Here is a 57,671-nt window from a genome sequence, read left to right on the forward strand (position 1 = left end):
AGCTTGCGAATCCTGATAAGGCTGTAATTGTTTTGGATCACCTGATGCCCACTAACCAGGCGACAGGTGACCCGAGACATTACCGTGCAGGCATAGAGCTTCATGAAAGGTTCGGAATAAAGAAGATACATATAGGTGAAGGCATCTCCCACAGCCTGATGCATGAGAAGGGTTATGCGCTTCCTGGTACCCTTGTGGTAGCGACAGACAGCCATACGCCTACATATGGCGGAGGCGGATGCTTCTGCACTGGGATAGGGTTCACTGAGATGGCGGCAACACTTGGAAGCGGCGAGCTCTGGCTCAAGGTTCCACATGCAATCAAGGTCGTGGTTGAAGGAAAGCTCCCGGAGGGTGTATATGCCAAGGACATAATACTCAAGATCCTGGGTGACATAAAGTCTGATGGCGGTACGGGTATGTCCATGGAATTCACTGGCAGCACATGCAAGGACCTGAGCATGCAGGCAAGGTTCACGATAGCTAACATGGCCCTTGAAGCTGGCGTTAAGACAGCGCTTTTTGAAGCCGATGAGAAGACAGCCGAATACTTCGGAATGGACCTGAAGGAAATCGAATGGATAAAGATAGATGAAAACGCGAAGTACCTCAAGGTCCTTGAATACAAGGCGGAAGAGCTTGTACCTCAGCTTGCCTGCCCGCAGGGAGTGGACAACGTGCATCCTATAGACGAGGTTGTCGGGACACCACTCAATGAAGTCTACATCGGCTCATGCACCAACGGAAGCATCGAGGACATGAAGGTTGCAGCCGATATACTTCAGGGTAAGAAGATAGCAAAGTTTATGAAGCTGGTTATTATACCTGCAACGCTCCATGTCTATAAGGAAGCCATGAAGCTCGGATATATCAAGACCTTCATAGATGCTGGAGCAATGGTCTCACATCCATGCTGCGGACTATGCTGCGGACAGCCCTACGGGCTTATGAGCGACGGTGAGGTTGTGCTTGGAACCAACAACAGGAACTTCATAGGAAGGATGGGGACCAAGAAATCCCTGATATACCTATCGTCACCTGCGGTGGCTGCAGCAAGCGCTCTGGCAGGACATATCGCAGACCCGAGAAAACTTGATAGAACCTTTTGATTCAGTATAGATAAATAAAAAAGGATGGGGAGAAAAGAATGAACTACAAGATAGCGGTAATACCAGGAGACGGAATAGGTGTAGATGTAATCAACGAGGCTGTAAAAGCTCTTGACAAGATCGGGGAGCTCTACGGACATACATTCCAGTACGAGTACAGGCTGGTCGGAGGCTGCTGCGTAGATGCGTACGGAGTTCCAATACAGGATGAGACCATCGACGTATGCAGAAACAGCGATGCGATACTTTTCGGAGCTGCCGGCGGCCCCAAGTGGGATAACCTTCCTTTTGAACTGAGGCCTGAAAGAGGACTTGGAAGACTCAGGAAGGAATTCAACCTGTTCGCAAACTTAAGGCCTTCCAAGATATACGAGGACCTGAAGGAAAAGTCTCCTCTCAAGAACAGGGTAATTGAGAAGGGCGTAGACATAATGCTGATAAGGGACCTTACAGGAGGAATCTATTTCAGCGAGAAGGGAAACAGGATCGGCAAGTACGGTGAGGAGGCCTATGACGTTGAGTGCTACAGCAAGTTCGAAGTGGAGAGGGTAGCAAGGAAGGCCTTTGAGATAGCCATGGGCAGGAAGAAGCTGGTCACAAGCGTTGACAAATCAAATGCGCTATTTAGCGGAAAGCTCTGGAGAGACACAGTTGCAGAGGTAGCCAAAGATTTTCCTGAGGTCAGGCTTGAGAACATGCTTGTTGACAAGGCTGCAATGGAGATCGCATGCAATCCAAGCAGATTTGACGTAATACTCACAACAAGCATATTTGGAGACATACTGTCTGATGAAGCTGGAGTAACCACAGGATCAGTTGGAATGCTGCCGTCAGCAGCCATAAACGAGAAGGGATTCGGACTATACGAGCCAATCCATGGAACAGCTCCTGATATTGCAGGAATGGGAATTGCAAATCCATTGGCGTCATTCGCAGCAGTTGAAATGCTCCTCAGGATCGGACTGGGTCTGGATGAGGAGGCTGCCGCAATAGACAGGGCTATCAACAAGGTCCTCCATGACGGATACAGGACAGGAGACATATTCATGGAAGGCAACACCAAGGTAACAACTGCAGAAATGGGTGCGCATACTGTAGAAAGAATCACGAAGTAAGGAGTAGAAAATGGGATTAAGCATAACTAACAAGATTCTTACAAATCATCTGCTTGAAGGAAACCTGAATCCTGGAGAACAGGTTCTGGTTAGCGTTGACCAGACCCTTGGCCACGATTTGACTGGAATAATGGCAGCCCAGGTTCTTGAAAGTGTAAAACCGGAAAAGCTGAGCACAGAAACCTCAGTATTCTACTGTGACCATAACACTTTAGCGGTATCTTCAGAAAACGCTGATGACCATATGTACCTCAAGACAGCCGCAGAAAAGTACGGACTGTTCTTCTCAAAGCCAGGAAACGGCATATGCCATTTCCTGCACTGCCAGAGATTCGCAAAGCCTGGCAAGATAATGCTTGGGGCAGACAGCCATACTCCGACATCAGGAGCACTTGGAATGCTTTCAATAGGAAGCGGTGGCCTGACTGTAGCGAAGAGCATGCTTGGCGAAGGCTTCAGGATGACAACGCCTAAGGTGATCAACATCAGGCTTACCGGAAAACTGAACCCTGGTGTTGCAGCTAAGGATATCGCCCTGGAGGCGTTAAGGATACTTACTGTCAAGGGCGGAATCGGAGCCATAATCGAATATACCGGAGAAGGGGTCAAGACTCTTTCTGTACCTGAAAGGGCGACCCTTGCAAACATGAGCATAGAGCTTGGAGCAACCACAGGCGTTTTCCCGAGCGATGAGGTGACCTATCAGTTCCTTGTTGCAGAGGAAAGAGCTGCAGACTGGGTAGAACTTCTTCCTGATGAGGATGCAGTATACGACAAGGTAGTTGAAATCGACCTTAACGAGCTTGAACCATTGGTAGCAAGACCACATATGCCTGACCTTGTATCCAAGGCAAGGGAAGTGGAGGATGTAAAGCCTAATTCGGTATTCATCGGAAGCTGCACAAACGCATCCTACTCAGATATACTCAAGGCTTCGAAGATCCTAAAGGGCCACAAGGTCCACAAGGACATCGACCTGACAATAGCTCCGGGATCAAAGCAGGTCCTTGAGCATCTTATAAGGGATGGCATTTTGGCTGACCTGGTTGAATCAGGAGCAAGGATTCTTGAATGCGCATGCGGACCATGCATAGGAATCGGACAGGTTCCATGTGCAAATGGAATAGCAGTGAGGACATCAAACCGTAATTTCCCTGGAAGAAGCGGAAGCCAGAGCGCTTCAGTCTACCTGGCAAGCCCTGAGACTGCTGCTGCAACCGCAATAACAGGCCATATAACCGATGTAAGGGACTTCATGGATGTCGCTGAACTAAGTGACTGCAGCGAGCCGGAAGCCTACAGGATTGACGACAGCTCATTCATAAAGCCCGGGGATATAGAGAATCCTAAGGATGTTGAAGTTATAAAGGGTGAGAACATAAGCGACCTACCAATGAGGGGTGCGCTTCGCGACAGGATCGAAGCTGTTTCAGTAATCAAGCTTGGAGACAACATCACAACTGATGACATAATACCGGGCGGATCGAATATCCTTAAGTATATCGCCAATATCCCGAAGTTCGCTGAATTCACATTCTGCTATACTGATCCTACCTTCGTTGAAAGGATCAAGAAGCTTGATTATTCAGTTATAATCGGCGGAGAAAACTATGGGCAGGGGTCAAGCCGTGAGCATGCTGCAATGCTTCCCATGTTCTTCGGGACAGAGGTAGTGTTTGCGAAGTCATTCGCAAGAATACACAAGGAAAACCTGATCAATTACGGTATACTTCCATTGGTGTTCAAGAATAAGGATGATTATGACAAGATAGACATGGACGATACGTTTGTCATTGAAGATGTATTAGAGCAGGCGGATACCGGAGAAATAGCCGTGAAGGTTCCGAACAAGGGTCTGGAATTCAAGACATTGCTGGAGGTTTCAGCATATGACCTCAGGGTACTGAAGGAAGGCGGAGCACTTAACTACCTTAAGAACAAATAAAGATATATTGACAGGATTCTCAGCTTAGCCTGCTTTATAAGGCAATCAGCTGGTGAACCTAAGCTGTTTTATGCAGTAAATAGAGTGACTCATGGAAAGCGCCAATTGAGGTATAATATATATCTCAGGAATGGTAGTAGTTCTGTGGGTCACTTTTTCAGACCATTTCCATTGACCTTCAATTTGAACAAAAGTTAGAATCAGATAATTTTTTTGTTTGATTTTTCTTCGAAGAGTTCTTTCAGAAGGATGCTGTTTGAATTTTGTTCGTTTACGTTTACACAGGTTAACAGAATTGATACCATCGACTAGAGAACTTGAAAACCATTGTGACAGTTTATTGATAGGAATCAACGGTAATGATATGGAATTAACAAAAATAGTAACCAAGTGTTAACTAAAGTGAACATAAATATCTGGTTATTACCTGTTTCAATTTGGCAAAACGTTATTATAGCAGTGGAATGAGTATTTTCTAATAGTTGGCATGATTATTGCTTAATTATTTGTGCGCGCAACACAATAATTTACGGGGGTAAAGTATGGAGAACAAAAAGAAACAGGGATATTCTACGGCTAAGATAGCAGGGTTATTCCTGGGATTGGCTGCTGCTGCAATCATTTTAATGCTTCCTGGAATATCAGGACTTGATGCCGTAGGCCAGAAGGCATTGGCATTGACCGCACTTATCGTTATATGGTGGATTACTGAACCAGTTCCAATATGGGTATCTGCACTGCTTCCAATAGCTGTGTCGCCTCTTATAGGACTTGCTGGCGTAAAGACAACTGCACAGGGCTTAAGTGTTTACGCTAACTATGCTTCGCCTGTAGTCCTTATGAGTATCGGTGTATTCCTTCTTGCAGCTGTAATTGAGAAGTGGGGACTTCACAAGAGGATCGCCCTCAATATAGTAGCTAAGGTTGGAAGCAAGCCTACAAGGATAATCATGGGATTTGCACTTGCTACAGGCTTCATTTCGATGTTCATGTCAAATGTAACTGCAACCGCAATGATGCTTCCAATAGGCATAGCCCTCCTAAAGCAACTCGGCTTCGACCATGAAACCGGATTCGCTAAGGCACTCATCCTTGCTATAGCTTTTGCGGCTTCAATCGGTGGCATGGGTACGATGATCGGATCAGGAACAAACATCGCAGGCTCGGCCCTGATGAAGGACCTGGCAAGCATTGACATAACATTCCTTGAATGGATGAAGGTGGGGTTGCCTTTCGTAATACTTTTCCTTCCACTAAGTGTCATAATACTTAACCTTGTATTCAAGGTAAAGGACGCAAAAATCGAGGATGCGGATACGATCCACAGGGAGCTCAAGGCTCTGGGATCCATGTCAAAGGCGGAAAAGCTGACTGCTGCATATGTAGTAATTGCAATAACCGGATTCGTACTGATGACTCAGCTCAAAAAGATATTTCCGATGATTGCAGATGAGAACTATGCTGTTTTGATCGGACTTGCATTGTTCCTCATACCAGTTGACTTCAAGGCAGGCACTTTCCTCATGGACTCAAAGACTGCCATCAGGGAAATTTCCTGGTCGACATACCTGCTTCTAGGTGGTGCTCTCGTTCTTGGAGATGTGTTCTCCAAGGCTGGTATCGCAAAATGGCTGGCGTCGTATATGGGCTTCCTTGCAAACCTTCCGGAAATCGGTGTTGTAATAGCCATAGCTATAATAGTCGCATTCATAACTGAATTTGCTTCCAACTTCGTTGTTGCAAGTGCGTTCCTGCCTCCAATCTATGGAATAGCAGTGGAGCTTGGAATCAACCCTATGCTTCTTATGATGACAGTAACCCTCTCAGCAAGCCTTGCATTCATGTTCCCGTCAGGAACCCCTACGAATGCTCTCGCTTTCGGAACTGGCTACATAGACATCAAGGACATGGTAAAGGGTGGATTCTTCGTAAAAATGATCGGTGTTATATTGTTCCCGGTGGTTTTCTACTTCATCTCCGCACCGCTTACAACATTGTTCTAAGCAAATAAAAGGCCAGAAAATCTTAACCAACTAAACATATTTGATTAGGTGACCTGAGCCATTTCGCTCAGGCCACTTTTTTTATTGGGTATTCAGTTGAATGAGTGCTTCTGGAAATATGACTGAAATGTTGGCATGGAAATTGCTTATATATTTATGATAGAAAATGCTTTAGTTTACGGGAGGCAAATATGATACCAACAAAAGTAATTGTAAGAGAAACGAGTCCAAGAGACGGATGGCAGAACCTCAGCTTTATTGAGACTGATGTGAAGGTTGCAGTAATCGAGAAGATTATCGATATGGGAGCTCCTGAGATAGAATTGACTTCCTTTGTCAATCCAAAGGCTGTCCCGCAGATCCAGGACGCAAACGAGCTTACAAAGCGCATTCTTGGAATGAAGTCAGAGAAGAAGAGCGACGTGAAGCTTACAGCTTTAGTTCCAAACAAGAAGGGTGCTGACAACGCATATGCAGCTGGAATAAGGACGATCGACCTTGTTGTCAGTGTAAGCGAGCTCCATAACAAGAGGAACGTGAACAAGACTGTTGATGAGAGCGTTGCATCGTTAAGGGAGATAATGACTGACCTTCCAGAGGACCTTGAGGTAAGGCTTGCCCTGGCATGCGTATTCGGAAGCCCATTCGGTGACGAAATCGATGTCGACAAAGTAATCAGGATAATCGATGAGTCAATGAAGATGGGTGTCAGGATCGTAGGACTTGCTGATTCAGCTGGACTGTCAACACCAGACCATACAGCGAACATAATCAGGAGGATCAAGGAGCATGCAGACCTGGACAAGGTGGCTGCGCACATCCATGATACCAGAGGACTTGGAATAGCTAACGCATATGCAGCATTCCAGGAGGGCGTTTTCAGATTTGACAGCGCGCTTGGCGGCCTTGGCGGATGCCCGTTCATACCTGGAGCAGCAGGTAACATTTCTACAGAGGACCTGGTCACCATGTTCAACAGGATGAACATCGAGACAGGTATCGATTCTGAAAAGATGTATGATGCCTCGCTTTACCTGTCACAGCACGTTAACGGAAAGTACAACAGCAAGATGCTTGACATCAACAAGCTGAAGGTTAAAAGCGAAGACAAATAGCATGTGTTCAAATCACAGGTTGTGTTGAGAAAGCGTAAATCAAGGTTGGTGTGGGTTAAGAGGTACGCTGATTTAATTATTGTTGACTTTGGTTAACATATATTAACAAAATGCTTGCTGGATTGAGATTTGAAACGGTGAATGTTGTCTGAAAAAGCGCAATTTCAAGTTGGCACGCTAATTGCTTAATAATATTTGGATGTATTGTCAATAAATTGTCTGGCACTGGTCATAACATTGGATCATCCCCACAAGTGCATAAGCTGCGATCATTTTGCCCAACTTCGGAGGAAAATCATGAATAAGATATTTAGTGTGGATATAACTGGGAAGCACAACTTCCTATTCGTAGGGGAAGCAGGAAGCGGTAAAAGTGAGGTGGCAATCAACTTTGCCAGACACCTCGTTGAAATGGACGACAAGCCGGTCCACTTCTTTGATATGGATATGACAAAGCCGCTTTTCAGGTCAAGGGATGTCATGAGAGAAATCGAGTCTCTTGGAATAATATTCCATCATCAGGAACAGTTCTATGATGCGCCGACACTCGTTGGTGGTGTCGCGAGACTCCTGAAGGATGAAGGCTGCTATGTGGTAATGGACATAGGAGGAAATGATATCGGGGCAAGCGCCATCGGTGGATTTGCTCCAAAGGTCAATAATGACTATACCGACGTGTATTATGTGCTTAACTCATACCGTCCCTGGTCAGATAATCTGGATCATATAGACGGAACACTTTCAGCGATACTCAGGATATCACACATAAAGCTTGAAAAAGTGAAGATGATAAGCAATCCGAATATCGGATTGACTACTTCAGCAGATGAAGTCATTGAAGGGAACAAAAGGATGGCTGAGATGATCGGATTATATAAGGATATCGAGTTCCTCTGCGTGAAAGAAGAATTGTATGAACAGGTAAGGAATGATACGAAGATTCCGGTATTCCCCATTCATCTGTTTCTGACATATGAATGGAACAAGGTTTAAGCTGCCAAGCCTGTAAAGGATGGTGGACATAATAGCAGTAAGCATTGCAACCCAATGTTTATATAGAGATCAGAAATAAAGGGAGGAAATACTCAAGTGGGAAAAATAGTAATCAGATCAGAAAGCTGCAAGAGCTGCCAGTATTGTGTCAAATTCTGTCCGAAAAAAGTCATCGAGATAGGAACCGATGTAAATTCAAAGGGATACGAGTATGCTGTGGCTGTAAGAATGGATGACTGCATTGCTTGCCAGATTTGTGCAAGGATGTGTCCTGACGCAGCCATAGAAGTATATAAATAGTCATTGCAGTATAAAGGGGGCTGCATCTGATTGTAAGTCCTGTCTGCTCAGACAGATGGATGACCAGCCAGTCAGCTGCAATACAAGTAAAAGCATAATAGGGAGGAATAAAGAATGGCCAGAATATTTATGAAAGGCTGCGAAGCTATAGCTGAAGCGGCGGTTAGAGCCGGCTGCAGATTTTTCGCAGGTTATCCAATAACACCACAGAACGAGATCCCTGAATATTTCGCAAGAAGGATGCCTGAAGTTGGAGGTGTCTTCATACAGGGTGAAAGTGAAGTTGCTTCAGTGAATATGGTATACGGAGCGGCATCGGCAGGAACCAGGTCAATGACCTCGTCATCAAGCCCTGGAGTAGCGCTCAAGAGTGAAGGTATCTCATATTGCGCAGCGGCGCGTATTCCAATGGTATACGCAAACATTTCAAGAGGCGGCCCGGGAGTAGGATCGATCCATCCAGCTCAGATGGATTATTTCCAGGCAACCAAGGCTTCGGGAAATGGAGGATTCGAGATGCTGGTGTTTGCACCTTCAAGCGTCCAGGAAGCCGTTGACATGACATATAGCGCATTTGATTATGCTGACAGGGACATGAATCCGGTACTGATACTTGCTGATGGAGTAATCGGAACGATGATGGAGCCGGTAAATCTGCCGGAAGCCAAATCCGATGAAGAAGTGGCAGCAATCAAGGAGTCAAAGAAGTCATGGGCATGCATCGGTCATAAGCTTGACTATGCCAACAGGGCATGGATCCAGCCAGGAAACTGGAGCACGATGGTCATGCAGAATGAGAACATCAAGGCTGCCGAGCTCTACAAGAGCTGGGAAAAGGATGCACAGGTAGAGGAATACCTTGTTGAAGATGCAGAGGTAGTCATAGCATCCTATGGTATTTCCGCTCGTATTGCAAAGTCTGCTGTGGAAGAGCTTCGCAAGGAAGGCATAAAAGCCGGACTTATAAGGCCTATAACAGTCCACCCATTCCCTTACAAGGCTTTCGACAACATAAACTACAATACCTGCAAAGCTGTTCTTGATGTTGAAATGTCCATTCCGGCTCAATTTGTACATGATGTCGCAATCGGAGTCAAAGAGCGTTGCCCAATCGAAACATGCCTTTGCTCAGGAGGAAATATCATGAGCAGGGAAGCGATAATCGAGGCTGTAAAGAAAATCAACGAGAAATAGGAGGGTATTGTAATGGAAAAGATATATTCAAGGACCAAGACGCTCCAGGATAAAGTCTCAGGATTCTGTCCAGGATGCATGCATGGTACTGCTATAAAGTTAATCGGGGAAGTCCTCGAGGAGTTGAATGTTGTCGACAGGACAGCCTGTGTGCTTGGAATTGGCTGCTGCGGTCTTCATATGGACTATATCGCGTATGACAACATTACTGCACCTCATGGAAGGGCTACAGCTGTTGCAGCGGGGTTAAAGAGGTCCAACCCTGACTCCCTTGTCTTCACATATCAGGGAGACGGAGATTTCGCATCAATAGGACTGGGTGAATCCATATCCTCTGCAAACCGCGGAGACAACATATCTGTAATCTTCATAAACAATGGAACCTACGGCATGACCGGCGGACAGATGGCGCCGACCACGCTTATGGGTATGAAGGCATCAACTGCACCAAAGGGACGTAATGCCGAGGAGCATGGCTACCCGATGCACATGAGTGAAATACTGAATCAGCTTACTGCTCCTGCATATCTTGAGAGGACAAGCTGCAATACTCCTGGAAATGTCGTAAAGACAAAGAAGGCAATCAAGAAGGCATTTGAAAACCAGCTTAACGGCAAGGGCTTCTCTATGGTTGAAATTGTCACCAGCTGCCCTACCAACTGGGGACTTGACTCACTTGAATCCCTGACATATCTTGAAGAAAAAATGCTGCCTGAATTCCCGCTTGGCGTGATCAGGGACAAATAGGAGGAAAATATGGAGACTAACTTATGCGTTGCCGGATTTGGTGGCCAGGGTGTAATGACGCTTGGGAAATTCCTTGCTGAGGCCACATGCGAATCAACAGATAAAAACATAACCTTCTTCCCTTCATACGGTGCAGAGCAGCGTGGAGGAACAGCCAATTGCTACGTAGTAATATCTGACGAAATGATCGGGGCTCCTCTTGGAGATGTCATGGATGACCTGATAGTGCTCAATGAGCCATCACTGAAGAAATTCCTCTGCAAGCTCAAGAGAGGGGGCAACTTGTTCATCAACAGTTCTATTGTGCCTGATGAGATTGACAGGGATGATGTAAAGCTTATAAAGGTTCCGGTTACCGAGCTTGCTCTTGAACTGGGAAACCCTAAGGTATTAAATGTAATAATGCTTGGAGCATACATTGGCTATACTGAAGTTGTTGCACCTGAAGTTGTCTGGGGAACAATCGAAAATAAGCTTGGCAAGAAGCCAAAGCTTCTGCCAATGAACAAGGATGCTTTCGATAAAGGTCTTGAGATCGGAAGGTCAGCAAGACAATAGGAATCCTGATTAAGAACAGGTCTGCAAGTTAGTCCTGGTGCACTCCGGCCTGCATCAGGCTTACAATATGCTGACTGAAAAAATGAAAAACTGAGATGACAGGAAGTGGACCTGAAGCATTGTCTTCGGTCCTTTTTTTGAGCGCTCAGAGCAGGTTCCGTATATCTGAGGACTGCAATTTGAGGATGTTCATTCGCGTTAACTAAAAGTAACAGTTCAGGAATGGTAATGGGGATTTTAAACGGTAAAACCACCTTTTTGCGCGTTTTTTTAACCATGTTGATGTTGGCATGATAATTGCTTAATAAAGTATGTGCGCGTAGTTAATTTATTTAAGGTAAAGGGAGATATGAAATGAGCAATTTACTATTAGAAGGAATTAGAGTACTTGACTTCACACAGTTTCTTGCAGGACCATATTGCGGTATGTTCCTTGCTGACATGGGTGCAGAAGTAATAAAGATTGAAAACCTTAAGGGTGGCGGAGATTTCACAAGGGGAGCCAGACCAAGGGAACCAAAGACAAACAGGAGCATGTACTTCGGAAACCTTAACAGGAACAAGAAGAGCGTATGCATCGACCTGAAGACAGCTGAAGGAAAGGAACTTTTCGCAGAGCTTGTAAAATCAGCGGATGTGCTTCTTGAGAACAACAGACCTGGAGTAATGGCGAAGCTTGGATTCGGATATGAGGACTGCAAGAAGATGAATCCGGCAATTGTATATGCTTCAATTTCAGGATTCGGACAGTACGGACCATATTCAGAGAGACCTGGATACGACCTTATAGCACAGGCTATGGGCGGCTCAATGAGCATAACCGGATGGGAAGGCCAGGAGCCTACAAGGGCAGGTATGGCAATAGGCGACCTGTTCGCAGGTCTTAATGCCTGCATAGGAATCATAGGATCACTCTACAAGAGAAAAGAGACAGGCCTTGGACAAAGCATAGACGTAGCTCTTATGGACAGCATAGTGTCAGGAATGGAAGCCAAGATGATGCAGTATGTGCATGGCGGAACGGTTCCTGAGAAGACAGGAAACAGATACCTTGCTTCAGCACCTTATGATTCATTCAGGGCTGCTGACGATGATTTCGTGGTTGCAAGCGGTACTGATGCACATTTCGCAGTATTGGCAAAAGCTATGGGAATGCCTGAGCTGAGTGAAGACCCGAGATTCCTGAAAACTGAAGGCAGGCTGAATAACCAGCTTGAGCTCAAGGAAATAATCAATGGCTGGGCAGGCCAGAGGACAGCAAAAGAGTGCGTGGACATAATACTTGGAGCAGGCATACCTGCAGGCCCGATATACAATGTCAAGCAGGTATTCGAGGATGAACATATGAAGGCCAGGGAAATGTTCGTGACGGTCAACCATAAGGAAGCCGGTGAACTCACTGTAATAGGAAATCCGATAAAGATGAGCGAATATCCTGTACAGTACAAGTCTGCTGCACCTGATGCAGGTGAGAATGATTATGAAATCTTTGGGGCACTTGGATTCTCAAAGGAGACCCTCGACAAGTACAGGGAAATGGGAGCCATGATGTAGCCATTGCTGCAAATGATGGTTATATAATAATTAGCGACACCTGATGATAAACTGGACTGAAGGCAGAAGCCCTTGGTCCAGTTTTCGGGCTATTTGGAATTAATGGCTAATCTCCTGAAATCTGTAGTAAGATTAATGTATAAGATATGTTCAATGTGAATACTTGTGGCAGGCCCAATTGCCTGAATGCCGGTTACTAAAGAGTCGAAACATGTTCTTGTACTCATGAATGACAAGTACCTGCACATCGCACTTGGAATAGTAGACAATGAGGTGAATTATGAATTCAATGGTCGGGATTATTGTTCCCAATAAAGAGACTAATGACAGGGTGCTGAGAATACTCAAGGATGAGATCCTTAAGAACAATCTTATTGTAAGCATGCTGACAGAGGACGATGTGGTGCTGCAGGCGAAGGCGCTGATAAAGAGAGGTGCTTCAGCCATCATAGCTCGAGGTGGCACATACCTCGACATCATGAGGGCGAATCTGCCTGTGCCGGTCATTGAACTGGCTTTCCTTGCACAGGATATCCTATATTCGATAAACAAGGCGAACAGGGCGGGAAAAGATATCGCCGTAGTGGTGCAGGAACGGATAATATTTGAGCCGGAAATGTGGAGGAACCTTTTCGACGTTGATATCCAGGTCTACAGATATTCAAAAATTGAAAATATAGACAATGTGCTTAAAATATTGATAGAGAGCAATGAGGACAGATTAGTCATCGGAGGTGCGCTAACATATTCAAAGGCAATCAGGGCAGGAATGCAAAGCCTGAATATCGAAAACAGCGATGAGACAATCATCCGGACGTACAAGCAGGCTCAGGAAATCCTAAACCAGATATATGACAACACGAGACACTCACAGATGCTGTCGACAGTCCTGAACAATGTCAATGAAGGTATACTGGTCATAAGCAATGATGGGATCATAGAACATTTTAACAACAAGCTGGTGAAATTCTTCAACAAGCTTGACAGCAGCTTTGTCAACAAGAAGATAGGTGACGTCCTTCCGGTAGTTTCATCTGCTTTGGGAGATTTCACTAAAGCTCAGACAACCAACAAGATAATCAGGAGCGGGAAGCTCGTCCTCAATGTCAATACAGTCCCTATCCAGGTTGGTGGAGAACTGATGGGGATCGTATGCACGATCCAGGACCTGACCGAGATCCAGAAGCTTGAGGAAAGTTTGAGGCGAAAGCTCAACCCCAAGGGACTCAGCTCAAAATACACCTTCGACAACATCTTTACGAAGAACCGGAAGATGAATGAGGTTATTGAAAGGGCAAAGAAATACTCGAAGGCAGACAGCACCATATTGATCTATGGCGAGAGCGGTACTGGTAAAGAGATATTTGCACAGAGCATCCACAGCAACAGTGGAAGGCGTGATGCCCCATTCGTTGCAGTAAACTGCGGAGCGCTTAACAAGAACCTTATCGAGAGCGAACTGTTCGGCTACGTGGAGGGTGCTTTCACAGGAGCTGTAAAAGGCGGCAAGCAGGGACTGTTTGAAATGGCGCACAAAGGAACAATTTTCCTGGATGAGATAAACAGCCTGCCGATTGAAGTCCAGTCAAGCTTCCTGAGAGTAATCGAGGAGAAGGAGGTGATGAGGGTCGGTTCTGATTATGTGATTCCACTTGATGTGAGGATCATCGTAGCAAGCAACGAGAACCTCATACAGCTCGTCGAACAGGGAGATTTCAGAAGAGACCTTTTCTATCGCCTTAATGTGCTTGAAATCAAGATACCGCCTCTGAAGGACAGGAAAGATGACATCGTGCCTCTTTTCAGGATGTTCCTGAAGGAGTTTGGCGCAGAACAACTTGATGTCTCTGATGAGCTTAATAAAAGGCTGAGCAGCTATTCATGGAAAGGAAACATCAGAGAGCTTAAGAATGTGGCAGAGAGGTATGCATTGTTGGGCGAACAAATGAGCTTTGAATTCCTGGTTTCAGGGCAGAGCGACAGTGTAATAATTACCGATGACTACAAGATCGACCTCAAGGACCTTAACAGGAAAGTGGAGGAGCTTGTCATAGAATCTCTGGAAGTTAAAGGCCTGTCAAAAAATGAGATCTCCAATATTTTGGGGATAAGCAGAACTGCGTTGTGGAAGAAAACCAATACTAAGCCGTAGTAACAGCAGTTTTCAATTTTGGCGCATATGATTTATTTGTTGGGAGTGTTTGGAGTATGGCATTGAAACATAAGACAAGGAATATTGGATTGACTGTCATGCTGACCGGCACATTCATATCTTCGCTGAGCATAAGCCTGCTGTCTTCAGCGCTGCCAAGCATCATGAGGGAATTTTCAGTAAGTGCCACAATAGGCCAGTGGCTTTCTACGGTCTATATTCTGGTCCTTGGTATTGTAACTGCAACATCAGCGTTCCTGATCAACAGGTTCAATTCAAAACACCTTTTTGTATCAGGCATGCTGCTGTTTTTAGCAGGCTGTACAATTTCAATATTCGCTCCAAATTTTACTGTTCTGATCCTGTCAAGGGTCATTCAGGCCTGTGGAGCTGGGATCCTCATGCCAGTGACTCAGGTAGTGATCCTGAAGACTTATCCGGTTTCGCAGCATGGGAAAGCCATGGGGATAATTGGGCTTGTTATAGGGGTTGCTCCCGCTGTGGGTCCCACTTTGTCCGGACTGATCGTAGACATGAGCGGCTGGAAAAGCATTTTCTACCTGTTGGCCGCTATTTCAGTCATAGTAGTCATCCTTTCAGTGATCCTGCTGACAGGGATAGACGGGAAGCGTGGCGGAAGCATCGAAATGACCTCTTTGGTCTTGTATGGCATCGGCTTCTGCAGCCTTATGATCGGAGTCACGAACCGGGAAAGGTATGGATGGACCAGCCTCAGTACATTGGGTCCGCTGGCAGCGGGCATCGTCTGCCTTTACCTCTTTGCTGTACGCCAGTTCAGGGTTCCCCTGCCGCTGCTGCAGCTTCGTATACTGAAGGACCGGGGCTTTGCGGTCTCATCGATCCTAATAATGATCACATACATATCCATGATGTCAGGAACCATGAGGGTCCCCATATATATACAGTCAGTAAGGGGCTTGTCTGCCCTGACCTCAGGCACTTTACTCCTGCCGGGCTCCGCGCTGCTTGTTGTTTTCAATCCAATAACCGGGTACCTTTATGACAGGTTCGGAGCAAGGCTTATTTCAATTTTCGGTATGATTTTTTTGGGAGCCGGTTCCGGGGCATTCGCCCTGGCTGGGATTGAAACCCCGCTTTTGATCATTACTGCGATGTATGCGATGAGGATGGTAGGAATCGCATTCCTCCTGATGCCTTTGTCAGCATACGGCTTAAGGAACCTTAACGGTGAACAGATGGCCCATGGCAATGCAATAGTCAACTCGCTTCGCCAGATGGCAGGAGCCTTGGGCTCCTCAATCCTTGTTGCGTTCATGGGAGCTGCTTCAGCTACCGAGGCAGTGACGGACATACATGGGATAAACGTTTCATTCGCAATCGAGGCTGGCCTGGTTATGCTTGGATTACTGATCACCCTGATTTTCATTCGCAATGAACGTCAAATAGCATAGCTGCAAGTAACTGATGATTGTGCATATGCGAAACTGTCTATGGCCGCAGACTAGAGTAAAAGTACAAAAGAGAATTATGGTAGTTACAAGTAACACCCTCAAATCGCTTATGTGACTTGAGGGTGTTTTCCAATGGTCATGATTGTATTTTCAGCACCACATTTCCTTTCTTATGACCTTGATCAACGTAGGCATGTGCTTCAGCTGTACTTTCAAGGGAATAGACCCTGTCAATGACTGACTTCAGCTTTCCTTGCTCAAACCACGCTCTGATCTGGTCAAGCTGTGATTTTGATTCCTTTGCGACTGAAGCCCCACCGACCGTTATGAAGCTGCCTCCAGGCTTAAGTGCCAGTTTAGCTTTTGACTTGCTGGTCTTTCCGACTGCATCGAATATGATGTCGTAGCTGATGCCTTTCTTGGTATAATCATCATTCCTGTAGTCAATGAAGTCACAGACACCAAGTCCTCTTACAAGTTCTTCGTTAGCACCGCTGGCGGCACCTGTGACCTTTAATCCAAGAGCAGAACCGATTTGTACAGCTGCTGTGCCTACAGCGCCTGATGCTCCATAGACGAGGAGCTTCTGACCAGCTTCAGGATTTACTTTGTCCAGGAAGGAGAGGGCTGTGGTACCACCAAAGAGAAGTGAAGCTGCTTCCTCGAAGCTTGCATTTTCTGGCATAGGTGCGACCACTCCATCTGCCTTGACAGCAACAAATTCACCATGACAGCCGTAGCTTACTCCGGATGTGCAGCCATAGACGCGGTCGCCTTTCCTGAACTTGTCTGTGTTTGCTTCTTCCACAGTTCCTGCAAAAACTGTTCCGAGAATAGGCTGTCTTGGTGACTTCCAGCCCAGAACAAGGCGCATTGCAAGCTTCATGGGACCTGCAACATCAAGTCCACGTGTCCGGGTATCAGCTGTATTGACTGCACTGGCCATGACTCGGACAAGAAGCTCTCCATCCTTAGGTATAGGTTTCCGAACATCTGCTATCTTAAGGACTTCCGGACCACCGTATCTGGTACAAATTACTGCCTTCATTTTAATTCCCCTTTAATTTCAATTTTGCTGCCACCTAACGGAACGACATAAACTCCATCGTTTCTCAGGTTGCTGAATTCTGTACCTGTCAGTACCATAAGGAATGATGGTGCCTTCATGCGGTTTGTATCTATCTTATCCTTAAAGAAAAGCAGGTTTTCTAAATCATATTCAATATAACGACCACCCTTAACTTTCATATCAGCAATTCCAGGTGATTTGGATTGAATTTGTTAGGTGACTTGGATTTTGATATTTCCGAAAACGACCATCCTAGGCTCTTTAAACTGTCTGGTATTTGTGAGCCTGAAAATTACGTAGGAAAGATCTTCGAAAACAATGAAATATGAGCTCCAATATATGTCAGGGCTTTATGTATGAATATCCTTCTTCTTGCTTAATTGCAATCTCAACTACTCCTGAGGGAACGACTTTGATAAATGATGGCAAATTTCCCTGATCAATTTTATGTGCCTTCAGTGCATTGCTGCAAGCGGCAATAATGACACCATGGTCGGATACTATCTTCAATTTCCCATCAAAGGAATTCACTGATGGTGAAATATTCGAAAGCTCTACGACAGCTTCACCATTGGCGACAATTTCTATAGTAAAGGGTATATTCTCTGACTTGCCGTATTCAAGCATATTCTTGACGTTTGTGACTGTCATGTTCCAGTTGGCTGATTGGTCTATGTGAAATAGTACGTTCATCTTTAATTATCCTCCCAGATTCAATTTTAATGCGAAACCAAAGTATTGGTTAATAACCACATACACTTGCCATTATAGATATAGAATATGACCAGGATGTTATGGATTATTGGATATATAGTTACATTTCTTAGTTTCCTCTTCAGATATGATGTAAATTCTTATATGCATCATATCTGCTCGTGATTTGTAGAAAGTTATTTACGTAAATAATAGTCATGTTCTGTTCGATGGATTTAGCCTGCGGCTGCATTTTGCAGGATTTCAAGGGGATACATTCTTGTATTAAAGATTTGAATTGTACTTGCAGACACATCGCGATATAGTAGCATTAAGACGGAAAAAGGGGGCTGAATTATCATGGCAGGAATGAGTTCAATTGATGAGAAGCTTATGTCGCTGACCCAGGAGCAGATAGATTCTCTTCATGGAATATATCGCGTAAGCAATGACGAGGCCACAAGAATCAGAACAGTAGTAAAAAGGGAAGATGCACCAATGTGGGTGGTGCTTGAGGATGAGACGATAGCAGGTAAAATACAAGGGTGTCTGTTTCCAATAAAATGTATACTCGACCAGGTCCGCTGGGACAGCTCCTTAAGATCGGTAATGAGCAACAATATGGGTGGTGGAATACCTTATCCAATATGCAAGGAAATCATTGATATCATGGCCGAAGAGGACAAGGTAAATCCACTTACCGAACAGGACATCTTCGTTCATGAAGAGAAAAGGAGGAGGGGACCTGAATTCACTTTCTTCTATCTTGCAGACAAGGAAAATGGGTATCTCAGCAACTGGTACATATCTTATTTTGAGGTTGAAGGTGTAGTATTTTCTTCCACGGAACAGTACCTCATGAACTATAAGGCAAAGCTGTTCCAGGATTCCAAGGTTGCAAATGATATTATGGGGACCGATGATCTTGGGACTGTTAAGAAACTTGGGAGACAAGTTAAGAGGTATGATGAAGGAATCTGGAGTATATGCCGTCAGCTTGTGCTGGAAGAAGGGCTTCGGGCTAAGTTCAGCCAGAATGAGGATCTAAGGCAGAAGCTTCTAGCTACAGGTGATACCATCCTGGCGGAATGCTCGAAGAAGGACAAAATTTGGGCGATAGGAATGGATATTGATGACCCTGGAAGATTTGAAATGGCTTCCTGGGATGGAGAGAGCCTTCTTGGAAGGTCACTTATGAAGATAAGAAAAGAACTAAGATGTGCTAGATGATTCAAACCAGGGAAAGTGGTTTTCACTTTCATTGAATATCTTCACCTGATATCTGAAATGCTCATAAGGAAGCTTGGCCAGCAGAGTGACATCGAGCTCAGCCGGGATGCGGCTGAGGCTGTCGAACTGTCGGTATGATTATAAAGAGGCACCTTTAATCCGAAATTCCGGAATAAAGGCGCCTCTTCACTTTGGCAGGAAAATATTTAATCGTTTGCCAAAATCCGTTATTTTTATGGTGAGCAGCCATATTATGGTACCAATCCGATAATATACCTTTTACAAATTTGATGTACGTCAAATTAAATATATTGAACTAGGCCTATAATGTAATTAACACAAACGAGAAAGAAGGGGAAAACATGTCAAAGTATTTAACATTCCATGAAGCATGGGCAGTTAATCTGAAGAAACTTGAGCTTTACGTTCCGGTAGTGGCAAGGGTACATGGGGGTCATCATCCGGAATTTCATGAGGTCCGAAAGCTTTATGATGAAATCATTAAGAAAACCAAGGAAGCAGGATCAAATAGGCCTGAGCTAAGCGTGGAATTTGCCAGTCTGCGTGAAATCACGGACAACTATACGGTACCAGGAGATGTTTGCGAAAGTTATGAGGCCGTCTACAATATGCTTTCAGAGCTTGACGAGGCATATAACGGTTAAGGATGAGCTAAAAAAGGAGGAGGTGAGTTCAATTGCAGAGATTCATTTTAAGCAGGAAAAACCAAATAACATTGATCAGCGCAGTTTTGATTGCGATTGCATTCACCAGTAAGCTGGTTTTCCATAATGAAGATATATTTCTTTGGGCTTTGATCACCAGTTCCGTACTTGGGGCTTTTCCTATCGCTATTCAGGCGTTTCAGGCATTAAAGGTCAAGGTTGTCAGTATAGATGTCCTAGTCACTATAGCAGTAACTGCAGCATTTATAATAGGGAGCTTTGAAGAATCCGCGATTGTTACCTTCCTGTTCCTGTTTGGCGCTTATCTTGAACAGCGGACACTGAACAAGACACGGTCAGCGATCAAGGAACTGACTGAAATGGCACCTGAAAGTGCTTTGAAGCAAATGGAAAACGGGGAGTTTCTGGAAGTAGAAGTAGATGAGGTTGATGTAGGGGATATTCTGCTGGTTAAAACTGGTGCTAAGGTTCCAGTAGATGGTACAGTCTTGACTGGAGATGGATATATCAATGAGGCGAGCATTACCGGTGAATCTCTTCCAGTAACAAAAAGCAGGGATTCTCAGGTGTTTGCAGGAACAATATTGGAAAATGGAACCATTCAGATCGTTGCTGACCGGGTAGGGGAGGACACTACTTTTGGAAGGATCATCGAACTCGTTGAAGAAGCACAGGACTCAAAATCTGAAGCCGAGCGATTCATAGACAGATTCTCAAAAAACTATACTCCGATTGTATTGCTTCTTGCTTTAGTAGTGTGGATTATTTCAAAGGATATTGAATTAGCAATAACGATATTGGTTCTGGGGTGCCCGGGAGCCCTGGTAATCGGTGTACCTGTATCAAACGTTGCAGGCATAGGAAATGGGGCACAAAATGGGGTGCTTCTTAAGGGCAGCGAAGTCATACACGATTTCAGCAAAGTTGATACGATAGTTTTTGATAAGACAGGAACGCTGACAGCCGGAAATCCCAATGTGGCGGATACTGAAATCTATGCAGACAATGTCAATGAAATACTTGGCTATATTGCAAGCGTTGAAAATGAATCTGATCACCCGTTGGCAAAGGCAGTTGTAGAACACATTGGTGCCAGGAATTTCTATGCAGTTGAAGATACCGATGTTGTGAAGGGTGGCGGAATAATAGCCAATGTGGAAGGTCACAGGGTTGCGGTTGGAAATGTTGCACTGATGGAGCAGGAAAATATTCATCTGAATGAAAAGGCTCGTGAGGATATAGCTCGCTTTGAACAAAATGGCAACTCACTTGTCCTCACATCAGTTGATGGTGAATTGAAGGCACTGATAGGCATCCGTGATAAGATCAGACCGGGTGTAAAAGAGGATCTGAAAAAGCTTAAGAAATTAGGTGTTAAAAACCTGGTGGTACTATCAGGGGATAACCAGGGAACAGTAGACCTGGTTGCTCAGGAGCTTGGATTGACAGAAGCCCACGGTCACATGCTGCCTGAGGACAAATCGGAATACATCAAAGGACTTCAGGCTAAAGGAAAGATAGTGGCATTTGTTGGAGACGGAGTTAATGACAGTCCTTCACTGGCCCTGGCAGAAATTGGAATTGCCATGGGAAGCGGTACAGACGTAGCCATTGAAACCTCCGATGTGGTCCTGATGAATTCTGACTTCAGCCATCTGCCCCATGCATTGGGATTGGCAAAGGCAACAGCCAATAATATGCTTCAGAATATCATCATTGCAGTCGGAGTTGTTATAGTACTTCTAATAAGCGTATTCTTCAGCGAATGGATGAACATGTCAATCGGCATGCTGGTACACGAAGCCAGCATCCTGGTGGTAATCTTGAACGGAATGAGACTGCTGAGGTATAAACTAAAGTAAAAGAAATCAAAAAATAAAAGCTAAAGGAGAATGAATATGCAGAAGGCAACAATCCAGCTGGAGACTCTAACTTGTCCATCATGTGTAATGAAGGTTGAAAGTGCAGTTAAGTCAGTGAGCGGCGTAGAAAAAGAAAGTGTGAATGTAATGTTTAACGCAAGCAAGGTAAAATTTGACTTTGACGAAGCGAAGCTGTCAGTGGAAGATGTCGAAAAGGCGATTACTGCACTTGGATATGAAGTCAAGAAATCCCAGGTAAAAGCAAAGTAAAGGAAATCTGGTGAGAATTACTTATAGGCATAAGACATTCTCACGAGCGACTTTTAGAAAATAACCAGACTGTTTGTCATGGGAAAAAAGAGGCACTCTCTTCCAGAATCTTTGGAAGACATGTGCCTCTTTTTTAGATGATCAGCTTAGACATATCCATGCCATCAGATCACTCAGTCTTGTTCCCATTACCCTTCATCATCATAAACATCATTCCCACCATCATTATAGGGCAGATGAGCGATATGAGACCCGGCAGGAATCCGGTTGCTCCTGATGCATACCCTGCTCCCCTTAGAAGCGGCAGGATAAGAAACAGGAGAACAGGAGCTCCGCAGCATACCAACATCATCAGCATATGGGACTTGTGCCCCTTATGGCCTTTCTCTTCATTATTAACGTTGTTTTCATTTTGGTTTCCATGACAATTCATAGCAATCACCCTTTCAGTATTCATTTTTGTTGAAGCATACTCTATTGTTTTAACAACACAATATGGAGAACTTATGGAGACATGCCGAAAGACTGGATCATGGAGGAATTGCTTCATTTCAATGATGAAAAGAAGCCCCAGCCTCCCGGATTTCTATCAGGAGGCTGGGGCTGTTGTATGTCGTGCCTATTCAACTTAAGAACGATTATCCTGGATGATGTCTATGAGTACCTCGTTTCTCCTTAAGAAAGGAGGGATGAATGGAGGATTGTAGCGAGCAAGATAGAAATTTCCAACTGGATCCATTCCTTTCTTCGCTATCCACTCGAGCAGCTTTTTTTCGTAATCCCTGATCTTGCTTTCACTGATAGTTCCTGAAAAGGTAACTGAGGCTGCAAGCCTTGTATCATTTTTCTTTATCCTTATCTTCTTGTTTCCCGGTTCAGGAAGTGTATCTCCTGAAAATGCGCTTGGCATGACGAATTCAGTTGAGACCTTGTCCTTCCCCATCTCATTGAAAACTGGAGTGGTCATGGAAATTTTCTTTTGTTCCTCATTGTTTCCGCTGATGTAGTCGAAAACTATACTGAATCCATTGGAACCATTGAGGCTTGTATCCTCAACAGCAGCTGTATAATAAGCATCATACTGGCGCAGTTCAAAATTATCTTCCTTGATCAAGACCTTATATGGAGCAGTCTCGTATCTGGACATTGTAATTCTCTCCTTTGCGGGGTAAGCTGAAAGTAACTATATCATTTACTATATTATACTCCTGTAAGCCTCAATAATTGACATTGATATGATGCAGAAGATCTTGGAAAATGAAGGAATCCCTGATTAATGAAACCAGGAGGTAAGCTATGGAAAAAGTAATCAGACCTAAGGTTGTAGTAAGCAGATGTCTTGGCTTTGATACCTGCAGATACAACGGACAGACATTGCCTGATAAGTTTGTGGATGCACTCGGTGAGTTTGTGGAGTATAGGACAGTCTGCCCTGAGGTCGAGATAGGACTGGGTGTGCCGAGGGATCCGATCAGACTTGTGCTCGAGAGAGGGGAGATGTTCCTCTATCAGCCGGCCACAGGAAAGGAATGCAAGCAGGATATGCTTGACTACTCAGACAATCTCTTCAAGGATCTATCAGATGTGGATGGATTTCTACTGAAGGGAAGGTCACCTTCCTGCGGTATAAAAGATGTCAAGGTATACCTGGGGAAAGAGAAGGCAGTAGGCTCCATAAAGGGTGTTGGAATATTCGGAGAGCAGGTTCTGCAGCATTTTCCGGGCCTTGCTGTTGAAGAAGAAGGAAGGCTCACCAACTACAGGATCAGGGAACATTTCCTTACTAAGATATACATGCTTGCAAGGCTTAGGGAAGTTGAAAAGAAGGCCACCATGAAGGACCTTGTAAAGTTCCACGAAAGAAGCAAGTTCCTCCTGATGACTTATAGCCAGAAAGAGCTTAAGCTTTTAGGAAGGATTGTTGCCAATACAGAGAAGAAACCGTTCAAGGAAATGGTTTCTGATTACAGGGCTCATTTCGGAGAAGCTCTGGCAAACCCTCCAAAACCGACAAACATTGTAAATACCCTGATGCACATGCAGGGCTATTTCTCAGACAAGCTGACTGCAAAGGAGAAGACATTCTTAACTGAGAACTACGGCAAGTACCGAGATGGAAAGTTGCACATAGGAGTACCGATAAACCTTTTGAGAGGCTACGCAATAAAGTATGAGCAGGAATATCTGCTTGACCAATACCTTTGGGAGCCGTTTCCTGAAGAGCTGATGAATATCAGCGATACAGGAAAATAGTATCGCCCAGTTTACATTAATACCAGCCTGTGGCTATATGGATTCAACAAACACTAAAAGTAAACCGTCTTATCTGAATTGTCAGGTAAGACGGTTTACTTATTTATGGTGATGGGTTCTGGGAGCTATTTCGGTTTTCAAATTGCCAGGGAATCTTTTTACAGATATTTGACCGAAACAAATGCTGGCAACACACGCCGTATTATAATTAAAATTATAATACTTGGTCAATCTTGACAAATATATCGGGTGGCGATATATTAAATATAACGAGCCGCGATATATCGGGAAAGGAGCCATCAAATGGGAATGCCGTTGACTGAGTCAATGTATTACATATTATTGTCAGTTATCAATCCTAACCATGGATATGGAATCATGCAACAGGTTGAAGAAATGACAGAAGGCAGGGTAACTTTGGGTGCTGGTACCTTATATGGGGCGTTGAGCACGCTCCTTGACAAGAAGTGGATTGCTCTTTACAGTGCAGATGAAGAATCAAGAAAGAAGAAGGAATATGTCATAACGGGACATGGGCTGTCTGTCTTGAATGATGAGATAATCCGGCTGGAGGAGCTGCTGAATAACGGAAGGAAGGTGACGAGGAATGTTTAGGTTCAGGCTGTATTACGACAAGGACAAGGAAGAGGAATTCCTGAATGAGATGTCGGCTAAGGGCTACGCCATGAAGAGCTATTTTCTCGGGTTATATGCCTTCGAAGAGTGTAATCCAAATGAATATACTTACCGTATCGACCTTATAAATGACATGACTTTGAAGGAGAGGAAAGAGCTATATGAACTTGTCCGTGAGTCCGGCGGTGAGCATGTTCAGTCCTGGGGATTCTGGGCATTCTTCAGGAAAAGAGGTAAGTTTGAGCTCTATTCTGACAGAGAGAGCCAGATTCATCAGTATGAACGGATAAGATTAGTATTCCTTGCCCTGGCATTCCTGGAGGTCATTTCCGCAGTTCAGCAATGGATTCGCCTGGGTTGGGAAAATACGTCCTCAGAACGCGCTTTTGCAATGATTTTCACTGCCCTTTCCACAATATTCATATACCAGGTAATAATAACCACTATAAAAATCAATAAGCTTAAAAGGACCATATAACGTTTAGTATTATATCCTATATATTTAATAGCGGCGCGGCAATGATAATTGAGTCTATTGCTGCGTCTTTGTTTTTCAAATATATAAATTGAAAGTAATTCAACCTTTGTAAAGAATGATTCGGCCAATCTAGAGGGACTGCTAATTCAGGAGGATAAGATTCATATACTCATCTGACACTCAATATTAGGCTTATTATCATGACTTGTTTTACTCTGCACTGACCTTATTCCTGGTTTCTATGCATTCCTTGGCGAATTTCAGGAAAAGCTCTGTGGAGAGAGGCAGCTTCTCATCTTTTCGTCTTATGCTGTAGATATGACGCATGAGCTTGATATCGTCAATGACATCAATCTTGCAGAGGAGTCCAAGTCTTAGCTCCTGTCTTACCGCACTTTCCGAGACTATGGATATCCCGGAATTGTCGTAAACGCTTTGCTTAATGGCTTCTACGCCACCTACGACACATATGTTTTTTTGAGTGAACTTGAAGCCGCCTGTCTTCTCCAGATAGGAGATCAATGAAGTGTTTGGATTTGTGACAAGGAACACTTCATTCTTTATTTCGTTGATGAATATCCGTTTTCTACCTGCCCATGGATGCTCATTGTTTACCACTAATACTAGTGGGTCCTCCAATATGGGGTCGCATATGATATCCTGGGTATCTGAGAGATATGGTTGGGAGATGATTCCGAGCGAGTATTTCCTGTTTAGTACACTATCTATGACATTTTTAGTATACTGAACGTTGTTGACTACGGTGATGTATGGATATTTCTGCCTGAACAAAAACATCACATTCGGCAAAATGTAGGTACCTGGGGTACTGGAGGAGGTTATCAGGATTTCTGACTGCTCCATTAACTTCGACTGGAGCAGATGCTCCTTTGCAGTTACAAATGTGTTGTGCAGCTGCTGTGCATATGTAAGGAACAGCTGGCCATCCTTTGTCAATTCGGCTTTCTTTGCCCTTCGTATGAACAGTTCACAATCAAGTTCCTTTTCAAGGCGCTGTATCCTCAGGGAAACAGCTGCCTGTGAACAGTACAATTCTTCTGCTGTCTTTGTGAAGCTGCTGTTCTTTGAGATCAGCAGGAAGGTCTGTATGGTTTCAAGATCCATTCGTGAATCCTCCAATTCATGTTTGCCTGAGGGAGAAACAAAGTCTGGCAAACCTAATACTCATAAATTATATTTATTATAATAACATGTATTTCCAGGTTCTGGTAAATAGAATTACGTATAAGTGAGAGGTTTTTGAAGGGGTAGATTAACTTTTGTTATGCAGAATTCAAAATACGAGCATTATAAATAATATTTATTGATATGATTAATAATTGTAATTGGCTATTGTCTGCAGATGCCGTTATGATTTAGCTATCAACAGTTAACTTTTGGTGAATTAATCATTTGAAAAGGGGAAATCCTGAATATGGAAAAAACAGTCAAGGTCACAAAGGTAAAGGGTCCTTTTGAGCTGAAAATGCAATTCTTCGGGTTGCCTTTGGCATTATTAATCTTTGCATCTATTTATTCAATGCCGACTCCTCCAGGCCTGTCATATGCGGGGAAGATGGCGCTTGGGGTATTTCTTGCGGCTCTCACACTCTGGATATCAGAAAGCATACCCAATTACGCGGTATCATTGCTTGTCATAGTAGCGCTGCCTTTATCAGGTGCATGGACTGAGGCTCAGGCCATGGGGGTGCTCGGCTATGAGGTCATTTGGCTCACATTTGCAGCATTCATCATAGCGTCAGGCATGGAGAAAAGCGGTCTTGCGAGGAGGATGGCACTGTTCCTTATTTCGAAATTTGGAAAGAGCGTCAACAGTGTGCTTATGCTTCTAATCGCAATAAACTTCCTAATAGCATTTGTAGTCCCTTCAACAACAGCAAGGGCAGCGATGATGTTCCCGATAGTGCTTCTGGTAGTTGAAGCTTTCGAGGTCAACATCAACGATCCGAAGAATAATTTTGGAAAAATGCTGGCTCTCCACGGTATACAGGCGAACAATCTTTCAACAGCAGCGATAGTTACTGCAACATCATCACAGATACTTGCGATAAGCTTCATAAAGGACCTTACAGGCCGTGAAGTATCATGGATGGAATGGTTCGTAGCTTCCGCACCGGTAACCATACTTACACTTGTGGCAATGTTCTTCATAGGCAAGGTATTGTTCAGGCTGCCGAAGTCAGAGAAAACGACCCTTGACCTTACAAAGATCAAGGAAGAATATGTAAAGCTTGGCAAAATCACCATAAATGAAAAGAAGGCACTTGGAATATTTCTTGTTACACTCTCTTTATGGGCTATGGACAGCCTTCAGGTCAAGCTGTTCGGATTCCAGCTGAGTCTTGTCATGGTAGCTATCCTTTCTGCTGCGCTGTTCTTCCTTCCTTACGTCGGAATCCTTAAGTGGAAGGAAGCCAAGATATCATGGAACCTGCTCATATTCGCCTGTGGTGCATATGCAGGCGGAGTAGCTCTGGACGAAACCGGACTTGCTGCCTGGGGCCTCAACATCATATTCAAGAGAATGGGCGTTGAGAACATGAGCTTCATAGTACTGTTTGCAGTGTTGATGTTCATAGCCAGCTTCAGCCATCTGCTCTTCACATCGAAGACTGTAAGGACAATAATACTAATTCCGACTATCATCGGAATAGCCAACGCTACCGGGTATGATCCTGTATCTCTGGCATTGCCTGCAGCATTCTGCATAGCTGATACGATAACCCTGCCTCCTCACAGCAAGGTAAACCTGATTTACTACGGTACAGGATACTTCACGGTGCTGGAGCAGATGCTGTATGGAGTATTGGTTCTGCTTGCGAAATGGGCATTAATGGTGCTCGCAGCTGGTACCTGGTTCAAGTTCGTCGGAATAGTGTAGGAGGGATGAGAATATGAAGAAAGCAATTATAGTCATGTTGGCGTTATTGGCAGTCAGCATGTTTTCAAGCACTGCCTATGCCATGGAATTTGGAAGCCTTGAGAGTGTGCAGGATACTCTGACGCCAGACGGCAAGGATGCGATAATAAGTCAGCAGATAACTGCGGTCACGAACGAGAATGGAGAAGTCGCATTCCCACTATACAGCAAGACCGAAATAATAAGCATCGACGCTGATAAGGGAAGTATACTTGAGGACCCGAAGGTTATTGAATACGGCGACCATAAGTTCAACGTGGTTGTATTCAGTGAAAAGGAGTCTGAGGTATCTTTCAAGGTCACTATCAAGAAGACTGGAGTTTATGAAGGGAAAAAAGCTAAGCTTGGCGATACTTTTCCAAGTGGGGCTCTGACTATTGAACACAAGGCAGTCAATTCGTCACCAAACACAATCAAGTCGTATTCAATAAAGATTGCTGCTCCTGAAGGCAAAGAACTATTGAACATTGTTGGATATGATGCGGAGGAATCCTTTGGTATAACACAGGAAGACGGCCAGGTTTTTGGCGGATTCGACTTCGAGGAAGTGGATGCAGGCCAGGAAGTGAAGCTTGCCATAAACATCTTCAGCCCGATGAAAATCCATTCCACGCTGGTGTGGATATTGTCCGGACTGATCTCAGTAGCATTCATGCTGAAAAACAGGGATCTCCTGAAGGGTAAGGCTGCATTGCAGTAAGAAGAATTTCGATATTAGGGCGGTAAGAATATGAGAAAAAAACAAGGAATACTAATAGTGCTGGATGGTCTTGGTGACAGGCCAAATCCGGAGCTTGGCGGAAAGACACCGCTTGAGAGCGCAGCTACACCCAATATGGATTACCTGGCATCAAAGGGAATGTGTGGAAATACCTATCCTATAGCACCAGGCATAAGGGTAGGGACTGATGTGGGTCACCTTCATCTTTTTGGATACGACAGCAGCGAAATATATTCTGGAAGGGGACCTCTTGAGGCCTACAGTGCGGGGATGAAGATGATGCCGGGTGATGTGGCATTCAGGGGCAACTTTGCAACAATAGACGACGACTATACTGTTATAGACAGACGTGCCGGAAGGATCAGGAAGGGAACAAAAGAACTTGCTGAATCACTTAATGGGATGATACTTGATGACGGTACAAGAGTAGACGTGAAAGAGCTTACAGAGCACAGGGTTGCAGTGGTGCTTCACGGAGAAGACCTTAGCGATAAGGTGACCTGCACAGACCCTGGTACTGCAGCGGAAGGCTCAAGGCTGATAGTTCCAAGCCCTTTGGATGATTCGAGAAGTGCAGAAAGGACTGCAGACAATCTGTGGGAATTCACACAGCGATCCTACAACATCCTATGTGACCATCCTGTCAACAAGGCGCGAAATGAAGAGGGATTGCATTCAGCCAACACCATAATCACACGAGGAGCGGGACTTGACAGGTACATGCCAACACTCAAGGACCTCTATGGCCTTAGGGCAGCTTGTGTAGCTGGGGATGCCACTGTTGGCGGAATAGCTGAGCTTGCAGGAATGGATTATTTTACAGATGAAAGCTTTACCGGAAGCTTTGACACTAACCTCACAGGTAAGGCATTGCTTACAGTAAGGCTGGTAAACGAACAGAATTACGACTGGGTGGTGCTTCATGTAAAGGCGACAGACCTTGCGGGACACGACAACATTCCAATTGTAAAGAAAGAGATGATTGAAAAGATAGATACAGCAATCGGGTTAATACTTCAGAAAGTTGACCTGAACAGCTGCTATATTACCATCACGGCTGACCACAGCACTCCATGCGAGGCCAGGGACCATACTGGTGACGGCGTACCTACGATTATAGCAGGAGGAGATGTTAGAAGGGATGGTGTCACCTCAGCGGGAGAAAGCCAGTTCATGGCCGGAAGCCTCAACAACCTGACAGCTAACGACATTTTCATGATTCAGATGGACCTTATAGGCTTCACTGAAAAGGTCGGCTCATAAATAAGTGCAAAGGAATGGACTCTCTGATTCTTATCGGAGAGTCCATTGAATTTAGTCTTTCATTATTATTTGCTAAACATATCCTGGCTTACCAGATAGCTTGAAAGAGCTATCGAGATAAGCTTATCTTCTATGGAGTCTGAACGGGATGTCATTACCAATGGGGATGTCGTTCCCATGATTATTGATCCAATCCTTTTCTTTGCAAAATAGGTTATCGCCTTGTGAAGCACATTTCCCATCCTGATATCCGAAACCAAAAGGATATCAGCTTTACCGGCCACTTCACTTCTGAGTCCTTTGTGTTCCGCAGAAATAACAGATATGGCATTATCCAGGGCGAATGGTCCGTCTACGATGCAGTTCTTTATTTGGCCACGCTCGTTCATTTTTGATATTATTGCTGCATCAAGGGTCTCTGGCATAGCGGGATTAACCGTTTCAAGTGCGGTTACGAGTGCTACCTTAGGCACATCATATCCTAGTATTCGTGCTACATAAACAGCGTTGTTCAGAATCTCCACCTTCGTGTTCAAATCAGGAGATATGTTCATTGCACAGTCGGTGATGAAATAAAGACCCTCAGAATCAATCTTATCTGTTACTGTCATCTGGGTTACCAAACGGTTAGACCTCAAACCATTTTCCTTATCCAGTACTGCCTTTATGAAAGTAGATGTTGCCAGAAGTCCCTTCATAGGCATGTCTGCAAGATTGTTCCTGACAAGTTCTACAGCTTTTGCTGCGCAAGCCGCATCAGTATCTGCATGTATTATCTCTACACCATCTAACCTGTATTTTCCATCAAGAATCATTTTCTCAATCTTCAACTTGTCGCCGACAAAAATGAAGTTTGCTATGCCTCTGTCTATAGTCGCCTGCGCAACCTGTAGGATCTCATCATCAGCCGCCTGTGCCACAGCGATTGTCTTTTTCGGCAGATTCGAGACTTTCTCCAAGACCTCATCCAATGATCTTATCATGAATTTTACCTCCCCAACTTAATTTGCTAGTATCATACGTATTCATGTATCGGCCACTGGCCATTCATCCCATATAGCGCTCCTTCCAGGAGTGATTCGATTTCATTTTCGCCTGGGAAAAGATGGATCGGGGCTATGAATTCACACCATTTCGAGATTCCAGAAACTATATATGAGGAATATGCCAATCCACCTGTGAAGGCAATGGCATCTACTTCACCTCTGAGCGTAACTGCAGCTGATCCGATGCTTTTTGCTATCTGGTAGATCATTGCATCATAGACTTCCTTTGCTAAGCTGTCTCCACCGGCAATCATGCCTTCAACCTCCCGGCCATCCTTGGTCCCGAGAATCGCGTATAATCCTCCCTTTCCATTTACCATTCCGTAGAGCTGAGGATAGGTATATTCTCCTGAAAATGCCGCCTTCAGGACTTCGCCAACAGGCAAGGTTCCAGCCCTTTCCGGGGCCATTGGGCCGTCTCCATCCAAACCATTGTTGACATCCTCCACTTTTCCTTTATGGTGGGCGGCGATTGACATACCTCCACCCATATGGATGATGATTGCATTCATTTCCGAATACTCTTTTCCAAGCTTTGATGCAAGCTTCCTGCCCACGGATTTCTGGTTAAGAGCCTGATAGAAGCTCTTTCTATAAACGTCCTTCCAGCCGGTGTAGCGTGCCTCCGGAATCAACTCATCGATGCAGGGAGCATCAACAGTTAGTGCCGGAATGTCTAACTCGCGGGCAAGATCATACGCTATGGTGCATCCTACACCGCATGGATGATTTCCGTACTTTCGGCTTTTGGCATCCTGAACCATTGCTTCATTGATTCTGTATGTTCCGCTGACCATGGCTTTTACAGGTGCACCTCTTGAAACAATAAGGCTGAGGTCTGACAGGCTGTATCCATTTGTTGTGACGTAATCTTCAATGATCTTTCTTCTGAACGAGTACTGGTCCCAAATATCGCTGAATGTATGGAACTGATTGTCACTCTCATGTCGTATAGTTTCCTGACCTATGCATTCTGTGTCTCTATATATGGCGATTTTCGTTGATGTGCTTCCCAGGTTGACGATAAGGATCAGATTTCCGTTTTTCATGATTTTCCCCCTATATCATTTTTTGTCCTTTATACGAGTAAATTTAATATAGAACAAAAAAGAAAACTGTGTGAAAAAACACAGTTTTCTGAAAAAGGTCATGTGATAATGTGTCTAAAGAGTTAATGAATCAGGTTGACCTTGTGAGGAACTGGTTCAATGCTGACAGGTCAGGACAACAAAGCATCCTCTTTTGTTTGTTGATAAGGTTCTGTTTCTTCAGATTCGTTATAGCCTTTGTTACAGCTTCTCTCCTTGCTCCGATCATTTCTCCGATTTCCTGGTCGGTGATAGTAAGCTTGAGGCAATGACCATTAGGACAGTCTCCAATGCTATTGCATTTGTTCTTCGAAGTGGAAGGTAGCTTGCTGCATTCGGAACTGAAGGAATCAAATAGTGTGACAAGAAGCGCGACTATTCGTTCCTCGATATTCATGAAAGACAAATATTCGACCTGAAAGGCAAGGAGCCTGATTTTACGTCCAAGAGAGTCAAACATATGATAAATGACATCAGGCTGCTCTTTCATCAATAGGGTGATTTCATCATCACCGAAACACAATACTGTTGATTGTTTTAGAGCCTGAGCGCATGTGAAACTAGGGAACCTGTCAAAAAAAGCAGTTTCACCAAAAAACGAACCTGGTTCATGAATTGCTAGAGTCTTCTCTGTGCCGTCATGGCTGGCAACGCTGACACGTATCCTTCCATCAGTCAAAAAATACATATATTTACGTTCATCTTCCTGCTGGTAAATAAAGCTTCCTTCTGGGAAGACGCGAGTGCAGTTGGCATATTTGATTAGTTTTTCCTGAACCTTTTTATCTTCTACTACCCAGAGTGATCTATTGAACATGCTTGACCTCCAATTATGAAAGAAATTATCGTCAACTTTTTTTTTGAGGACATTGTAAACGATTGTACCAAATAATATACCATACCTTAACGATTAGTAATAGTAAAGTTTTTGAAACCAAGTCAGTCAACTGACATTAAATAATTGGTACTAAATAATTAAGGAGTGATTCATATGAAAGAAATTCGAATTCATGGAAGAGGTGGACAAGGTGCGGTTACAACATCAGAGATCATTGTCTATGCCGCTGTAATGGATGGTAAATTTGGAGCTTGCTTCCCATATTTCGGATTTGAAAAGAAGGGAGGACCTGTAAGCGCATTTGTAAGAATTGATGAGAGGAAGATCCGAGAAAAAAATCAGGTGTACAATCCAAATTGCATTATGGTTATAGATCCTACGCTTCTAGGCAGTGTAGATGTATTTGTAGGAGCTAAGGAAGACTCAATATTGGTTATAAATGCTAAGTCAATCGATGACATAAAGATACCCCCTAATATAACAAAAGTAGCATACATAGACGCTAACAAGGCATCAATGGAGATTTTTGGGAAGCTGTTGCCAAACACTATCGTCCTGGGAGCATTTGTTAAGGCTACTGACTGGGTAAGTTTCGATAAGGTCAGTGAAAAGACCAGGGAAGTGTGGGGTCCGAAAAATATTGCAGCTCTTGAATTTGGATATAACAATGTAACTATTGTTGAAATAAATGGAGGAAAAGGCGATGACAAAAACTGAGTTCATTTGTGCTATAGGCAAAGAATTGAATATCATCAACACTGGTGACTGGAAAGTATATCCGCCTGTCATACAGCAGGATAAATGCAAAAAATGTGGGATTTGTCTTATGTATTGTCCAACTAAGTCAGTAAAGATAATTGATGGCAAGTTCTTCATAAAACTCGATTACTGCAAGGGCTGCGGTGTTTGTGTCCACGAATGTCCGGCTAAAGCAATTGAATTTGTAAAAGGAGAGCAATTATGAGCAATATACGCGTTTTAGATGGAAATCATGCAGCGGCTATAGGTGCTATTCTCGCAAAACCAGAAATCGTAGCTGCATACCCGATCACACCACAAACCCCATTGGTGCAGCATTTTAGTCAGTATGTTGCTGATGGTGTAATGGACTCTACTATTATTGAACCCGAATCAGAGCATTCAGCTATGAGTGTTTTGACAGGAGCATCATTAGCAGGAGCAAGAACTTTTACTGCAACATCATCTCAGGGTCTTGCCCTGATGTATGAGCCATATTTCAGAGTTTCTACAATGAGATTACCTATTGTCATGAATATAGTAAATAGGGAAATGATATCACCTCAATCTGTTTGGGGAGGACCGCAGGATTCGTTGACAATCAGAGATGCAGGCTGGATACAGATTTACGTTGAGGATAATCAGGAAATTTTAGACATGACTATCCAAGCCTTCAAAATAGCTGAGAATAAGGACGTGCTTTTGCCGATAAACATATGTTATGACGGATTCTATCTTTCACATATGACTGAAGGTGTAGAAGTACCTATGCAAGAAGAAGTGAACAGCTTCCTTCCGAAGTATATTCCAACACATGTGAAGTTGGATCCATTGACACCTATGGCAGTAGATCCGCTTACTCCAGGCAACTACCTCCAATATTATCGTGAACTCCATATGCAGGCGATGGATAATGCAAAACGGGTCATAAAGGAAGTTAACGACGAGTTTGCAGAGAAGTTCGGGAGAAACCATTTTGGCCTGGTAGAGCCATACAGAATGGATGATGCTGAATATGTTTTGGTAACACTTGGCTCCTTGACTGGCTCAGCACGAGTTGCGGTAGATTTGGCAAGAGAAAAAGGTATTAAAGCTGGATTGATTAAGATCAGAGCGTTGAGGCCATTCCCTAAGGATGAGGTCATTGAACTGCTAAAAGGTAGAAAAGCAATAGGTGTAATTGATAGAAACATTAGTTTTGGATGGCATACCGGAATAGTATATCAAGAGATAAAGTCTGCAATAAGCAGCTTGGAAGCAGTCCCAACAGTACCTTTCATAGGTGGCCTAGGAGGAGAAGACCTTACCACTGAGCTGATGGTTGAAGCGCTGGACAAGGTAATGGCTGTTGGTGAAAGCAATCAAATTGAAAATGCTGCTCACTGGCTAATAAATCAGAAGGGGAGATAAAAATGACTATTGCAGAAAAAATGTTTTCACTTGAAGATATGGTAGGTCCTGGAATCACAGCATGTCTAGGATGCAATGTGGAACTATCTATGAGGACTGCCTTGCAGGTTATGGGGCCAAACACAATACTTGCTATACCTCCAGGATGTATGGGTGGAGTACAAAGCGTTGGCTGGGCCGACAAGACTGGTATGAAAATACCTGTGTTCTTCCCACTTCTTGACAACACCGCATCGATGCTTACTGGCATAAAGAAGTATTATGAAAGAATTGGCCGAGATGTCAATGTTGTTGCGTTTGCAGGTGATGGTGCATCTATGGATGCTGGTTTTCAGGCACTATCTGGAGCAGCCGAAAGAGGCGACAATATAATCTACATCTGTTATGACAATGAAGGATACATGAATACAGGATTCCAGAGAAGCAGTTCAACTTCACTGGGCTCATGGACAACAACTACACCAGTTGGAACAGAAGGTAAGGGCAAAAAGTCAAACAAGAAGGATATGCCGATGATAATGGCTATGCACGATATTCCTTATATGGCGACTGCTTCACCAGCTTACATGCCAGATCTAATCAGGAAGCTTGAAAAAGCGAAGACCATAAAAAGCGGATTAGTATATATCCACATCTACAACAGCTGCGCAACTGGTTGGGGCTATGAATCGGATAGGAGCATTGAAATAGCGAGGAAAGGTGTACAATCGAGATTCATGCCGATTTACGAAGTGGAAAATGGCAAGTTCAAGTTGAATGTGGATGTGAAAAATCCGATACCACTCAAGGATTACCTCTCATCAATGAAGAAATATAAGCATGTGTCTGAGGAACAGATCAGTGAAATTCAAGAATATGTTGACAAAAAGTGGGAAAACCTTAAAATAATGTGCAATTCAATGGGTTGAAGCTGATCATGCAATAAATTAGTATATGAACATATGATAAAGATAAAAGTACGATTTCAAATATTGGGGGATATGAGATGAGAACGATCAATAGGATTATTGATACATGCATGGCTGCTTTATCAGGAATTGCTGCCCTCGCATTAGGTTTTTTGCTGTTAGGGATTTGTTACTCAACATTTTCAAGATTCCTTTTCAACAAACCGATAACGAGTTTGGTAGAATACTCAACCTACAGTCTGATATACATAACTTTTCTTTCTGCACCTCAGATTCTAAAGGCCAGAGGCCATATTTACATTGACATGATAACAAATATGTTGCCACAGAAAAGTAATCGAATTCTGGGAATTGGAGTGAATCTGGTTGGGGCGATAATATCAGCTGTGATCTTCTATTATGGAAGCCTGGTGGCTAAGGACAATTACCTGTTCAAGGTAAAGGTTATGGACTCCATGGGAACTCCCCAGTTCATGCTTACGGTCGTGATACCGATAGGCATGTTCTTCCTCACAATCCAATTCATCAGAAACTTATACGAAGATTACAGGCAGCTGAAGGAAGTTAAATGATTTAATAAAAAATTGATTTGGGGTGAATTACGTGGAGTGGTACGTAGTATTGAGTTTAATCTTCCTGGCATTATTGGTAATAATGTTCACAGGGTTACCTATAGCATTTACATTCATGGTTGTATCCACAGTAGTTATGTTTGCAATGCAGGGCGAATTTGGCGTGCGTCAGCTTGTGTTAGGGATGTATGACCAGGTTGCACAATTTTCCCTGACACCTATACCATTCTTTATGATAATGGGTGAAGTGTTCTATCAGTCCGGTCTTGTTTCAAGGACACTTGATTCATTGTCCAAGTTCGTAAAGAAAGTACCTGGAAGACTGGCAATCATTACATTGCTTGGTGGTGGCGTTTTTGCAGCACTATCTGGATCTGTTGTAGCAAATACAGCAATGTTCGGATCACTTATGTTGCCTGAGATGATGAGCCGAGGTTATTCTAAGAAGCTTATTGCAGGTTCAATAATGGCATCTGGTGCTCTGGCCATGGTAATACCTCCAAGTGCCTTAGCTGTTCTTTTAGGCAGTATTGCTGGAATATCTGTGGGAAAAATTCTCATAGGAGCAATAATTCCAGGCATCATGCTGATGGTGTTTTATATACTTTACACGATGATTGTTTGTACTTTGAAGCCAGAGTATGCACCATCATTTGATTTTGAAGAGAGTTCATTGAAAGACAAGCTGCTTGGAGCACTCAAGGACATTGTTCCATTGATATTCATATTCCTGATGGTAATGGGGATAATTTTCACTGGAGTAGGTACACCAACTGAAGCAGCAGCTCTTGGAGCATTAGGTTCCTACATACTTACGATATTCTACAAAAAGTTCTCCTGGAAGTTAGTCTATAAGACACTAGTTGATTCTTTGAGAGTAACAGCGATGATCCTCATTATAATTGCAGGTTCTGCTGGATTCAGCCAGATCCTTGCAATGACCGGAGCAAGCCGTGATGCGGTTATAGCGATTATGGCTATGTCAAGTTCAAGGATCATTATCATCGCAATCATGCTGCTTATCATCATTGCATTGGGATTCTTCATGGAACAAACTGCAATAATGATGATAACTCTCCCAATAATGATGCCAGTAGTTTTAAACTTAGGTGTTGATACAATATGGTTTGCTGTGCTTTATCTGATCTGCTTACAGATAGGACAATTGACACCTCCAGTTGGATTGGCTTTGTTTACAATGAAGGGTGTATCACCACCGGAGGTCACGATGGGAGATATTTATAGTGGTGCTGTTCCTTTCCTATACATGGATATTCTGGTATTGGTCTTACTGGCTCTAATTCCTCCACTAATTACATGGCTCCCAAATTTGCAATAACTAGATCCAAAAGTAGAAAAATATTAGGGGGAAACAAAATGTTATTCAAAAAAAGTCTAATAGCCTTATCAATTATCGCAATGGGGATATCCTTTATAGGCTGTGGAAAAAAAGAAGCACCTGTTCCAAGTTCAACAGCTGAAGAAAAGGAAGTGACTTTATCCGTTACATCAGCCTGGGCTGAAGGCAATACTCTCCTATTCAACATGGATGACTTCGTTAAGAAGGTAGAAGAGAAAACAAAGGGAACAGTAAAGATTGTTTGGGGTGGCGGTCCTGAAACTATTCCAACTTATCAGCTTGTAGAAGCTCTTCGTACAGGAGTCATAGACATTGCATGGACATCCCATACCTACAATGTATCATATGTCCCTGTAATGGAAGCCATGAAGCTTACTGACGCAGAAAAGATGAGATCAAGTGGTGGATATGACTTTGTTAATGAACTTTATAGAAGCAAAATAAACAGTCACTATATAGGTGCAACAACAAACGGTTTGACTTACAACCTATACATGAAGAAAGAGATCAAGTCAATCAATGATTTTAAGGGTCTGACAATCAGGGCAACTCCCGCATATCAGGCATTTGTAGAATCACTTGGTGCCGGTGTTGTAAATATGGCTCCTGGAGAGGCTTATCAGGCTCTCGAGAGAAATGTTATCCAAGGATATGGCTGGCCAAGTGTTGGTGTCAAGGATTTTGGTTGGCAGGAAGTGTCGGATTATATTGTGCAACCTGCATTCTACAATGTTGATGTAGCGATTATGATGAGTGACAAGGCTTGGAAGAAGCTGAGTGAAAACCAGCAAAAGGCTATTATGGAAGCAGGTAAAGAAATTGAAGCTGAATCTAATGAGTACTATGTTAATGCAATAAAGGAAGAAAACAAAGCACTTACTGATGGAGGAATGAAGGAGCTGATATTACCTTCAGATGTTGCGAACCAGTTCTACAAAGCTGCTTACGAGAAGGGTTGGGAGAGCGCACTAAAGGCAGATCCTGAGAACGCTGCCAAGCTTCAGAATTTTTCAGGTTATGGCAAATAAATATAAATACAGAAAAAGTATCTAGTGCTTATAAATAATAAAGAAATATTACGGCTAGTCTGATTTTCAGGCTGGCCGTATTTGTAGTTATAAATCCATAATGGAGCAGCGGAGGTTTTGATTACCCAGAGGGAAGCCATAGACAACACATTGGAACGTCTTAACTACAAGATAGACCGATACAACCAGACAATTGAGACTGGTGTACTAAAGTGGGATAAAATGGAAGTCTAGAGGAACGGCGAAAATCAAAGATAAATGACCCAGGTAGAAATGTGAAACTATCGCTTTTTTACTGGATTTTAATCTTTTTCGAATAGAATATCATCAGTGGTTTCTATTTGCGATAAAGGTAGGTCAGAAGGCAATGATCCAGAAGAAAGAAAATATCATCCCAATAGAGTGGCTTATAAGTGATGTTTCGAAAACATATGACACTTGCGGAAATCCGGACTTCAAAGGTTTCCGAAAAGTCAGCCTTTTTGAAAAGCTCAAGAACGAAAGGGAGATAAAGAAGCTTTCGGAACATTTGATAAATGAGCTTGAGCCTTTTCACGGCAAGGATCCAGAAGGCCTTACAGCCTCTGAGACCGTGGAGCTGAAGAAGGTTATTACCTCATACATTCTGGAGCTTGATGAGAGGAAGCTTTTTTTTGACAAGCCTTTTCTGGGATTCTTCCTTGAGAAGGGATATATGGAATCAGCGGAGGATTTCCTCGACGAGGTGAAGCTTGAGGACAGTGACCTGGAGCCTATGGAGGTTTTTCAGGCAATAAGAAACGTGTGGATAATGAATAGCCTGCAGCTTTTCTGGGGCATCCCGCTCAGGATGACTCCTTCTGTATATGCGTATAGCATGCTTTACCCATATACGGACAATTTTCTGGACAGCACAGAGGTAAGCAGAGAAGACAAGGCAAGGTTCAATGAAAGGCTGACGAGAGTTATAAATGGTGAGATTGTTGAATCATTTGATCCCCATGAAAGCAGGGTTTTCGAGCTCATTGGAAAGATAAGCACAGAGTTTCACAGGGGCTCATATCCATCAGTATACGAGAGTATTGGTCTTATACAGAAGGCCCAGATTGAAAGCATGAAACAGGACCAGAATAAGGAAATGACTGCTGATGAGATAATTCCTATAAGCATATTCAAGGGGGGCGCTTCAGTCCTTGCTGATGCATTTCTTGTGAAGGGAGAGCTTGATGAGGAAGAGACGAGATTTGCTTTCGGATACGGATCATTCCTGCAGCTGCTTGATGACCTGCAGGATGCTGAATCGGATAGAAAGGAAGGCCATCAGACAATCTTCAGCATGGGTGACAGAAGCGCAGACTTCGATGAGAAGCTTTTAAAGCTCATATCCTTTATCTTCAAGGTCAACGAGCAAATAGCAGGTGACGATACAACAAAGGTACTCATGAAGGATGTCATCAGGACCTGCACCCTCATGATGGTGATGGAGGTTGTCGGAAGGGAGCCAAAGTTTGTCTCAAGGGGTTTTTATCGCGAACTTGAGTCATATTCGAAGGTCAGGCTACCGTTTTTCATGGAGTATGAGAAGCAGATGAAATCTCTGATAGAAACACTTGGAATTGGCAGCAATCTAAGTCAGCTTATGAAATAGAGGGTGCAATTTAAGATGGATAATTGTAAGGACAGGCATTAATAGGATGTCTGTCCTTCTTTTTACTTAGCCCGGTATATACAGAGTGAAATGCGACTGACCGGGCTTTCCCATACCCGGAATTCACCTGACTCCAATTTGCTACCATATTGCAGTTCCTGAAGGTATAATAAAATGGACTGAATATTCGTGCGAAGTGGTGTAAATATGAGACTGGTTGCTGCAGAAAAGGAAAGGCTCAAACAATTCATACGGTTCTATGAGAAGAGATACCTGAACGATCCCTTGAAAAGGAATTCGATGTCAGGTCTTTTGAAGTCCCTCCTTTACGACAAAAGCGTCATGTGCAGATCTGCCTACCTCGAGCCTGTTATGGTAGAGGAAAACGGTGAAATACTCATGATTGCTGTGCTTGCACAGGTGGATAGGATGAAAGATTTCCTTCAGGTCGCATTCTTTGAAGCAAAGGAGAAGAACTCCGATGCCTTTGGCCTGATACTTTCAAGGGCAGAAGAGCTTGCAAAAGAGAAAGGTGCAAGACAGATTACAGGCTCCCTTAATGTCCATGTCAACTACGGGCTTGGATTCCTGGCAAGCGGCTACACCGAGAAGCAGGGCTTCGGAACAATGCACAATCCCCCTTTCTACAACGAGCTCTTCGAGGAGAATGGCTTCAGGACAATAGATATGGTGAGCTTCAGGAAAGACCTTAAGGAGCTTGAAGAGATCCTTGACCCAAGGATAACTGAAAGGCTGAAGAGGAGATATACAATCAGGAGCCTTGATTACGGGAATCTTGAAAGGGATGCTGAAATCTATACTAATGTCAATAATGATGCATTCAAAGACCACCTCTTCTATTACCCGAGAAAGGCTGAGGAGGACCTTGAGCTGTTCAGGGACTTCAAGCCACTTCTAAAAGCTCACAATCTGCTCTTTGCATACAAAGGCGATGAGCCTGTGGGCTTCATGCTTTGGTATCCTGATTTCAATGAGCTGATGAGGCCAAGCGAGACACTGGGATTAGGGACTGTCATAAAGAACAGGATCTTTGGAAACAGGATCAGAACAGTGAAGATAGTTGAGATGGGAGTTTTGCCAAGTGAGCAGCGATATGGAGCAGTGCTCGCTCTCCTGAACAGAGTCTTTGAGATATGCATCGGGAAATACGACACCTTCGAATCTGGCTGGATACTTGAAGCGAACGACAACTCTAGGCTGCTTGGAGTAAGGCTGACAGATTCCGTATACAAGAAATACAAGGCATACATCAAGGACGTGAATGTATGAGGAGCTTCGTAAGCATAAGTGAGCTGAAGGCCTGGGTACTATCATCAGAACCGGATGATATGAATCGAAGTCTAAGGGCTCTGCTTGAGAAAAATGCTGATATCATGGAGCTTCTGCAGGTACTTGAGGAAACCAATCTCTGCGGGCAGGAATATTTTGTAGTCAATGATGCAATAATCGTGACATACAGGATGAGGCTAAACCTTCTGACATTCATGAAAAGGTCGCTGAGGGCTGATGCAAGGATCATCGGACTGCCCATTTCAATGAGCCGAAGCGGAATATTCGCATCGGATGAAGCTTCAGGGAGAAAAGCGGCCCTTGAGGTAATAAAAAGGGAAAAAGGCCTGACAGTTGCACTAAATACTGACTACAGACTGAGGGGAAACTCCCTGACTCTCTCAAATTTCGTATTTATCAACAGATTCAGGGATTTTGACGAATACCTCATGGCTATGAGGTCCTCATACAGGCGGAACGTACTTGGTGTGATTGAAGAAGGGAACGGGCTTGTATTCAGAAGGATTGAGTCTTCAGACTTCAGCACTCTGCATCATATGCTCTATAGGAGTGTAGTCGAGCGGTCTGAATATCCTTTGGAGACTTTACCGATTGAGTTTTTCAGAAGCTATGACAGCGAGATTGTCGAGGTCAGGAGAACAGATGGAAGTCTGATTGCAGTGCTTGTCCTTAGGGGATACGGAGACACCCTCACCTTCATGTTCTGCGGGTTCAGGAGGGAAGAGGGCGCAAGCCTGTATCACAATCTTCTTATATACGTCATCAGGAAGGGAATTGAAGATGGGTACAAAAGGATTGACATGGGTCAGACCTCAGAAGCTGCAAAGCTTCGATTAGGCTGTACAGAGGAGATAAAGCACCTGCTTGTATACCATGGGAATCCTGTGGTGAATTCTGTCATCCGTCGAGCCTCAGGTCGCTTCTCATATAGGAGATATAAGGTTCTGCACAGGGTATTCCGGACCTGAAACTAATTGCCGGAAGCTTAATGGATCAGCAAGCTGGAGGACAAATGAGGGTATTTCTAAAGAAGGCAAGGGCAAGGACACCGTTCTCCATCCTCGACCCTGTAAGGGTTGAGCCTCTGGAGCTCGCTTATCTCAAGGCAGCAGCAGAGGAGACAGGAGCTGAAGTGTATATCATCGACGACCTGTTCGGGCTGAGAGAACCAGGTGTTATTCCTGATGTCCTGGTTATTACTGGATACAATACAGCTGAGAGTAAGATACTTGAAGAGGCAGAAGTATACAGGAGAAGATTTCCAAACGTAAGGATAATTGTAGGAGGGACCCATGCCGAAAGGAACAGCAGGGACTTCCATTCGCCAAACGTGGATTTCGTCGTACACAGCTCAGACCTTCAGGTTTTCATGGATATATTAAGGCTTGTGGATGGAAGGCTCGAGGAGCTTGAACCTTCTGGCTTCGACATGCAAAGGGCGGGAGAGTGGATCATTGGAAGTTCCAGACTTGTCATCAGGATGCCGCTTATAAAGCCGGACAGGTCGCTGACAAAAGCCTTAATTGAAAAAACCAGGTACCTGGACAAAAGAAGGGTTGCCCTGGTAAAGGGAAGGACAGGCTGTCCATATAAGTGCGATTTCTGCTACTGCAGGCTGCTAAATGATGGGAAACACATAGCAGGCGACTATGGGGATATCCTTGATGAAGCTCTTGAGCTTGATGCAGAATTTGTATGGGTAGTTGATGATGTGTTCCTTGCATCAAGGAAAGATGCATTGGATTTCATTAATGCAGCTGAGAAGTGGAGCAAGAGGGTGAACCTCATAGCATACCTCAGGGCTGACTTCATACTGAAGAACAGGGACCTTCTTGAAAAGCTCAGGGAATGCGGCCTTGGAGAGGTCATAGTAGGCTTCGAGGCAACGAGCAACTCTGAGCTTGATGGTTACAACAAGCAGACTGATGCCCTTGATTATCCTGAGGCAATAAGAATACTCAGGGAGGCTGAAATAGACCTTACAGCTCTCTTCATGGTAAGTCCTGAGTACAGGATTTCTGATTTCAGAAGACTTGCGAGGTTCTTGAGGGAAAACAGGATAGGAACCTATACTGTTTCAATACTGACACCGATCAAGGGAACTGATGGGTATGAGGAGATGAAGGGGAAGCTTCTTACGGATAATCCGGAAAGGTTTGATTTCCTCCATCTGGTGACGAGACCACATCTTCCCGCACCGATGTTCTATCTGATGTTCCTGTGGCTGCACCTGGGACTTCTGAGGTCAAAAAGGATCCGGTCATTCATCAGACAATGCATTACCTGGAAGAAGATAAGCAGGCAATCAGACAGGCAAGAAACAAATGAAGGAAAAGAATACTAGAGAGTACAAGGAGATACTGATGTCAGCTAAAATATGGGACTTCTGGGCGGACAGATACGACAGGCTTTGGGTGCAAAAGCACAGCCTTGGGCCAACAAGGGAATACATACTTGAGAAGCTTGAGAAATTAGAGAAGGGCAGGAATAACCTCCTTGACCTTGGCTGCGGCCCGGGTGAGCTTCTACATGAGATAGGGAAAAGGTATCCGAAGCTTAAGCTTACCGGTGTGGACTACTCTGAAAGGATGCTTGAGGTATCAAGGAAGAGAAACATAGGGGCATGCCATGAGCTCCTGGATGCAATGCATATTGACAGACTTGAAGGAAGGTTCGACCTGATCACCTGTACCCACTCACTTCCATACTACAGGGATCCTAAGGCTGTTCTCCATAAGCTGAGCGGCCTCATGACTATGAATGGAAGGCTTCTTGTAGGCTTTGCAAGCGGCGACAGTGTCTTTGACAAGGTGATGCTGGCTGGAGTGAAGCTTACTACAGGAAAGGCCAATTACCCATCAGACGATGAGTTCAGGAAAATGGTGAAGGCTGACTTCAACGTTCTGGACATGAAGATAATCAAACGTGCATTCTACATGCCAAGGATTGCAGTATACACGCTTTCGATAAAGACAGACAACAGGGAGAGATGCTGATGGACGTGCTGCTTGTAAGACCGAGACCTGACAGGGAAACCATAGGGCTTCAGCATGTCATGGTGTGCGAGCCTCTTGAGCTTGAATACCTGGTTTCTAATGTACCTGATGGAATAAGGAATAGGGTAAACCTTGAGATCTGCGACATGATCCTTGAGAAGGAGCCATTCATAAGCATCGTAATGAGGAAGAAGCCTGACCTTATTGTATTCACCGGATACATAACCCATGTTGGGACCATTAAGGATATGTGCGCCGAGGTGAAGAGGCTATTTCCAAACTCATTGACCGGCGTAGGAGGAGTCCATGCGGAGGTTGTACCTGAAGATTTTATAGACCCCTCCCTTGATTTCGTATACTCAAGGAACGGCATAGACGGCTTCAACATTACACTTGAGGGAATGCTTAAGGGAATGTCACCTGCCGAGATAAGGAATAACATTGAAAGCTCCGGTGAAATGAAGCTTTCGTTCGTATACAGGCATCCCGACAGGGAATCTGTAAGAAAATACAGGTCAGAATACTACTACATGTTCCACAGGCCCTGCGCGCTCATCAAGACCTCCTACGGCTGTCCCTACAACTGCAGCTTCTGCTTCTGCAAGGAGATTACAGGAGGGAAGTACTTCACCCGTGACCTTAAGGATGTCATGGATGAACTGGAGGGCATTGGGGAAAAGGAAATATACATAGTGGATGATGACTTCCTGTTCAGCAAAGGGAGGATCAGGGAATTCCTTAGGCTGCTGAAGGAACGGGGAATAGAGAAGAAATTCCTTGTATACGGCAGGGCTGATTTTGTTGCTGAAAACAAGGATATCCTGAGGGAGTTCAGGGACCAGGGGCTTCAGGCAGTAATTGTGGGACTTGAGTCGATAAGGGGACAGGACCTTGATTCATACAAGAAGGGAACGGACATTGATGTCAATGAAAGGGCTGCAAAGGTACTTCTTGAGCTTGGGATAGAGCTTTACGCAACGCTAATCATACCCCTTGATTTTTCAAGGAAGGATTTTTCTGACCTCACCTCATGGGTCAGGGGGCTTGGGATAAGGTTTGTTAACCTTCAGCCGCTGACACCGCTCCCAGGGACTTCAATATTTTGTGAATACGAGGACAAGCTGCTTTACCCCAGGGAACGATACGAGATGTGGGATATGGCTCACGTGGTTCTTAAGCCCGAGCATATGGGAACAAGAGCCTTCTACCTTGAGATCGTAAAGGCCTATTACAGGATAGTGATGAGGCCTAAGAACGTACTGGCACTGATAAGAAGGTACGGGCTTGGAATGAATCTGAAAATGCTGTCTGGAAGCAGCAGGGTGACCATGCAGTATCTTGGAAAGGTGGTGAGGGGTATATGAAGATACTTCTCATACAGCCAAGCCCTTATGACAGAGGGAAAAAACCGATAAAGAAAAAGAAGCTTTATTTCGTAGGGCTTGCACTTCCTCTATTAGCTGCACTTACACCTCCTGAGCATGAGGTCGAGATAATACTTGAGATACTTGAGGACATTCCCTTTGATACTGATGCTGAGCTCATAGGTATAAGCTCAATGGGTCATGGGGTTATAAGGTCAATCGATATCGCGGAAGAATTTAGGAGACGTGGAAAGACGGTGGTTCTCGGAGGCTATATGGCGAGCCTCATGGCCGAGGAGGCAAAGAAATACTGCGATGTGGTTGTTGTGGGTGATGCCGAGCTTGTCTGGAGTGAGCTTATCAGTGACTATGAAAAAGGGGAGCTGAAGCCACTCTATGAGAACAGGCTTAAGAGAGGCTATTTCACAACACCTCCTCCGAGGTTCGACCTGATCATGGACAAGAACCTTGGCGATTTCCTGCCTGTGCAGGCAGGGAGAGGCTGTCCCCACAGCTGCAGCTTCTGTTCAGTAGCCTGTCTTTATGAGGGTACATATATAAGGAAGAGCGTTGAAGAGGTCGTGAGGGACATAAGGCAGGTACAAGCACTCGGATACAGGAAGTTCCTGCTGCTTGATGATAATATCTTCGCTGACAGGGTATATCTCGGGAAACTACTGGAAGAGATCAGGGCACTGGACATGGAATGGATGAGCCAGTGCGACATAAGGATAGGAAGCGAGGACAAGCTGCTGAAGGCACTTAAGGATAGCGGCTGCACAACACTCTCATTTGGGCTTGAGAGCATCACAAAGGAAAGCCTCAAGGCAATGGACAAGTCCTGGGCAAAGCCTGAGGACTACCCAAGGCTGATAAGAAATATCCAGGACCACGGAATTGACGTCTCAACGGAGATGGTTGTCGGAGGCGAAGCGGATACTCTTGAATCAATAAGGGCTACAAAAGATTTCATCGAAAACAACAAGATTTCCGTACCCAGATTCTACATACTTACACCGATACCAGGAACAAGGTTCTTCAAGGATATAGAGAGGCAGGGCAGGCTCGTTAAGGATGACATTTACTCCTTTGACGGCACAGAGGCTGTATACACACATCCCAATATGACGCCTGATGAGCTTACTAATAGCTACTGGGATCTCTACAGGTCGCTCTTCACCATAAGGTCCATATTCAAAAGGAACATCCTGAGGAAGGAGTTCCTGAAAAAACCTGGGAAATACCTCTTTTACACAATCGTGAACCTATACTACAGGTACCAGATAGGACAGGGTATAACACCCAATATATTCTAAGGAGACAATATGAGGATACTTCTTGCAAGACCTCCAAGGCCTAAGCAGGCCATAACAGTAAGCGACTTCATGTTTTCTGAGCCTATAGGGCTTGAGATGATATACGGTCTTCTTAAGTCAGACCATGATGTGGAGATCTTCGACATGATGGTTGAGAAGGGCAGCCTTAAGGACAAGGTTCTGGAATATAGGCCTGAAGCAGTAGGCATCACCAGCCTCTGCATAGATGTGGAGGTTGTAATTGCACTTTGCCGGGAGGTGAAGTCAGTTAAGGCTGACATCGTGACCCTTGCAGGCGGAACACAGGCATATCTGGCTCCACTGTCATTTGCAGACGATTCAGTGGACTACATATTCGAGTATGTTAATGGTGAAAATATCAAGACCTTCTTCAAGGAGATTGGCAGAGGAGCTGAGATTCCGTCACTTCAAGGAGTGCGTGCAAGCTCGGATGGCTACAAATCCCATGGCCCTAAGGGCAGGAACGGATACTTTCTGCCGGACAGGCAGTCCACTAAAAAGTACAGGAACGAGTACTCCTATTTCGGGTATAGGCCTGCTGCCATAATGGAATATGGCATAGGCTGCGAGAAGGCCTGCGATTTTTGCCTCAGGTGGAGGATCGAAGGCTACAAGGAAGAGCTCCTGGACCTTGAAATTACAAGAAAGGACCTCATGTCGATAGAAGAGGGTACTATAATGCTCATGGACAATGACTTCTTCGCAAGCGAGCTTAAGATAAGGATCTTCCTGGACCTCATTAGGGAGCTTGGGTTAAGGAAGAACTTCCTAGTCTATGCTTCAGTCAAGGGGATACTGGATTTCGAACCGCTGGTAAGGGAATTCAAGGAACTTGGACTGAAGGCCGTTCTTGTAGGCTATGAGACCTTCAGCGATGAGGAACTGGATATCTACAGGAAGAAGTCAGACGTGTCTGACAACCTTAAGGCCGCAAAAATACTTAAGGATATCGGTATCGACGTATGGGCATCCTTCATGGCTCATCCTGACTGGTCGGCTGATGACTTTCGGAAGTTCAGGAAATATATAGGCCTTCTGAAGCCGCAGACAAGCTCAATCAACCCGCTGACACCATTCCCAAACCTTCCAATGTACGGGAAGTACAAGGACAGGCTGATTCATTCAGCTGAAGAGTATGACAAATGGTCCTTCGGCCAGGTGACGATAAGGCCATCCAATATGTCCCTCAGGCGCTATTACTATGAGCTGATGGTCACAAACCTTTACGTGAATCTCGTGGTCAACAGCAAGACCGAGATGCTTAGGCGATTTGGAATAGGCAACATAGCGAGGATTGTATCAGGGTCCATGAAGACATTGTCCAGATACATTAAACTTATGGCTAGTGCAAAATAAAAGTAACAAGATCAGATTATGTGAGATTTGTAAGATGGAGACTAATTGAAGACATCTGTTTTGCAGAAATTGAAATTAGTATCCGGATTGAGTAACTGGAAGAAAGCTTCAGAGGCTTTTCGTCAGGATCAAAATATTATCTGATATAAAAAACCAGGATGAACTGTTCCTAGAGTAGGAATAGCTCATCCTGGTTTTCTTGGTTTCACAAGGCAGTTGAACATGCTCAGGCGATTCAAACATTATCAACATCAGGCATTCATTGAAATATTCATTTCTCTAATTACTTTACTATTGAGGGTTGCTTTAGTTTCTTGTTTTCTCAAAAGCAGCGGAGAGTTTAGCCAAGGCAATATCTCCAACTTCTCTGGTGCTTGAGCTCCCACCCAAGTCTGGTGTAAGTGTTATTCCTTCGGTCAGGACCTGCTGAATTACGTCAATGATCATTTTGCCCCAGTCCTCATGACCAAAAAAGTCAAGCATCTGACTTGCTGACCAAATTGAAGCCAGAGGGTCTGCAATGTTCTTACCTGCTATATCCGGTGCAGAACCATGTATAGGCTCAAACATGGATGGGAATTTGCGTTCAGGATTAATGTTGGCTCCTGCAGCCAGTCCCATACCACCAGCGATAGCCGCACCAAGGTCAGTGAGGATATCACCAAAGAGGTTTGATGTGACAACGATCTGGAATCTTTGGGGCTGTTTTACGAAGAACATGCTTGCCGCATCAACAAGCAGCGAATATGTCTTTACATCAGGATATTCCTTGCCTATTTCATTGAAGACTTCATCCCAGAAGACCATGCTGTAGTTTAGGGCGTTCGCCTTGCTTACATTTGTGAGCGTCTTATTTTCTTTACGTGCCAGTTCGTAAGCATATCTGATGACACGTTCGCAGCCAACCCTTGAGAATACAGCATTTTGAATGACGACCTCATTGGGCTTGCCCTTATAGAGCCAGCTTCCTGAGCCTGCATATTCTCCCTCGCTGTTTTCACGCACAACAATCATATCAACATCTTCTTTTTTTACACCAGTCAACGGGCATGGCGCACCCTCAAGAAGCTTAACGGGGCGGAGATTGATGTACTGATCGAAGCTTTTACGGATAATAAGCAGCAGGTCCCATAGTGAAATATGGTCCGGGACACCCGGAGCACCTACGGCTCCGAGGTAGATAGCATCAAATTCCTTGAGTTGGTCGATTCCATCCTTTGGCATCATAAAGCCGTTTTCTAGGTAGTATTCGCATCCCCATGGGAAAAATGTGAAATCGAAGCTAAATGTTCCGTCAAGCTCTGATACCTTTTTTAGTACCTTCACTCCCTCTTCAATGACCTCAGGACCGACACCGTCTCCGGGAATAACTGCAATCTTATATTTATTCATAAGTAGCTCCTTATTGTTTAATTTTTGCATCTGATTCAAGCGTAACAGAGTGATAATTCAAATGCAACAAACGTCGATTCCGACAGCTATCCAATAAGCAGAACGGGTCACCTTAACAATTGAGTCTTTGGCTTGAGGATAGGTGATGTCCAAATCTCTTGTATAGACAACAGCGCAACTTGATGAATATCCTAATCAAAATAACAATTGTAAAATTGAATGACATAAAATTTAAATTGCCAGAACCCTTCACAAGTCGCATGGATTTCCATATAATGAAGGTAATCAGAAAGCGAAGGATTAAAAGATGGATTATTTGATTTCGTTCCTCGAAGGGACAATAACGTTCATATCCCCATGCCTCCTCCCAATGCTGCCAATATACATCTCGTATTTCGCAGGACAGGAGGAAGGAAAAAGCAAACCGATAGTCAACGCACTTGGATTCGTTCTGGGCTTTTCAATAGTGTTCACAACCCTTGGTGCACTTGCAGGTAGCATAGGAAGCCTCCTTGTAAGGTACGGGAGGGTGCTTGACATAGTTGCCGGTTCCGTAATCATACTGTTCGGGCTGAGCTACCTTGGACTGTTCAGGATATCCCTGTTCAACAGGGGTATGAGGCCAGGCGGAAAGGATCCCGGAAAGGGCTTCCTGTCATCTATGCTTTTCGGCATGGCTTTTTCCATAGGCTGGACACCATGCCTCGGAACATTCCTCGGATCTGCACTCATGCTTGCAGCATCAAAGGGCAGCGCCGTCAAGGGAATACTCATGCTTGCGAGCTACTCAGTTGGCCTTGGTATTCCGTTCATACTGAGCGCAATACTCATCGACAGCCTCAAAGGTGCCTTTGACTTCATCAAGAGGCACTACAGGGCAGTTGAGATAGTATCAGGTGTCCTGCTCATTACACTTGGAATCATGATGGTCACTGGCTATCTCGGAAGACTTCTTTCGCTGATGTCATTTTAGATTGAAAGGAAACTGATATTATGGATAAAAAAGTTAAAGCACTTCTAAGCGTGCTTCTATTGGTTCTGGTAATCGGAGGTGCATATGCCGGATACAAGGTCCTCAGCAAGGGAAATGCACCTCAGCCGAGTCAGCCCACTCAGGCGACTTCCGGAAGCGAGACTGAAGAAAAGACACCTGCTCCGGACTTCAGGGTGTTTGACGGTTCAGGCAAAGAGGTAAGGCTGTCTGATTTCAAGGGTGAAATAGTCGTGATTAACTTCTGGGCATCATGGTGCCCGCCCTGCAAGGAAGAGATGCCATATTTCCAAAAGGCATACGAGCAGTATGGAGACAGGGTGAAGTTCATGATGCTGGACCTTGTTGACGGAAGCCGTGAGACAAAAGCCACAGGGCAGGAATTCATTGCAGACAACAAGTACACATTCCCGGTCTACTTCGACACTAATTCGGATGCTGCAATAAAGTACGGGATTAGCTCAATACCGACAACGGTATTCATAGACAAGGAAGGGAACGTAGTGACGGGATATGTAGGCTCAGTAAGCGGACTTGAGGATATCACTGCAGTGATTGAAATGATCCTGAAGGGGAAATGACAACGCTCCATAACTAAATAGCACATTTGGTCAGCTTGCCCAGGCAGGCTGGCTTTTTTGGTGTAGCAAAAACTCTGGTAAACAGAGCCTTTTATCATATAGATTATTGTAAAGAGATGAAATTCTGCCTGGTATGTAGTAAAATACTACACAAGACGTGAAGCCAATAGGGGGGGGGATTTGATGGACAGATATTCGAGCTGGCTGGATCCTGATAATTTGAGTCAGGAAATGATGGAGTATTATGCGAATGAGGCGCTGGAAAGCGTTGGTTCTGTTGCAATCATAGACAAGGATTTCAGAATGGTCTACATCAATGACAAGTATGCGGATTCATTGGGGATAGACAGGCTCAAGTCCCTGGGAAGGCCTGTCAGCGAGGTAATAGACAATACGAACATGACAAATGTTGCAAAAACGGGACATCCTGAGCTTGGGGTCATTTATTCGAGGAATGGTGTGAATTTTGTCATCAACAAGTTTCCGATAATGAAAAATGGGGAATTCATGGGGATAGTCGGGATATCGACGTTCCAGGACAACGACAAGCTTATTTCGCTCAAGCTTAGGCTTGATAACCTGGTTAAGGAGCTCAACTACTACAAGGACAAGAGCAAGAAGCAGAATGCCGCAAAATACAGTATCGATGACATCATATCCCAGAATGACACTATGCTGAAACTGAAGTTGCTGGTGCACAAGATGGCTTCAACGAAATCAACGGTGCTGATATCCGGGGAGAGCGGGACGGGAAAGGAGCTCTTTGCACATGCCCTGCATTCCTTGAGCAGGAGGTCGGGAATGCCGTTTCAAAGGATAAACTGCTCTACTATACCTGAGAACCTCATAGAATCGGAGCTATTCGGTTATGAAAAGGGGACTTTCACGGGGGCATCAAAGGATGGCAAGCTCGGAGAGTTTGAGGTGGCTAACGGTGGTACGATGATGATGGATGAGATTGATTCCCTTCCACTTTCTATGCAGGCAAAGCTGCTCAGGGTGCTTCAGGAGAAGGAAATAAGGAGAATAGGCGGCAAGGAGACAATCGATATCGATGTCCGCATGATATTCACTACGAATAAGGATCTGCTATCAATGGTGAGGAGTGGCCAGTTCAGGGAGGACCTATATTACAGGATAAATGTAATGAACATATCAATTCCTCCCCTTAGGGAGAGGAAGGAGGACATACCCTATATTATTGAGAGGTTCATCCAGAAGTATAACCGGGAGATGGGGATGAGGGTAACCGGCATCTCACCCGAAGCACTTGACCTGCTTATGGGGTATGAATGGCCTGGCAATATAAGGGAACTGGAGAACTATGTGGAAAGGGCCTTCATATATTCCACCGGTGGTATGCTGGGACTTGAGCATTTTGATTTTTTGGAAAAGCTGCCTGCAGCTGATTCTATAGAAGGGCATGAAAAGCCGATTTTTGAGGAGACTAAGTTGAGGGATATGGTGGCAAGAGTTGAAAGGGAAGCGATATCCGAAGCCATGTCCAGATTCGATGGCAACAAGAAACGCGCTGCAGAATCCCTTGGAGTGGACAGAAGTGTATTCTATGAGAAGCTTAGAAGATATGGAATAGGATGAAGAGTCAATTTGTGTAGTGAAAGGCTACATGCATGAGGCGGCAAGCTACACAAATGGATAGGAAATTGAAGATTTTAGCAAGAAAAGCCTGAATTCCGGGCTTTTTTCTTTTGGCACGGTTATTGCTATAACATAAGCAGGATTAAGTAAACGTTTTTACAAAAAATAAATTATCAATCAGGAGGATAACATGGCAAAGAAGATCATCATCACAGTGGCACCAAGCAGCAATTTTCAGGGAAAGGAAGCAAATCCTGCGATTCCGGAGCAGCCTGAAGAGGTAGCCCAGGCAACGTATGATGCATACAATGCAGGAGCATCCATAGTTCACTTCCATTCAAGGGACAGGCAGGGCATTCCTACAAACGACCGGAATGTGATCATTGAAACGGTCCAGCAGATTAGGAGGCGTTGCAGTGACATTATAATACAGCCGAGCGTAGCTCCCGCGAACAGGCCTGACAGGATCAATACAGCAGATGACGGACTCAGTTCACTGGACGTCGGAGCCGAAATGGCATCCCTTGACTGCGGGGTAGTGGTAATTCCTTCAAGGGTACCTGACATGGAGGGACCTGACAGAATAATTGGCTGGACCAGGAAATGGCTCGTCGAGACCGCTACAAAAATGAAGGCGCTCGGCATCAAACCGGAAATGGAGATATTCAATGATGCTCAGCTTGAAGATGCCATCAATCTTCTTGTAAAGCCGGGCCTTATAATAGGCAACCCAACCTTCACGTTTGTAATGAACATGAAGACAAGCCAGGGCGGTGTGGAGTGGAGCATGGAAAACCTGGCGCACTTTGTCAGGAAAACACCACCGGGTTCCATGTTCGGGACCATGGGTGTAGGAGCCAGCCAGTATTTCGCAACGCTGGGTTCACTGCTCTATGGTGGAAATATCCGGGTAGGATTTGAAGACAACATATATTACCGCAAAGGCGAGCTTGCGACAAGCAATGCCCAGCTGGTCGAACGTATCGTAAAGGTGGCGCAAGACCTTGGCTATGAAATAGCATCTCCTGATGAAGCAAGGGAAATGATGGGAATAACAAAGAGGCTTTAGGCTTTCATGTGCCATTCACATATGACTATTCATCGGTTAGGATTGCAGCAGTTTAGTTTCCATCTTTTCTATTAAAAAAAATAAAACTAATGGGTGGTTATCAATATGAATCTGAACGATATCAAAAAGGTTGCATGTGTTGGGGTAGGGACGATTGGAGCAAGCTGGGCAACATTATATTTGTGGAAGGGATTCAATGTAGCAGTACAGGACGTTAATGTAGAGGCATTGGAGAGTGCAAGAAGACTTATTTCTTCCAACTTCAAATTCCTTGAGGAAAAAGGTCTCCTGTCTTCTGAGTCAAGAAAGAAAGCAGAGGGTAACGCCACATATACAGTTAATCTGAAGGAAGCTTTAACTGGGGCTCAGTTTATCCAGGAATCAGCCTTTGAAAGCTATGAGGTCAAGCAAAATATTGTACGCGAAATGGATGAGTATGCTCCAGAGGCTATTTATGCTACCAGCACCTCAGGTCTCTTAGTAAGTGAGATACAGAAAATGTCCAAATACCCGGGTAGATGCATTACAGCTCATCCATTCAATCCTCCGCATCTGTTGCCGCTGGTAGAGCTGGTCAAGGGCAAAGAAACAAGTGAGGAGACTGTGCTTCTCTGCTATGACTTCTATAAATCAATCAACAAGGAACCGATAATAATAAACAAGGAAATTCCGGGCCATGTAGCAAGCCGCATTCAAATGGCATTATGGAGAGAATGCGCTGACCTGGTCATGAACGGAGTCTGTTCAGTAAAGGATGTAGATGCCGCATGCTGCTATGGTCCAGGCTTGAGATGGGCACTTATGGGACCGCATCTGGTCTGGGACCTGTCAAATCCCAAAGGGATTGCAGCTACCATAGAACACATTGGACCTCAGATGAATGTCTGGCTGCCTGATATGGCCAATTGGGAGAAATTGCCTGACGGTGTAGGAGAGTTAATGGCAGAGGGGCTCAAGGAGGAGACGGCTGGAACGACTCCAGGTGAACTTAAGGCATGGCGTGATGACAAGCTAGTTGAGATACTAAAGCAGGTAGGCAAGCTTTAAAAGAACAGACCGATAAATTCAAGAAAATGAAGAGAATGGATTTCAGGGGGAATTGAAATGAGCAGTATGAATCCTTTGATGCTAGTCATCATGTATGGAGGGACAACAACAAAGGTCGCCATATACAGCGGGGACAAAGATCTATATAAAGAGACAATTCGTCACTCACTGGATGAGATGAAGAGCTTTAAGACAGTCTGGGAGCAGTATGATGTCAGAAAGCGGGACATAACAGGCTGGGTCAATTCTAAGGGATTTAGAATTGACGAGTTTGATACTTATGTCAGCTGCTCAGGGTTAGTAAAGCCTTGTGAACCTGGAGTTTACGAAATTGATGAGAAAATGATAGAAGACTTCAAGACGGAAAAATACGGAATCCACACCAGCAATCCGGGATGCTGCTTGTGCTATGACCTTGGGAAAGAGTTCGGAAAGCCTGTCCTTACAGTAGATCCGACAACTGATGTCAATATGATGAAGATCGCAACCTACTCAGGCCATCCGCTTATCCCGAGACCTAACTCCTACCATGTGCTTAACCAAAAGGCAACAGCAAAATTCGCAAGTGAAAAATTGGGAAAGACGTATGAACAGGCAAATATCATTGTTGCCCATATCGGCAGCGGCATTACTGTCGGAGCACATCATCAAGGCAAGGTAATTGATGTCAACAACGGCATTGAGAGCGACGGACCATTCTCACCGGTAAGGACAGGAGCCCTTCCTGTCGGTCCACTTGTGGACCTGTGTTATTCAGGCAAGTACACGAGGCAGGAAGTGCATAACATGCTGGGGGTTGAGGGAGGTCTTGCCGCATATCTCGGTACTTCGGACGGAATTGAAATAGAAAGCCGTATCCAGAACAGAGACGAGGAAGCAAGGATTGCAGTGGAAGCCATGGCTTACCAGGTGGCAAAGGAGATCGGTGCAAGATCTGTCACGCTTCGCGGAGAAGTTGATGCAATTGCGATAACCGGTGGCCTGGCAAACTGGAAACGAGTCGTCGATTTAATCACTGACTGGGTCAAACATATTTCTCCTGTTTATGTTTACCCTGGCGAAAATGAGTTGGAATCATTGGCAGCTGGAGCACTAAGGTATCTCCGGGGAGAAGAAGAACTTAAGAAATACTAGAGGATGGTGGAAATATGATCAGTAGTTTTGAAGAACTTATTAAGGCTGTAAAGGGCCAGGGTAAAAAAACAATCGCCATAGCATGTGCAGGTGACGATGTCACTCTGGAAGCTGTCCGTGAAGTTGAGAGAATGGGAATTTCCGAATGCATCCTGATAGATAGCAGGGAAAAGATACAGAGAGCCGCAGAGAAAATAGGATACAAGGTAAAAGAGGAAAACATAGTCGAGGCAGGCAGTGATGCTGAGGCGGCAGCTATAGCAGTTGAATTGGTACGTTCAGGAAAAGCGGATTTGCCTATGAAGGGCAATATGCAGACCAGTGACTACCTGCGTGCAGTCCTAAACAAAGAAAAGGGCTTACGTGGGAAAGGTGCCTTGTCACATGTTGCAGTATTTGAAAAACCGCAGGGCGGATTACTTATTATTACGGACTGTGCCATGACTATAAACCCTGATCTGATGCAAAAGGTTGACCTTATAAACAATGCGGTTTCAGTTGCTATCGGGCTTGGCTGCGAGAAGGCAAAGGTTGCAGTTCTCTCATACCTGGAGACGGT

56 protein-coding genes (2 of these 56 cut by a window edge) are annotated in these 57,671 nt (G+C 44.4%); 46 read left to right on the forward strand and 10 right to left on the reverse strand.

The genetic code is table 11. The annotated features are described in order from the left end of the window. From J2Z34_RS03515 to J2Z34_RS03575, 13 genes are all read left to right on the forward strand, one after another. Positions 1-1,109 carry the 3' portion of an aconitase/3-isopropylmalate dehydratase large subunit family protein gene (locus J2Z34_RS03515; protein ID WP_209458480.1) on the forward strand. Its footprint begins 664 nt before the window's first position, so the window shows 1,109 of its 1,773 coding nt (coding positions 665-1,773); its start codon lies beyond the left edge, outside the window; the stop codon is at positions 1,107-1,109. A 38-nt stretch (positions 1,110-1,147) separates the two neighbouring features. Further along, the gene (gene leuB / locus J2Z34_RS03520; RefSeq protein ID WP_209458481.1) at positions 1,148-2,224 is read left to right on the forward strand and encodes a 3-isopropylmalate dehydrogenase; all 1,077 of its coding nucleotides are present in this window, start codon (positions 1,148-1,150) and stop codon (positions 2,222-2,224) included. A 10-nt stretch (positions 2,225-2,234) separates the two neighbouring features. Then, positions 2,235-4,169: an aconitate hydratase gene (locus tag J2Z34_RS03525; RefSeq protein ID WP_209458482.1), complete on the forward strand. Its 1,935-nt coding sequence runs from the start codon at positions 2,235-2,237 to the stop codon at positions 4,167-4,169. Between the two features lie 542 nt (positions 4,170-4,711). Then, positions 4,712-6,172 carry an SLC13 family permease gene (locus tag J2Z34_RS03530; RefSeq protein WP_209458483.1) on the forward strand — a complete coding sequence of 487 codons (1,461 nt, stop codon included), beginning with the start codon at positions 4,712-4,714 and terminating at the stop codon, positions 6,170-6,172. A gap of 191 nt (positions 6,173-6,363) precedes the next feature. Next, complete coding sequence (locus J2Z34_RS03535) at positions 6,364-7,287, forward strand: hydroxymethylglutaryl-CoA lyase (protein ID WP_209458484.1); 924 nt, start codon at positions 6,364-6,366, stop codon at positions 7,285-7,287. Between the two features lie 297 nt (positions 7,288-7,584). After that, entirely contained in the window at positions 7,585-8,280 is a 696-nt protein-coding gene (locus J2Z34_RS03540) for a P-loop NTPase family protein (protein WP_209458485.1), read from the forward strand. A gap of 96 nt (positions 8,281-8,376) precedes the next feature. Further along, positions 8,377-8,580, forward strand: a complete 204-nt coding sequence (locus J2Z34_RS03545; protein WP_209458486.1) for a 4Fe-4S dicluster domain-containing protein — start codon at positions 8,377-8,379, stop codon at positions 8,578-8,580. Positions 8,581-8,694: 114 nt separating this feature from the next. Further along, positions 8,695-9,774, forward strand: coding sequence for a 3-methyl-2-oxobutanoate dehydrogenase subunit VorB (vorB, locus tag J2Z34_RS03550; protein WP_209458487.1), 1,080 nt, complete (start codon positions 8,695-8,697; stop codon positions 9,772-9,774). Between the two features lie 12 nt (positions 9,775-9,786). Beyond that, positions 9,787-10,521 (forward strand): thiamine pyrophosphate-dependent enzyme, encoded by a 735-nt coding sequence (locus tag J2Z34_RS03555; protein WP_209458488.1) that lies wholly within the window; start codon positions 9,787-9,789, stop codon positions 10,519-10,521. A gap of 9 nt (positions 10,522-10,530) precedes the next feature. Further along, complete coding sequence (locus J2Z34_RS03560) at positions 10,531-11,079, forward strand: 2-oxoacid:ferredoxin oxidoreductase subunit gamma family protein (protein ID WP_209458489.1); 549 nt, start codon at positions 10,531-10,533, stop codon at positions 11,077-11,079. A 354-nt stretch (positions 11,080-11,433) separates the two neighbouring features. Beyond that, the gene (locus J2Z34_RS03565; protein ID WP_209458490.1) at positions 11,434-12,633 is read left to right on the forward strand and encodes a CaiB/BaiF CoA transferase family protein; all 1,200 of its coding nucleotides are present in this window, start codon (positions 11,434-11,436) and stop codon (positions 12,631-12,633) included. A 280-nt stretch (positions 12,634-12,913) separates the two neighbouring features. Beyond that, positions 12,914-14,785 (forward strand): sigma 54-interacting transcriptional regulator, encoded by a 1,872-nt coding sequence (locus J2Z34_RS03570; protein ID WP_209458491.1) that lies wholly within the window; start codon positions 12,914-12,916, stop codon positions 14,783-14,785. Positions 14,786-14,841: 56 nt separating this feature from the next. Next, positions 14,842-16,218, forward strand: coding sequence for a DHA2 family efflux MFS transporter permease subunit (locus tag J2Z34_RS03575; protein ID WP_209458492.1), 1,377 nt, complete (start codon positions 14,842-14,844; stop codon positions 16,216-16,218). Between the two features lie 136 nt (positions 16,219-16,354). Here J2Z34_RS03575 and J2Z34_RS03580 read toward each other — a convergent pair whose 3' ends face one another. From J2Z34_RS03580 to J2Z34_RS03590, 3 genes are all read right to left on the reverse strand, one after another. Continuing rightward, entirely contained in the window at positions 16,355-17,266 is a 912-nt protein-coding gene (locus J2Z34_RS03580; RefSeq protein ID WP_209458493.1) for an NAD(P)-dependent alcohol dehydrogenase, read from the reverse strand. After that, positions 17,263-17,466 (reverse strand): hypothetical protein, encoded by a 204-nt coding sequence (locus J2Z34_RS03585; RefSeq protein ID WP_209458494.1) that lies wholly within the window; start codon positions 17,464-17,466, stop codon positions 17,263-17,265. Before J2Z34_RS03585 ends, J2Z34_RS03580 begins: the two co-directional genes overlap by 4 nt. Positions 17,467-17,629: 163 nt before the next feature. Beyond that, the gene (locus tag J2Z34_RS03590; protein ID WP_209458495.1) at positions 17,630-17,980 is read right to left on the reverse strand and encodes a DsrE family protein; all 351 of its coding nucleotides are present in this window, start codon (positions 17,978-17,980) and stop codon (positions 17,630-17,632) included. A 360-nt stretch (positions 17,981-18,340) separates the two neighbouring features. On the opposite strand from J2Z34_RS03590, the gene J2Z34_RS17880 reads away from it, so the two are divergent. The 5 genes from J2Z34_RS17880 (at position 18,341) to J2Z34_RS03610 (ending at position 22,028) form a co-directional block, all read left to right on the forward strand. Then, the gene (locus tag J2Z34_RS17880) at positions 18,341-19,210 is read left to right on the forward strand and encodes a riboflavin biosynthesis intermediates N-glycosidase (protein ID WP_342453089.1); all 870 of its coding nucleotides are present in this window, start codon (positions 18,341-18,343) and stop codon (positions 19,208-19,210) included. A gap of 15 nt (positions 19,211-19,225) precedes the next feature. Continuing rightward, positions 19,226-19,348: a hypothetical protein gene (locus tag J2Z34_RS17720; protein WP_280922297.1), complete on the forward strand. Its 123-nt coding sequence runs from the start codon at positions 19,226-19,228 to the stop codon at positions 19,346-19,348. A gap of 224 nt (positions 19,349-19,572) precedes the next feature. Next, positions 19,573-19,875, forward strand: coding sequence for an iron-sulfur cluster repair di-iron protein, ric (locus tag J2Z34_RS03600; protein ID WP_209458496.1), 303 nt, complete (start codon positions 19,573-19,575; stop codon positions 19,873-19,875). 32 nt (positions 19,876-19,907) lie between these two features. After that, positions 19,908-21,758 carry a heavy metal translocating P-type ATPase gene (locus tag J2Z34_RS03605; RefSeq protein WP_209458497.1) on the forward strand — a complete coding sequence of 617 codons (1,851 nt, stop codon included), beginning with the start codon at positions 19,908-19,910 and terminating at the stop codon, positions 21,756-21,758. Positions 21,759-21,794: 36 nt separating this feature from the next. Next, positions 21,795-22,028 carry a heavy-metal-associated domain-containing protein gene (locus J2Z34_RS03610; RefSeq protein ID WP_209458498.1) on the forward strand — a complete coding sequence of 78 codons (234 nt, stop codon included), beginning with the start codon at positions 21,795-21,797 and terminating at the stop codon, positions 22,026-22,028. 169 nt (positions 22,029-22,197) lie between these two features. Here the strand turns inward: J2Z34_RS03610 and J2Z34_RS03615 are convergent, their stop codons facing one another. Together J2Z34_RS03615 and J2Z34_RS03620 are read right to left on the reverse strand one after the other, a co-directional pair. Continuing rightward, positions 22,198-22,461, reverse strand: a complete 264-nt coding sequence (locus J2Z34_RS03615) for a hypothetical protein (RefSeq protein WP_209458499.1) — start codon at positions 22,459-22,461, stop codon at positions 22,198-22,200. 195 nt (positions 22,462-22,656) lie between these two features. Beyond that, a complete protein-coding gene (locus J2Z34_RS03620) occupies positions 22,657-23,175 on the reverse strand; it encodes an SOUL family heme-binding protein (RefSeq protein WP_209458500.1) in 519 nt (172 codons plus the stop codon). Positions 23,176-23,324: 149 nt separating this feature from the next. Here J2Z34_RS03620 and J2Z34_RS03625 point away from each other — a divergent pair, with 149 nt between their 5' ends. The 3 genes from J2Z34_RS03625 (at position 23,325) to J2Z34_RS03635 (ending at position 25,395) form a co-directional block, all read left to right on the forward strand. Next, positions 23,325-24,281, forward strand: coding sequence for a YbgA family protein (locus tag J2Z34_RS03625; RefSeq protein WP_209458501.1), 957 nt, complete (start codon positions 23,325-23,327; stop codon positions 24,279-24,281). A gap of 303 nt (positions 24,282-24,584) precedes the next feature. Continuing rightward, positions 24,585-24,896 (forward strand): PadR family transcriptional regulator, encoded by a 312-nt coding sequence (locus tag J2Z34_RS03630; protein ID WP_209458502.1) that lies wholly within the window; start codon positions 24,585-24,587, stop codon positions 24,894-24,896. Next, on the forward strand, positions 24,889-25,395 hold the full coding sequence (locus J2Z34_RS03635; protein WP_209458503.1) for a DUF2812 domain-containing protein: 507 nt from the start codon (positions 24,889-24,891) through the stop codon (positions 25,393-25,395). Before J2Z34_RS03630 ends, J2Z34_RS03635 begins: the two co-directional genes overlap by 8 nt. Before the next feature lie 210 nt (positions 25,396-25,605). Here J2Z34_RS03635 and J2Z34_RS03640 read toward each other — a convergent pair whose 3' ends face one another. After that, positions 25,606-26,520 (reverse strand): LysR family transcriptional regulator, encoded by a 915-nt coding sequence (locus J2Z34_RS03640; RefSeq protein ID WP_209458504.1) that lies wholly within the window; start codon positions 26,518-26,520, stop codon positions 25,606-25,608. Between the two features lie 310 nt (positions 26,521-26,830). On the opposite strand from J2Z34_RS03640, the gene J2Z34_RS03645 reads away from it, so the two are divergent. From J2Z34_RS03645 to apgM, 3 genes are read left to right on the forward strand one after another with little or no spacing between them, the layout of a single operon-like run. After that, complete coding sequence (locus tag J2Z34_RS03645) at positions 26,831-28,297, forward strand: SLC13 family permease (RefSeq protein WP_209458505.1); 1,467 nt, start codon at positions 26,831-26,833, stop codon at positions 28,295-28,297. A 13-nt stretch (positions 28,298-28,310) separates the two neighbouring features. After that, positions 28,311-29,036: a hypothetical protein gene (locus tag J2Z34_RS03650; protein WP_209458506.1), complete on the forward strand. Its 726-nt coding sequence runs from the start codon at positions 28,311-28,313 to the stop codon at positions 29,034-29,036. Positions 29,037-29,066: 30 nt separating this feature from the next. Continuing rightward, positions 29,067-30,320 carry a 2,3-bisphosphoglycerate-independent phosphoglycerate mutase gene (gene apgM, locus J2Z34_RS03655; protein WP_209458507.1) on the forward strand — a complete coding sequence of 418 codons (1,254 nt, stop codon included), beginning with the start codon at positions 29,067-29,069 and terminating at the stop codon, positions 30,318-30,320. Positions 30,321-30,385: 65 nt separating this feature from the next. Here the strand turns inward: apgM and J2Z34_RS03660 are convergent, their stop codons facing one another. The 3 genes from J2Z34_RS03660 to J2Z34_RS03670 form a co-directional block, all read right to left on the reverse strand. After that, positions 30,386-31,303, reverse strand: coding sequence for a phosphate acyltransferase (locus J2Z34_RS03660; protein ID WP_209458508.1), 918 nt, complete (start codon positions 31,301-31,303; stop codon positions 30,386-30,388). A 32-nt stretch (positions 31,304-31,335) separates the two neighbouring features. Further along, the gene (buk, locus tag J2Z34_RS03665) at positions 31,336-32,415 is read right to left on the reverse strand and encodes a butyrate kinase (protein ID WP_209458509.1); all 1,080 of its coding nucleotides are present in this window, start codon (positions 32,413-32,415) and stop codon (positions 31,336-31,338) included. A gap of 130 nt (positions 32,416-32,545) precedes the next feature. Then, on the reverse strand, positions 32,546-33,271 hold the full coding sequence (locus J2Z34_RS03670) for a Crp/Fnr family transcriptional regulator (protein ID WP_209458510.1): 726 nt from the start codon (positions 33,269-33,271) through the stop codon (positions 32,546-32,548). A gap of 174 nt (positions 33,272-33,445) precedes the next feature. Between J2Z34_RS03670 and J2Z34_RS03675 the strand changes: the two genes are divergently transcribed. The 15 genes from J2Z34_RS03675 to J2Z34_RS03745 all read left to right on the forward strand — a co-directional run bounded on the left by J2Z34_RS03675 (position 33,446) and on the right by J2Z34_RS03745 (position 49,299). Then, positions 33,446-34,009, forward strand: a complete 564-nt coding sequence (locus tag J2Z34_RS03675; RefSeq protein ID WP_209458511.1) for a 2-oxoacid:acceptor oxidoreductase family protein — start codon at positions 33,446-33,448, stop codon at positions 34,007-34,009. Next, positions 33,996-34,256: a 4Fe-4S binding protein gene (locus J2Z34_RS03680; protein WP_209458512.1), complete on the forward strand. Its 261-nt coding sequence runs from the start codon at positions 33,996-33,998 to the stop codon at positions 34,254-34,256. Before J2Z34_RS03675 ends, J2Z34_RS03680 begins: the two co-directional genes overlap by 14 nt. Further along, on the forward strand, positions 34,253-35,440 hold the full coding sequence (gene porA / locus J2Z34_RS03685) for a phenylglyoxylate dehydrogenase (RefSeq protein WP_209458513.1): 1,188 nt from the start codon (positions 34,253-34,255) through the stop codon (positions 35,438-35,440). Before J2Z34_RS03680 ends, porA begins: the two co-directional genes overlap by 4 nt. Before the next feature lie 2 nt (positions 35,441-35,442). After that, complete coding sequence (locus tag J2Z34_RS03690) at positions 35,443-36,348, forward strand: thiamine pyrophosphate-dependent enzyme (protein ID WP_209458514.1); 906 nt, start codon at positions 35,443-35,445, stop codon at positions 36,346-36,348. A 77-nt stretch (positions 36,349-36,425) separates the two neighbouring features. After that, positions 36,426-36,920, forward strand: a complete 495-nt coding sequence (locus J2Z34_RS03695) for a TRAP transporter small permease (RefSeq protein ID WP_209458515.1) — start codon at positions 36,426-36,428, stop codon at positions 36,918-36,920. Positions 36,921-36,951: 31 nt separating this feature from the next. After that, positions 36,952-38,259, forward strand: a complete 1,308-nt coding sequence (locus J2Z34_RS03700; protein ID WP_209458516.1) for a TRAP transporter large permease — start codon at positions 36,952-36,954, stop codon at positions 38,257-38,259. Positions 38,260-38,297: 38 nt separating this feature from the next. Continuing rightward, on the forward strand, positions 38,298-39,308 hold the full coding sequence (dctP, locus tag J2Z34_RS03705) for a TRAP transporter substrate-binding protein DctP (protein WP_209458517.1): 1,011 nt from the start codon (positions 38,298-38,300) through the stop codon (positions 39,306-39,308). 367 nt (positions 39,309-39,675) lie between these two features. Beyond that, positions 39,676-40,935 (forward strand): class 1 isoprenoid biosynthesis enzyme, encoded by a 1,260-nt coding sequence (locus tag J2Z34_RS03710; protein ID WP_209458518.1) that lies wholly within the window; start codon positions 39,676-39,678, stop codon positions 40,933-40,935. A 207-nt stretch (positions 40,936-41,142) separates the two neighbouring features. Then, complete coding sequence (locus J2Z34_RS03715) at positions 41,143-42,225, forward strand: hypothetical protein (RefSeq protein ID WP_209458519.1); 1,083 nt, start codon at positions 41,143-41,145, stop codon at positions 42,223-42,225. Beyond that, the gene (locus tag J2Z34_RS03720) at positions 42,222-43,214 is read left to right on the forward strand and encodes a GNAT family N-acetyltransferase (protein WP_209458520.1); all 993 of its coding nucleotides are present in this window, start codon (positions 42,222-42,224) and stop codon (positions 43,212-43,214) included. Before J2Z34_RS03715 ends, J2Z34_RS03720 begins: the two co-directional genes overlap by 4 nt. Positions 43,215-43,258: 44 nt before the next feature. Then, positions 43,259-44,590 carry a B12-binding domain-containing radical SAM protein gene (locus J2Z34_RS03725; protein ID WP_209458521.1) on the forward strand — a complete coding sequence of 444 codons (1,332 nt, stop codon included), beginning with the start codon at positions 43,259-43,261 and terminating at the stop codon, positions 44,588-44,590. Next, positions 44,571-45,242, forward strand: coding sequence for a class I SAM-dependent DNA methyltransferase (locus J2Z34_RS03730; protein WP_209458522.1), 672 nt, complete (start codon positions 44,571-44,573; stop codon positions 45,240-45,242). Before J2Z34_RS03725 ends, J2Z34_RS03730 begins: the two co-directional genes overlap by 20 nt. Next, positions 45,242-46,606: a B12-binding domain-containing radical SAM protein gene (locus J2Z34_RS03735; protein ID WP_209458523.1), complete on the forward strand. Its 1,365-nt coding sequence runs from the start codon at positions 45,242-45,244 to the stop codon at positions 46,604-46,606. The genes J2Z34_RS03730 and J2Z34_RS03735 overlap by 1 nt, the downstream gene beginning before the upstream one ends. Then, entirely contained in the window at positions 46,603-47,922 is a 1,320-nt protein-coding gene (locus J2Z34_RS03740) for a B12-binding domain-containing radical SAM protein (protein WP_209458524.1), read from the forward strand. The genes J2Z34_RS03735 and J2Z34_RS03740 overlap by 4 nt, the downstream gene beginning before the upstream one ends. Before the next feature lie 9 nt (positions 47,923-47,931). After that, positions 47,932-49,299, forward strand: coding sequence for a B12-binding domain-containing radical SAM protein (locus J2Z34_RS03745; protein ID WP_209458525.1), 1,368 nt, complete (start codon positions 47,932-47,934; stop codon positions 49,297-49,299). 306 nt (positions 49,300-49,605) lie between these two features. Here the strand turns inward: J2Z34_RS03745 and J2Z34_RS03750 are convergent, their stop codons facing one another. Then, positions 49,606-50,691 carry a tartrate dehydrogenase gene (locus J2Z34_RS03750; protein ID WP_209458526.1) on the reverse strand — a complete coding sequence of 362 codons (1,086 nt, stop codon included), beginning with the start codon at positions 50,689-50,691 and terminating at the stop codon, positions 49,606-49,608. 307 nt (positions 50,692-50,998) lie between these two features. Between J2Z34_RS03750 and J2Z34_RS03755 the strand changes: the two genes are divergently transcribed. The 7 genes from J2Z34_RS03755 to J2Z34_RS03785 all read left to right on the forward strand — a co-directional run. Beyond that, the gene (locus J2Z34_RS03755) at positions 50,999-51,664 is read left to right on the forward strand and encodes a cytochrome c biogenesis CcdA family protein (protein ID WP_209458527.1); all 666 of its coding nucleotides are present in this window, start codon (positions 50,999-51,001) and stop codon (positions 51,662-51,664) included. A gap of 20 nt (positions 51,665-51,684) precedes the next feature. Next, positions 51,685-52,263 carry a TlpA family protein disulfide reductase gene (locus tag J2Z34_RS03760; protein ID WP_209458528.1) on the forward strand — a complete coding sequence of 193 codons (579 nt, stop codon included), beginning with the start codon at positions 51,685-51,687 and terminating at the stop codon, positions 52,261-52,263. Positions 52,264-52,446: 183 nt separating this feature from the next. Then, positions 52,447-53,862 carry a sigma-54 interaction domain-containing protein gene (locus tag J2Z34_RS03765; protein WP_209458529.1) on the forward strand — a complete coding sequence of 472 codons (1,416 nt, stop codon included), beginning with the start codon at positions 52,447-52,449 and terminating at the stop codon, positions 53,860-53,862. A gap of 190 nt (positions 53,863-54,052) precedes the next feature. After that, on the forward strand, positions 54,053-54,931 hold the full coding sequence (locus tag J2Z34_RS03770; protein ID WP_209458530.1) for a beta-keto acid cleavage family enzyme: 879 nt from the start codon (positions 54,053-54,055) through the stop codon (positions 54,929-54,931). 105 nt (positions 54,932-55,036) lie between these two features. Then, positions 55,037-55,978 carry a 3-hydroxyacyl-CoA dehydrogenase family protein gene (locus tag J2Z34_RS03775; protein WP_209458531.1) on the forward strand — a complete coding sequence of 314 codons (942 nt, stop codon included), beginning with the start codon at positions 55,037-55,039 and terminating at the stop codon, positions 55,976-55,978. 57 nt (positions 55,979-56,035) lie between these two features. Continuing rightward, positions 56,036-57,112: a butyrate kinase gene (buk, locus tag J2Z34_RS03780; RefSeq protein ID WP_209458532.1), complete on the forward strand. Its 1,077-nt coding sequence runs from the start codon at positions 56,036-56,038 to the stop codon at positions 57,110-57,112. Positions 57,113-57,126: 14 nt separating this feature from the next. Further along, positions 57,127-57,671: the 5' portion of a bifunctional enoyl-CoA hydratase/phosphate acetyltransferase gene (locus J2Z34_RS03785; RefSeq protein ID WP_209458533.1), read on the forward strand. Its footprint extends 364 nt past the window's final position; the window shows 545 of its 909 coding nt (coding positions 1-545); its start codon is at positions 57,127-57,129; the stop codon falls past the right edge of the window.

This window comes from Youngiibacter multivorans (assembly GCF_017873395.1).
In the GTDB taxonomy this organism is placed as follows: Bacteria; Bacillota; Clostridia; order Clostridiales; family Clostridiaceae; genus Youngiibacter; species Youngiibacter multivorans.

Bases quoted from the DNA above. Each gene is read 5' to 3' on its own strand.
- leuB (WP_209458481.1), top strand. From the start codon at position 1,148: ATGAACTACAAGATAGCGGTAATACCAGGAGACGGAATAGGTGTAGAT.
- J2Z34_RS03525 (WP_209458482.1), top strand. From the start codon at position 2,235: ATGGGATTAAGCATAACTAACAAGATTCTTACAAATCATCTGCTTGAA.
- J2Z34_RS03530 (WP_209458483.1), top strand. From the start codon at position 4,712: ATGGAGAACAAAAAGAAACAGGGATATTCTACGGCTAAGATAGCAGGG.
- J2Z34_RS03535 (WP_209458484.1), top strand. From the start codon at position 6,364: ATGATACCAACAAAAGTAATTGTAAGAGAAACGAGTCCAAGAGACGGA.
- J2Z34_RS03540 (WP_209458485.1), top strand. From the start codon at position 7,585: ATGAATAAGATATTTAGTGTGGATATAACTGGGAAGCACAACTTCCTA.
- vorB (WP_209458487.1), top strand. From the start codon at position 8,695: ATGGCCAGAATATTTATGAAAGGCTGCGAAGCTATAGCTGAAGCGGCG.
- J2Z34_RS03555 (WP_209458488.1), top strand. From the start codon at position 9,787: ATGGAAAAGATATATTCAAGGACCAAGACGCTCCAGGATAAAGTCTCA.
- J2Z34_RS03560 (WP_209458489.1), top strand. From the start codon at position 10,531: ATGGAGACTAACTTATGCGTTGCCGGATTTGGTGGCCAGGGTGTAATG.
- J2Z34_RS03565 (WP_209458490.1), top strand. From the start codon at position 11,434: ATGAGCAATTTACTATTAGAAGGAATTAGAGTACTTGACTTCACACAG.
- J2Z34_RS03570 (WP_209458491.1), top strand. From the start codon at position 12,914: ATGAATTCAATGGTCGGGATTATTGTTCCCAATAAAGAGACTAATGAC.
- J2Z34_RS03575 (WP_209458492.1), top strand. From the start codon at position 14,842: ATGGCATTGAAACATAAGACAAGGAATATTGGATTGACTGTCATGCTG.
- J2Z34_RS03580 (WP_209458493.1), bottom strand. From the start codon at position 17,266: ATGAAGGCAGTAATTTGTACCAGATACGGTGGTCCGGAAGTCCTTAAG.
- J2Z34_RS03585 (WP_209458494.1), bottom strand. From the start codon at position 17,466: ATGAAAGTTAAGGGTGGTCGTTATATTGAATATGATTTAGAAAACCTG.
- J2Z34_RS03590 (WP_209458495.1), bottom strand. From the start codon at position 17,980: ATGAACGTACTATTTCACATAGACCAATCAGCCAACTGGAACATGACA.
- J2Z34_RS17880 (WP_342453089.1), top strand. From the start codon at position 18,341: ATGGCAGGAATGAGTTCAATTGATGAGAAGCTTATGTCGCTGACCCAG.
- J2Z34_RS03600 (WP_209458496.1), top strand. From the start codon at position 19,573: ATGTCAAAGTATTTAACATTCCATGAAGCATGGGCAGTTAATCTGAAG.
- J2Z34_RS03610 (WP_209458498.1), top strand. From the start codon at position 21,795: ATGCAGAAGGCAACAATCCAGCTGGAGACTCTAACTTGTCCATCATGT.
- J2Z34_RS03615 (WP_209458499.1), bottom strand. From the start codon at position 22,461: ATGAATTGTCATGGAAACCAAAATGAAAACAACGTTAATAATGAAGAG.
- J2Z34_RS03620 (WP_209458500.1), bottom strand. From the start codon at position 23,175: ATGTCCAGATACGAGACTGCTCCATATAAGGTCTTGATCAAGGAAGAT.
- J2Z34_RS03625 (WP_209458501.1), top strand. From the start codon at position 23,325: ATGGAAAAAGTAATCAGACCTAAGGTTGTAGTAAGCAGATGTCTTGGC.
- J2Z34_RS03630 (WP_209458502.1), top strand. From the start codon at position 24,585: ATGGGAATGCCGTTGACTGAGTCAATGTATTACATATTATTGTCAGTT.
- J2Z34_RS03635 (WP_209458503.1), top strand. From the start codon at position 24,889: ATGTTTAGGTTCAGGCTGTATTACGACAAGGACAAGGAAGAGGAATTC.
- J2Z34_RS03640 (WP_209458504.1), bottom strand. From the start codon at position 26,520: ATGGATCTTGAAACCATACAGACCTTCCTGCTGATCTCAAAGAACAGC.
- J2Z34_RS03645 (WP_209458505.1), top strand. From the start codon at position 26,831: ATGGAAAAAACAGTCAAGGTCACAAAGGTAAAGGGTCCTTTTGAGCTG.
- J2Z34_RS03650 (WP_209458506.1), top strand. From the start codon at position 28,311: ATGAAGAAAGCAATTATAGTCATGTTGGCGTTATTGGCAGTCAGCATG.
- apgM (WP_209458507.1), top strand. From the start codon at position 29,067: ATGAGAAAAAAACAAGGAATACTAATAGTGCTGGATGGTCTTGGTGAC.
- J2Z34_RS03660 (WP_209458508.1), bottom strand. From the start codon at position 31,303: ATGATAAGATCATTGGATGAGGTCTTGGAGAAAGTCTCGAATCTGCCG.
- buk (WP_209458509.1), bottom strand. From the start codon at position 32,415: ATGAAAAACGGAAATCTGATCCTTATCGTCAACCTGGGAAGCACATCA.
- J2Z34_RS03670 (WP_209458510.1), bottom strand. From the start codon at position 33,271: ATGTTCAATAGATCACTCTGGGTAGTAGAAGATAAAAAGGTTCAGGAA.
- J2Z34_RS03675 (WP_209458511.1), top strand. From the start codon at position 33,446: ATGAAAGAAATTCGAATTCATGGAAGAGGTGGACAAGGTGCGGTTACA.
- J2Z34_RS03680 (WP_209458512.1), top strand. From the start codon at position 33,996: ATGACAAAAACTGAGTTCATTTGTGCTATAGGCAAAGAATTGAATATC.
- porA (WP_209458513.1), top strand. From the start codon at position 34,253: ATGAGCAATATACGCGTTTTAGATGGAAATCATGCAGCGGCTATAGGT.
- J2Z34_RS03690 (WP_209458514.1), top strand. From the start codon at position 35,443: ATGACTATTGCAGAAAAAATGTTTTCACTTGAAGATATGGTAGGTCCT.
- J2Z34_RS03695 (WP_209458515.1), top strand. From the start codon at position 36,426: ATGAGAACGATCAATAGGATTATTGATACATGCATGGCTGCTTTATCA.
- dctP (WP_209458517.1), top strand. From the start codon at position 38,298: ATGTTATTCAAAAAAAGTCTAATAGCCTTATCAATTATCGCAATGGGG.
- J2Z34_RS03710 (WP_209458518.1), top strand. From the start codon at position 39,676: ATGATCCAGAAGAAAGAAAATATCATCCCAATAGAGTGGCTTATAAGT.
- J2Z34_RS03715 (WP_209458519.1), top strand. From the start codon at position 41,143: ATGAGACTGGTTGCTGCAGAAAAGGAAAGGCTCAAACAATTCATACGG.
- J2Z34_RS03720 (WP_209458520.1), top strand. From the start codon at position 42,222: ATGAGGAGCTTCGTAAGCATAAGTGAGCTGAAGGCCTGGGTACTATCA.
- J2Z34_RS03725 (WP_209458521.1), top strand. From the start codon at position 43,259: ATGAGGGTATTTCTAAAGAAGGCAAGGGCAAGGACACCGTTCTCCATC.
- J2Z34_RS03730 (WP_209458522.1), top strand. From the start codon at position 44,571: ATGAAGGAAAAGAATACTAGAGAGTACAAGGAGATACTGATGTCAGCT.
- J2Z34_RS03735 (WP_209458523.1), top strand. From the start codon at position 45,242: ATGGACGTGCTGCTTGTAAGACCGAGACCTGACAGGGAAACCATAGGG.
- J2Z34_RS03740 (WP_209458524.1), top strand. From the start codon at position 46,603: ATGAAGATACTTCTCATACAGCCAAGCCCTTATGACAGAGGGAAAAAA.
- J2Z34_RS03745 (WP_209458525.1), top strand. From the start codon at position 47,932: ATGAGGATACTTCTTGCAAGACCTCCAAGGCCTAAGCAGGCCATAACA.
- J2Z34_RS03750 (WP_209458526.1), bottom strand. From the start codon at position 50,691: ATGAATAAATATAAGATTGCAGTTATTCCCGGAGACGGTGTCGGTCCT.
- J2Z34_RS03755 (WP_209458527.1), top strand. From the start codon at position 50,999: ATGGATTATTTGATTTCGTTCCTCGAAGGGACAATAACGTTCATATCC.
- J2Z34_RS03760 (WP_209458528.1), top strand. From the start codon at position 51,685: ATGGATAAAAAAGTTAAAGCACTTCTAAGCGTGCTTCTATTGGTTCTG.
- J2Z34_RS03765 (WP_209458529.1), top strand. From the start codon at position 52,447: ATGGACAGATATTCGAGCTGGCTGGATCCTGATAATTTGAGTCAGGAA.
- J2Z34_RS03770 (WP_209458530.1), top strand. From the start codon at position 54,053: ATGGCAAAGAAGATCATCATCACAGTGGCACCAAGCAGCAATTTTCAG.
- J2Z34_RS03775 (WP_209458531.1), top strand. From the start codon at position 55,037: ATGAATCTGAACGATATCAAAAAGGTTGCATGTGTTGGGGTAGGGACG.
- buk (WP_209458532.1), top strand. From the start codon at position 56,036: ATGAGCAGTATGAATCCTTTGATGCTAGTCATCATGTATGGAGGGACA.